Source organism: Methanolacinia paynteri, from assembly GCF_000784355.1.
Classification (GTDB): domain Archaea; phylum Halobacteriota; class Methanomicrobia; order Methanomicrobiales; family Methanomicrobiaceae; genus Methanolacinia; species Methanolacinia paynteri.
Genome location: NZ_KN360943.1, coordinates 93,654 through 147,360, shown reverse-complemented (window position 1 = coordinate 147,360; position 53,707 = coordinate 93,654). Strand labels below are relative to the sequence as shown.

Sequence of the window (53,707 nt, the reverse complement as noted above, 5' to 3'; positions counted from 1 at the left end):
TGATTCATGGTGTGTACACGGAGTGGAATATGTCAAAAAACAGCCCGGGGACCCTTGCCGGTCCCCTGGGCGTGCCGTTGGAAGATTATCTTAGCGCAAGGCCCCTAGGCAGGGGCCGTCCGGCGGTTTTTGGCCGCCGGTGCCGGGGTCGCCGGAGAAAAACAATATATTCAGCCGATGGAATACCTTAGCAGAGCTGCGATCCCGCCGAGAGCATCGAGCTGTTTTCCAGGTTCGAATTCTGACGAGAGTACTGTTATCTTTGCACGCATATTCTCTGCTTTGTCGAGCAGTTCGGAGACCCGTAAATCCCTTATCATCTCGTCCGTTACAAGTACCTCGTCTGCGGCTCCCATCGCTACTGCATTTTCAACCTCATTAATACCGTACGCAGCATTTCCACTGGATGAGATCCTGGTGATAAGTTCGTCCATGCATGAAACTTCACGGGCAAGCTGGATATCCTCCGAGATCCGGTTCAGGACTCCCTGGCCGATGACCTCCTGTACGGCACCCCTGCCGATCCTCCTAGTGTCGGCGACCACACATCTTGAAACAAGATCCCTGTCTTTTCCTTCGAGATATTTCATGAAATCTTCTTTTATGAATCCCGGCCCGGCAACGACAACCGGTCCCGTGACATTCGAAAGGTTTGATAAGATCTCGTCGAAGAAACCTGTTCGCATATCCAGTCCTTCCCGTTTTCCCGAGCCCCCGGAGATCGTTGTAAATCTTTCCGGGCCGAACTGCCGTATCCTGTAGATCTCTGCCTCGCCTTCTTCGATCGCCACGATATGAACTACACCGGTCACGGATGCCTTAACGGCCCGGTCGATCCTTTCCATATCGATCTTTCTCCAGTTCTTTATAACCGAGATCTCGAATCCCGCTTCAAGATTTATAGTATGATGGAATCCTGTATCAGGGCCGTGCTCGATGACCCCGCTGATCCTCAACCTGTTTGCATTGTGATGAAACTCAACCTTCTCGACTCTTATCCCGAGCCTGACAGGTTTTTTCTCCATCTTTTCCGGTCTTGCCTTGTCTGTTGCGGAGTCAAGGCTCCTGAAGGTCGTGGCAAAGACAAGATCACTCTCCCTGATGATATGGCCGATATGCCAGAGGTCGTCCGTATTCTCGGGAAACAGCCTGATCTCTCCGAATGAATTTTTCATGTCGCCGAACTCGGCCTTCATTATGAGTTCTCCTTTGTCATATCCACAACTTCGACGATATCCGATCCCCCCGGGGGGACGAAGGCTGCTATGCTTTCGGTATTGAGAACAGTCTTCAAATCCTTAATGTCTTCTTCAGGGATCATCTTTTTCAGTTCCCTCAGGACTTTTTTGGCCGTATCGTTAGGCTCGAATTTTCCCGGAAGGAGCACGGCATAGTATGCGGCAGTCCTTTTTACAGCGCTCTCCGGCCCGCCGATTACCGCAAGTTCGGGTTCAAGCTGAAGCCCTATTGCAATCTTCAGGCCCACATTCCTGAAGTATCTTCTCTCACCCCGGATTATAAATGCACCCCTCTTTACGAACTCCCCCGATTCTGCGGTCTTGCTGACCTGTTCAGGTTTTGCGGCATAGACATCGCAGTTGAAATGGCCGGCTTTCCAGGCATTCGAGTAGGATGCTGCGAATTCCGCAACCTCATCCCAATTCTCCGTTTCTCCTTTAACTACAACAACGCTTCCGCCGTGAACGTCGGCATGAACGAAATAATCCTTCCCTTCTAGGTATTTTTTTCCGATATCTTCGTTACTGCCTGCATCCTGTCCTCCTATTACGAGGACACCGTCGCTTGTGGTGAACCAGCGGTATTTATGATACCATTTCTTCTTCTGTGGTTTGTAATCCTGCCTCTTTTTTGCCGGCTTCTCCTTCGGCATGAACTTCTCCATCGCTACGAGGGCACCCGCCTTCTTCTTTTTGTATTTCTTGATCTCCCCGTAGTACCTGTTCGCATTCGATTCGGGATTTTCGTTTATGAATATCTTTACCTTTTTTCCGCCGGCCATGACATCCACTGCGGATTCTGAAGGATAGATCCTTACGATGGATTTTGCCGCAGGAAGAGAACTGTTTTTGAGTGTCTCCTCGATCTCCTGCCATGATAATTTTGAACTTGCATCCCTGAGGGTGTCTATGATCCCTGAAATATCTTGGTAGTTCTCATATATCGCATCCACTTTCTCCTGTAGTTCGGCGATCTTCTTTTCGAAGTTTACTATCGCTTCCTGCTGTCTTCTGCGGATAATTTCGGATTTCGGGAGTTTCTCTTTCTTAGCATCCTTCGCAGCCGGTTGCGGGAGAGGGAAATAAGCCGAAAGAGCATCATTGAAGCTGGAAAAAGATGATACCGGCTCTTCACCCGGAAGCGGGTATGGCCAGCATCCCGATTTCGTGATGACGGCATTCGTGCCCCTTGACAGGAGTCCCTCTAATGCATTCAGGATCGTCTGCGGTTCGGCCTCAGCAGGGTTCATTGTCTTGTCATAACCTGCAATCCGACAGACCTCCTCTGCATATCTTCCCCCCAGTAAAAAATCGGATGCAAGAGTTCTTACGAGATCCCTTTCTGAATTTTCAAGTACAGTCCTTATGCTGTCAATCGTAATCTCGTCCGTACCTGATTCCGGGAAGATATACTCAGTCCCGGAAACGATCTCGCGGTCTCTGAAGTGCAGTCTTTTCAGCGGATTTATGACGATAAAGTTTTCGTCACACAAAACGGCGTTTCCTTCATTAAATAGTTCGAATATCAGGTTGTATTCTTTCTCCGTTTTACCTATTTTAATAATAAAAATCCTCTGCAGTCCATACTGCTTTATATCCAGAACCCTGCCCCCGCTGATATATTTACGGAGGAACATAGAGTATCCCGAAGGATTCGGGGGTGCATCCGGAAGATTATCTGTAAGATGTGCCCTTCTGCCGCATTCCACCAGGAAATTATATTTGGATTTATCTTCCCCGTTCAGTCTGAAACCGAAGGAATCGGTGTTGTACTGGTAGATCTTTCCGATCCAAAGGGGCAGCCTTTCTCTTATTTCATAGAGCATTGTCCTGATGTCAATGCTGCTCATTCCCTGCTGGGTTGCCATTATATACCAAACTACATATTGTCTGAAAACCAAAAAATAATCACTGGTGTCTCGATGGTCGAGGAGAAACAACTGGATATCAATAACGAAGAGGAAATAAAGAAAAGCCCCACAGATAAGGTCGACGGACACAGGGAGCGCATGCTCAGGACAGGTATAGCCTGCTTTATGGGTATGTTAACAGGAATACTCTCATATGTCATAATTGGAAATCCGTCGGTTCCCCCCGGAGAAAGTCTATCGATTCTCGGATGGCTGTTTCTGCTTGCCGGAATAGTATTCCAGAAACACATCTTCATGGTGTTTAAGATCGATTATACCAAACTGGGAGGAAAGGACTGGTTCTACCAGGCATTCATGACTTTTGCCTTCTGGTTCATATCATGGACGATTCTTCTTTCATTACAATAATTTTGAATATTTTTACTGGTGGTATCAATGCGAATTGCTGTTGTACATAAGGATCGATGTCATTCGAAGAAGTGTGGAAAAGAGTGCATCATCTACTGCCCGAGGGTCCGTACAGGAGACGAGACTGTAGTAATCGGCGAAGACGGGAAAGTTGTAATATCTGAAGAGTTGTGCGTAGGCTGTGGAATTTGTGTAAAGAAGTGCCCGTTTGAAGCCCTTGATATAGTAACCCTGCCCGAAGAACTGGAATTTCCCACACACCGCTACGGGCAGAACGGCTTTGCACTCTATGGAATGGCAATTCCTCTCGAAGGAAAAGTTACCGGTATCCTTGGGCCGAACGGTATCGGAAAAAGTACAGCGGTCAGTATTTTATCTGGGCAGATTATTCCCAATCTCGGTGATTTTGAAACAGATCCGTCCTGGGATGCAGTTCTTAAGCATTATGCAGGAACGGAACTTTTCGATTATATCAAGATGATCTCATCAGGCTCCCTGAAAGCCTCGATAAAGCCGCAGTATATCGACTTCATACCAAAGGTATTCAAGGGAAAAGTAATCGATCTGCTGAAATCAACCGACGAAAGAGGCAAACTTGGGCATTACGTACAAAAGCTGAAGCTTGAGTCTATCCTCGATCGCGATATAGGTAAACTTTCGGGCGGAGAGATCCAGCGTATTGCACTTGCAGCATGCCTTTCCCGCAATGCAGACTTCTATTTCCTCGATGAGATCACTCCTTACCTTGATATATACCAGAGGATGACTGCTGCAGAACTGATCCAGGAGCTCTCTGTGGAAAAGCCTGTTCTAATCGTAGAGCATGACCTTGCAATCCTCGATATGCTCGCAGAAAATGTTCATATCGCCTACGGTAAGCCTTCGGTATTCGGAATACTTACGCGTCCCAAGGGTGTCCGCGTCGGCATCAACCAGTACCTCGAGGGATTCCTGCAGGAGGAAAATGTCAGGTTCCGTGACTATTCGGTAAACTTCGAGACTTATTCGCACAACCGTGAAGTGAAAAGAGAGATTCTTATGACTTTTCCGGCGCTCAAAAAGAATTATGATGGGAAGTTCGAGCTCACCATCCATGGAGGTGAGATAAGATGCGGAGAGGTCCTCGGTCTTGTCGGGCCGAACGGAATTGGTAAGAGTACTTTTGCAAAGATCCTTGCAGGGCTGGAGGAGCCCGATGAAGGGAAGATGGAATCTACGGTAAAAATCTCATACAAACCACAGTATATCAAAACAGATTCCAATGATTCCGTTGAATTCATGCTCAGGCAGGCAACGAACAAATTCGACAGCAATTACTACAAGCATGAAATACTCGAGCCCCTTTCGCTTGAGCCTATTCTCCAGTCGTCCGTCTCCCAGCTGTCAGGAGGAGAGCTTCAAAGAGTTGCAATCGCATTGTGTCTTTCGAAAGAGGCCGATCTTTACATCCTTGACGAGCCGAGCGCTCATCTCGACGTCGAACAGCGTATGATACTCTCAAGGGTAATAAGACGCCATGCAGAATCGTCCGGTTCGGGTGTTCTTGTGATCGATCACGATATTTATGTCATCGATATGATCAGTGAACGGCTCTTCGTATTTGACGGTGAACCCGGAATTTCAGGAAAGGCGCTTGGCCCTATGGATATGAGAGAGGGAATGAATCATTTCCTGAAAGAACTGGGAGTAACCTTCAGGAGAGACAAAACCGGCAGACCAAGAATCAACAAACCCGGCAGTTATCTTGACAGGGAGCAGAGGTCGGCCGGGGATTACTATTATGCTGAAATATCAAAAACATAAATTTAAGTTTATATAAATTTAACCTTTGTAATTGGAATAACGGTGAATTATGCCTCGTGGGGAGAAATTAACGGATGCCATAAGGTATGAAAAAGTTGATGTCCTGAAGAATGATCTCTTCTTATACATCGACAGCAACCCGGATAAGATATCATCAAATATCCCTGTTTTTTATGGTCATGTGATGTCGGCACTCGATAACGCATTTCCTGATATTGACAATAACTCATACGACAATTTCATCGACGACATCTCTTTCCGCATTATGAAGGCGAGTCCCGAGGCTAAATCTGTTGAATTCATCGAAAAAATAATTTCCAATGCCCTGAGGTGCAAGAAGAAAAAGTCCGGGAGATCCACTCTCAGGATTCTCTCGGGCGTCAAGATGATGGATATCGGCAGGTACAGGGAAGCGATTGATTATTTTAGTGATTACTGGAAGTACGATGCCAGGATAGGCATGTATATTGCTTACTGCTATTACGCTCTCTCCGGAAATGAGAAGAAGGCTCTTCACGGGGAAATAGATGACCGGCCGAGTCGTCTTGAACTTCAGGCAAGGGAGACCCTCCTTGAGATGGCCAAGGTAAAACCCTCAGTGAACCGCTTCAAACAGCTGGATATCAAAGATACGGAATCAATGGATCGTGCATTCTGGCTGATGACAAAGAAGGCGCTTGAATGGTTCCCCAATGAGCGGTGGTACGTAAAAATAGGGATTGAAAAGGCCAAAAACGATGGCAATGAAGAAAAAAGATTACAATTCCTTGCATATGCCGTTGATAAGTTCTATAATGACCAGGACTTCCTGAGGGAGAATTTCTACCTGAAACTGGAAAAAAGAGACGGTGTCGGTGCCGCAGGTATCGTAAAACAGATGATACAGCAGAATCCGAACAGTCTTGAACCGTTCTATTACGGGATCAAATTGTCATTGCTTTCAAACAGCAAGAGTACTTACAATGAATTCCGTGACAAGGCGCTGGAAAAAGGAATGCCGAATTACCTGGTTCAGTTATTCGATCTTGCAATATTCGTTATGCGTGATGAGCAGCGTGAGGCAAAACTCCAGTTCAAGCAGTTAAAGAAGAGGTTTAAATCCCTTCATTTCTACCTGGTTGCACTCGATTATCTCATGAACGATATATTCTCTGATGATGATATCCTGAGACATAAGACTTCTAAGAATGCATTTTTTGAATCCATTGACAAATACGCGATGCAGGTCATCAAGATTCAGGAATAAACAGTCTGCTGAATTTTTTTTAAAATAATTTCAGGACAGCAAACAATTACCAAAAACGCTCTGCATTCTCTCATCTTCACGTACGTTCAGATATTACATACATGGCACTGCCGTCTTGCTTACATACCTTACTATACCTTACTCGGGCGACCCCGGCACCGGCGGCCCCAGGTCCGCCGGACGGCCCCTACCCAAGGGCCTTGCCTTAAGATAGCTATCTCACGGCACGCTCAGGGGACCGGCGGGGGTCCCCTAAGCTGTTACATATTTCGTCCCATACATGAATTTACCGCATCTCTCCGCTCAGGGGATACTCGTCTATCCCCTGAGTGGTTATCACCATGAAGAGGCCCCGAGGTCGGGGCCGATCCGTGAGCCTTGGAGAGGCTCGCGGCGTGGGGTTGCCAGCGATGTTCTGATTTATCTGCTGGAATTATAGATGTTGTCGGGTGAATCAGGGATACTAAAGCCTTTTTTCAGATACCCGAAAGAACATTATTGATAATCGTAGAATCCTGCCCGAAAGAACCGGGATTGATCTCAATGGAAGAGACAGCTGTAAACTCTGGCTCATAGTAGTAACCTACGGTCTCTTTTGTTGAAAACCACCATCTGCCGGAATCATCGATATAAATCTTATCTACTTTATAATCTGCAAGCCCGTCAAATCTTGTCAGGTGCCTGCAGACCTCGCCTTTATACCAACAGAAGATACCGTTGTCGGTTCCTATGACATATTTGCCGTCATTTGTAACTGCCAGATCATATATTTTATTTGTACCGCCCGAGAGGTCCTTAACGTTGAAGATATGTTCTGCCCCTGACAATTCATTATAGTAAACTGCATCGGTACTGTTGAAGAATACAACACCTCCGTATGGATATGATGCGATCTCTGTCATATCTTTGGCAATGAGAGGATCGATTATCTGTTTGAATGTTATGTTGTCGAGTCCTTCTATACCGCCGTCGTACGAGAACTGACCATTTGAAGCGGATGCCACATACAGGATATCGTTTGCGTAATCCACCTCAATGTCATTGATATGGTTCCCGAGAAGACCGGTTTCTTCTCCGGGTTTTACCCACCCAAATTTGCCGTTAAAATAGTAATAAACACCTGAATCCCCCGTTGCAATCCACATTATCCTTCCCTGGCGTTTGAGCTTGTTAATTGAAGGATCTATCAGAATATCATCTGCCTGCCTTATTGTTACCGGTTTGGAGTAGCCGTTATATATCTGGATACCGTTGCTGTATCCAATCCACAGGTTGTTCAGGTAATCATATTCTGCCTGGAGAACGTAGTCGTTCAGAGGTATGCCTTCAAGATACCCTCTCTTGTCCGTGGGAAGAGCGTGAAGAATCTTCCATTCTTCATTATCAAATATCGAGATCCCGTTAGATGTGGCGAAAATAATCCTTCCGTTTGCTCCGTCACATATATCCCTGACATCCGCAGTACTTATGGAGTTTGAATCAGGCCAGAACTGGACAAGCTCTGCCGATACAGGATTAAATCCCAATAAAGCTGAAAGGAAAAGTAAAATCAGATATTTATACATGTACCGTCCGCCCTTCTGATTACAATAGCACCATTCTGGCCCGGATCGTACATAATTGATCTTCCGACATTTCCTCCGGTATCTTCACCTTCCAGAGGAATTCTGTTCAGGTTCAGTGCTTCCTTGACAGCCTCGATATTTCTTCCCCCAATATCAAGGTTCCCCTTGAACTGCCTGAACATACTTGATCCGCCTGCAATTTTTGCAATGATGTCCCTCTTGTTGCTTCCTTCGGCAATCAGCTCTCCTAGTAATTCGGGAACAGCTGTATCTGCATATTTCCCCGGCCTGTCTTTTTTGTCATTGCTGTTGGGAAGCATGACATGAGCAACGCCGCCTACAGCCTTTTTTTTATCGTGCAGAACGACAGCTATACACGATCCAAGGCCTATGGAAGTCATTACAAAACCTCCTACCTTCAGTTCGCCAATTCCGATATTTATTCCCTTCAATTCAGGCTTTTTTGAGTCTTCCATCGTGTTCTCGACCATTTACTATAAAATATTACGAGATCATCTTTTCTAACAGTGAAAGGATTATATTTAGTGTATTTTCGTCGGGAAGCATGACAATAGTACTCTCGATATCATGCATTTTTGATGTAAGTTCGGTTTTGAATAAAATTATCTCGTTTATATCAACAGCTACCTGCGCGACAATGCTGGCAAAGGCCGCATGAGACATATCTATGGCAATAGCAGGAGGAGATGGCAGCATAACAACACCCAACAGCGATGCCGTAGCATCAAGGAACTGGGATACCATAATATTTCCTACTTCGAGAAGGGCGCTCTCGTCCATCTCATTTAATTCCCTGTCGCAGTCTGTTGATCCAAGCATCGTATTTGTAAGATTAATCGCGGAATCCTTTGGAATATGCAGAATGACATATCCACCCGGGCTTATTTCTCCCTGGATCTCAAATACGACCAGGGCTGCGATCTCATCTCCGAAATGTTCGGAGATCTCGGAAATATCTATGACCTTCGCTTCAGGGACGGTCATATATATCTCTGACATGAGCATAGTAGACAGAGATGTGGCTGCATGCGATGCACCGATATTTCCCAGCTCTTTCATTGCGTCAAGTTGTGCTTCGGTTAATTCCATCTTAATTCTCCGGTTTTAAATTATCATTGTGTTGACATCAAGTATAGGAATGACATCTCCGTCTCCGGGTATAGTTACTCCTCCTACTCCAGGACATGTTCCGATTATGTTGCTTACAGGTTTGACGACGATCTCCTGCTGTCCTTCGACTACGTCAACAGGTATACAGCATTTTGAACCCTGGTACTGCACAATAACAATCATGCCGCTCGGCTGTGCTTTCCCGAACATTTCATCGAGCCTGTGAAGCTGGAGTACTTCATCTCTTAGCAGGATGGCCTCGCTTTTTCCGATCCTGTTTATGTCCTTTAAGTTAATCTTGGCGACTTCAACGACCACATTGATCGGGATTGCGCATCTACGATTGTTGATCCTGACCATCATCACTTCAATAATCGCCATTGTCGGAGGCAGGGTTAGCGTAAAGGTAGAACCCTGTCCTTCAACAGATTTGACTTTTATTGAACCTTTCAGCGATTCGATCGTACTCTTTACAACGTCTAGGCCAACCCCCCTTCCGCTGATGTCGGTTATCTCTTCCGCAGTGGAAAATCCGGGGAGGAACAGGAATTTTGGGACCTCTTCATCAGGAAGGTTGTCAGCCTCTTCTCCGGTTATAAATCCTTTTTCTATAGCTTTTTTAAGGACTTTTTCCCTGCTGATGCCCTTTCCGTCATCTGAGAGTTCGATAATCACATTCCCCTGGTCGCGATAGGCAGACAGTGTGAGCGTGCCTTTTGGATCCTTACCTGCCGCAATTCTAATATCCGGTGTTTCAATACCATGATTAACACCGTTTCTTATCAGGTGAAGGAGTGGATCTCCCAGACCGTCGATGACACTCCTGTCCAGTTCGGTCTCACCTCCGATCATTGTAAATTCGACCTCCTTCTTATCGTGATGAGCGACATCCCTTACGACCCTTGGGAACCTGTTAAAGATGTGGTTGAGCGGGATCATCCTGATATACATCGTCAGGTTCTGCAGATCTGAGATCGATCTGCTGACCATGTTCAGGGCTTCGTCCATTTCTTTAATCTGGTGCTCTTTTGCAATCTGTTTCAGGCGGCCGCCATTGATGACGAGATCCTCGACAAGGTTCATCATCTGGTCCAGACGTGAGATATCAACCCTGAGGTTTTTGACCTCTTTCTTTTTGTTGTTGTCCCTGCATTTTTCCCGGTTTTTGGAATCCGTGTCGTCTGTTTTTGCAGGTTCTTCCGATTTGGAGGTGCTATCCTTTGCATAGCTCTTGTTTTCAGTCTGAATTTTACTTTTGCTGTCGGTTTCTTTTGCAGATTTTTCAGGTTGGGTCTCTTTCCTGGCCTGGATATCCTGTATATACGGCTCGATCCTTACTTCTTTGATCTCTGTTCCCCTGGCATTGGTCAAAATCTGTGATTCCGGAGATTCGCTGGAGATAATAACTTCAAATGCATCATCTATTTCGCCTGAATCGATCTCATCTATTGAGGGGATTGTATGAATTATCTGTCCCAGTTTTTCAAGGTTCTGCAGGACAATCATTGCCCTGACATCCTTCATGTTGCATTCCGGCTCTATGAAAATTTTCAGTTTATATTCGGGGATTTTTTCAGAGACATCCTCTCCCACCGGCAATATTTCAACATTCTTTATATCGGTAATCTGCGATGCACTAATAAGAGCTTCTTCCCCTGAATCGCTTTCTATAATTATCTCGAGGTCTTCTCCTATCGATCCGTTGTCGATCTCCTCGGCAGAAGGCTCGCTTGATATGATATGTCCGAGCTCTTCAAGATTCTGGATGACTATCAGGGCCCTGACATCCTTCATATTGCATTCTTTATCGATCTTAAGTGTAAGTTTATATCTTTGAATCTTTGGTATGACAGGATTTTCAGACAAGGTTTCTTCTTCGATCCCCTCTTCTCCATCTTCGCACTCAGTTATGATGGAGATTTCATCGACCGCCGGGACGGATGTATCCTCCTGCTGCCCCTGAGTTTCATATTCTTTTAATTTTTCAACGAGATCGTCTTCATTTATCGATGAACTGTCCCCGCCGCCTTCGATATCGTCTATCATCTCTTCGATCCGATCGGTACAGGCAAGGAGTATATCTGTCAGTTCAGGAGAGATGTCCAGTTCACCGCTTCTTATACAGTGGAATACATCCTCCATCTTGTGGCAGAGACGTTCCATCTGCATATATCCCATCGATGCCGACATTCCTTTCAGGGTATGGGCGGCACGGAAGATCTCATCGATAGCTGTGTCGTCTGAACCCTCTTCCAAAACCAGAATATTATTCACTATGGTCTCATGGTTCTCCAATGATTCCGCAACAAATAATTTTCTGTAAGAGTCCTCGTCTGTCATGTAATCACTCTATTGACGCTATATATTTCGATATATCCCTGGGAATTGATTTAAGTGACAATACTTTGTCTACGCTGTTTCTTTCGAGTGCAGACCTTGCCATGCCGTAGACAAGGCAGTCCTCCTCTTTAACGACTATCGCTCGCCCGCCGGCATTTTTTATATATTCCATCCCTTCTCCTCCGTCGCTTCCCATGCCGCTTAATATTACCCCCATGGTCTTTTTTCCGAATACTTTAGCCCCTGAGGCGAATGTTTTGTCAACAGCAGGTCTGACCGCATGGACAGGAGGAGCTTTCGAATGGGTAATTTTTCCGCCCATCTTTCCGTTTGATAAAGGGTTTGCGGAGATAATTGTGTGAAAACCACCTTTTGAAACATATATGCATCCGATTTGAAGCAGTTCGGCATTCTCCGTCTCTTTGACTTTAAGCGGCGAAATCCTGTTCAGTCTTTCGGCAAGGGATGCAGTGAAGCCGGCAGGCATATGCTGTGTTATCACCACTGCTGCATTAAGATCTTCTTTTAAAGAAGATACAACCGAGTCAAGCATCGGGGGACCGCCTGCTGAAGATCCTATCATGACAAGGTTTTCTGCAGGCTTTTGGATAATCCTTGGTTTTTCCGTTATGGAAGGGATAGTTATCAGATGCTTGATTTTAGATATGAGTTCCTGTTCGATTCCACGGATTTTACCGAGATTCTTAGGTTTGAGCATGAAATCGTCCGCACCAAGATCCAGACCTTTCTTGGTCAGTTCTGCATCCCTGGAAGTCAGAGTTGAAAGCATAAGGATTTTCGGAGGATTTTCGAAGGACTGGAGTACTTCCAAAACCTCTATCCCGTTCATGTTCGGCATCTGGATATCCAGTGTGATTACGTCCGGAGACAGGTCCTCTATTTTTTTGAGTGCATCTCTGCCATCCTCTGCCGTACCTACTACATCGATCGAAGGGTCTCTGCCCAGCAGGTCTGTAAGGACCGTCCGCATAAATACGGAATCATCTATAACAAGAACTCTTATCATACAACGGTCATTGCTTTTATGAATTCAATACGTTGTTCACTTCTTCCAATACCTTTGGAGCCTGGAAAGGTTTCACGATATAGCCCTTTGCTCCGGATTTTATTGCAAGTTTGACCATCTGTTCCTGTCCCACGGCGGTGCACATAACTACTTTGGCCGAAGGGTCTTCAGCCATTATTGCTTTTAAAGCTTCGATGCCGTTCATCTTCGGCATTACAACGTCCATCGTGACGAGATCAGGTTTAAGGCTCTTGTATTTTTCAACAGCCTCTTCTCCGTTCTCAGCTTCGCCGACGATATCATGAGAGCCTGAAAAGAGGATATTTTTCAATAGTGTTCTCATGAACATGGTATCATCTACAACTAAAATCCTTCCCATTATGAATCAATATAAGTTCTTCTACAACCGCTATTAAGACTATCGAAAAATGCATGGTTATATCGGAAAAATATTTCGAAAAAAGAGATTGAAGCAAACATTTATGTCTTTACTGCCTCATTTACAAATCTTACGCCCTTTGTAGTAAGTTTGACCTCACGCCTTGTCATGACGACTTCCACAAGGCCCTGCTTGATGAGTTTGTCGTATATTTTTTCAATCTCCTTATGAGAAATATTCACCATCTTTTCAATTGCATGGGAGTCCATACCTGAATATACAAGCATTGCGACCTGAGCAGAAACATCATCCACATCGCCTGCACTTACCTCGGTACCTTTCGTGGCATCTTTCAGGTAGTTGAACAGGATCTGGAGAGTTGTAAGGGGGCAGAGAACGAAACTCGTTACAACCTCTTCGTCTTCTATATTTACAATCTGTACAACATCATTGTCTTTGCCCTGCACTTCTCTTTTTGTCAGTTCGATTCCTGTTACTTCATCAAGAGGTATGCAGATCTGCTTGTTCTTGCTTACGAACCATATCCCTGTTTTTAAAACCGCAATTGCACCTTTCTCCCAGGAGGCGTTGCTTACCATGACACCCCCCCGTATTGCGGGCGACATGAAATATGCCATGAGCCTGTATGCCGAACAACCCATGATTATTGTCTTTTTCAATATCTGGAGTACTTTAGGGATTGATGCAATCTTGTAGGATTCTCCTTTTTTTGTACTGATCGTGATAATATTCTTTTTTTCTTCAAGGTCGTCTATCGCCTTAATTTTTATTTCTGCAGATATAGGGTCAGGAAATAGTATTCTCTCTTCGTTAACTCCGATTTTCGCAGATATCCATTTCCCGCCGTGTTCTATCTTTACAGGGACCTGTTTTAAAGTAGTCTCTGTCATTATTCAAACCCCGGATTCATCTTCATTTATATGTTCAGGTTTTGAATTTCCTTCACCATCAATCTTTTCAACCTTTACTCCCAGACCGTAGAGTACAGATTGCAGTTCATCTACCAGTTCTGTGCTGTCTACATTAGTATCCTTTAAATCCCTGACAAGACTGAGTTCCTGAACGACAACCGCTTTTTTCGTATCAGCCTTGAGCATTGCGAAGAGATCGTCATCATCCAGTCCACCTCCTCCGCTGCCAAAGGAGAGTGATAATGGTTCGTCTACAGGTAATTCTTCAGAACCCGCACCCTGTTTGGTTTGCGACCATTCCTTAGGCGGAGCGGCGAATAGATCGTCCGATTCTTCCGGGGGAGCAACTACTACTTCCTGTGTTTCTTCCTCTGAATCTCCGATCTCTATAGAATCCTCCTCCTCTTCGAAATCCAGATCCTCTTCGGGCTCTATTTCGTCGAGGTCAATCTGATCGAATTCATCCATCTCCTCGTCTTCAAGATCAAGTCCTGAAACATCACTGTCAAGTTCGTCGAAATCACTCAATCCCTTCCTGCCGCTCTCCTTATCAGGTTCTGCGCTATCTTCATCCCCAGAAAGTTCAGGGAATTCGTCATCTGATTCGAGATCGAATTCTATACCTTCCTTGGCAAGAATTTCGGCGATTGCCGAGTCGGGTATGTCCTCCTCCATGCCTGCAGCAGCCGAAGCACTTTTGCTTTCAGGTTCCGGGATCTCGCCCCCATCTCCTAATCCGAAATCCGAATCTTCATCTTCAAGCCCCAGGTCCAGATCGTCGAAATCAGAAAAATCATCCTCGCCTACTTCAGCCGCCGCTACGGCAGAATCTTCTGTTTTGCCAGGCCCGACTACAGGTTCGTTTATCGTTTTATCAAGCAGTTCATCAATTTTTTTGGTTTTATCATCCTTGCCGTCTTTTGATTTTATTTTGGAAAACAGTCCTGAGAATGGGGATTTTTTATCCGGAGTTCCTTCGGATTTTTCCTTCTTCTCTTTTTTAAATGGCAGTTTTTCAATAAGGCCGGAGAAAGGAATCTCTCTTTTTTTCTTATCTTTATTGCTTTTTGTATCAGTTTCCTTCTTTTTCTTTGGACTACTTTTCAGATCTCCGGTTTTTTTATCGGTTTTGGATTTTTTAAGGGATATAGGTTGATTGAGTCTTTCTTTGAATGATAAAATATCCTCTTTCAGTTCTTCAAAGGATAGGATATTAAGTCCGAAGAGCATCACAACCCCGATTATAATGGATATCAGGAATACGAGGATTGGGCTTAATTCAAGAAATGTTACTGCTGTCCCTGCAAAAATTATGGTCAGCATCATTATCAGTCTTCTTGTGGAGTCGTTCATAGAAACCATTAAATCGCCTCAAATCCTGGGATTGTAAATAAAGCCGCTACTATTACCGGAGTTACTATATATATTATTCCCGTCAGACCAATTAAAATGCTTCCGAAAAAGTACAGCATTGATCGGTGACCTCCTTTAACGATTTTTCCTGCAAGAATGTTTGCTATGGTGATAATCATTATACTAATTATCAGGAAAGTCTGCATTTTATCTTCGGGAAAATTAGTAAAGATGTTTATAGAACTGACCATTGATCCTCCCAGGGAGGATGTGGACGAACTCAGGGCGGCAGCAGTATCAGTAAATGTTGTCATAACGCTCGTGATTGCACGTGACATAGTAATGAGGATGCTGTACAGGAAAGTGAAGATGGCAATCATCGCTATATGCATGGGTATGAGCAGAACAATAAAGCTCGTGGCGAGCATCTCACGTTTCTGCCTTAGGAGTGTTTGTTCGAGCATCGATCCGCTTACGATCTGTGATACCTCCGAAGGTCCCGCACCAAGATCTACCGAATCGCGAAAGATTCCCAGATATTTATAGATCAGGTTGCTTCCACAGTCTTTTATAAATCTGGTCCATACGAGTTTTTCATCAAGACCAAGGTTGAGTTTTGAATAAACTCCGTCTATAAACGGTCCGAGTACAGAAAGTGATTTCCTGTCGACCTCTGACATAGCAGGTCCTACAGTCATGCCCATACCCCCCATGATTGCTCCCAACCCCCTGATGAATACAGTGAAATCTTCATCCCTTGCTATGATATTTTGATCGTCTTTAAATCCAAGGTAACCAATCGGTCCGAGCATAAGCCCAACTAGGATGCAGATAACACCAAAATTGATACCAAGGAAAAGCATTATAATTGAAATCAGGAGAGTTACAGGGATAATAATCCGTTCGAATTTTGCGATCAGGTTCTGTTCATAACTGCCGCCGTCTTCAAGTCCGTGTGCTTTCTGATCGTCGGGGATTGATTTATACATTGTAATCAGGCCGAAGGCGGAGACCCCTATTGTCAGGAAATAAGATGAGTTGAGGGTTGATTCGAGATCGTCGGGGGCGTAGATCGCAACCGAGACCATGATAATAATGCTTACAATGGTTGCAGAAAGCATAAGTGCGATATATGCGTCGCCCCATTTTTTCAGCATCTCGATACCCTGTTCGAAATGGTTCCTATAGACATTTCTGACAGTCCCAAGCTCCGAAGTAAGGAATTCTTCATCAGGAACACCCGATTCGATGGAGTTTCCGAACCTGTTGAACAGGCTCTCGAGCATCTTATTTCTTACGCGATCTGCTACGAGAAGGAGTGCTTCGGCATAACTGTAATTCCACCTCTTGACAAAACACTCCACTCTTTTCATAGCTTTTGAGGGCAGGTATTCTTTTCTTTCGGCAGTATATGCAAAAATCTCCGGTCTTGAAACATTGGCATGAATAATCGATGCCATATAAGTGATCATGAAAAGGAGATCATTTCCCATTTTCTTGTTATCTCTGATATCGTTTATTTTTTTGAACAGATCTCCCAAAGTATCTTCAAATGGCAGTTTTCCCCCGTTCTTTTCCCTGAGATTCTCTATAGTGCTTTCGAACATGTTTGCTGCCTAAATATCGATCTTCAGGAGGCCCTGCTTTTTGACTTTTGTCATCATATGATACAGATCCCAAAAACCGACATATCCTGCCTTATGCAGTCTCTGGAGGACTCGTGCCCTTTTCTCTACTTCGAAATAGATCTCGGACCTTTTGTGTTCAGGTACACCGAGCATCGTGGCGATCTTGTTCTCCAGCAGGTAGCTGCTCCCTTTCCCCGGGAATTCAAATTCGTCGGTTGTCGGGTTCCAGACAAACATGGCGATGAATGAAAACCCTTTCGTATCCGGATCGTAGCCTACCAGTTCGTTGATGCTGAGCATCCTCCTGACTTTATCACCGTTCGGCCTTGTAACGGCACTCTGGATAATGACAAGGTTTAGGTTGTCTACGTGCGTCATTGGAATATTGATCGGATCACTGCAGAGACGCTGTATCAGTTTTTCGACGGATGCCGCGTGGAAAGTGCTCATGACAGGGTGGCCGGTCTGCATTGCTCCGAATGCGACCGCTCCTTCCGAACCACGAATTTCTCCGACAAGGATATAGTTCGGCCTCTGACGAAGAGCGGCACGAAGAAGGTCGAACATCGTGACTTCTCCCTCTCCTCCTTCACCTTTTCCTTTCCCTTTGGAGACCTGTCTTGTCCAGTTTTTATGAGGTACGGTAAGTTCAGGGGTATCCTCAATTGTAACGATCTTGCTTTCAGGGGCAATGAATGCCGTAAGTGCGTTGAGACTTGTCGTTTTTCCGCTCGCAGTCTCACCGCTCATGAATAGCGACATTCCGAACTCGATGCACATCCACAGGTAGCCGGCAACCATATAGTCGGTCGTCTTCCATTCGATCAACTGGAGAATACTTGCAGGCTCTTCTGCAAATTTACGAATCGTAAAATTACTGCCGTGCTTTGAGACCTCGGTACCGTAGACTATGTTGATACGCGAGCCGTCAGGGAGGGTGGCGTCGACAATAGGATTCCTGTATGTTATCGGCCTTTTGATTCGTTCGGCCATCTTTATTACAAAATCATCGATCTCATCCGAATTGGTAAATTCAACAACGGATTTAAGTCCTTTGAAGATCTTGTGCTCTATAAATATCGGCCCGACACCATCACAGGTAATATCTTCAATATAGGGGTCGGATAGAAATGGCTTCAAAATTCCCATATCGATTTTATCACGAATCAGGAGATACTCTATGGACCTGTATTCTGCCAGCGTCAGGATCACTTTCCCATCGGGAGTTTCTTTGACGTTATGTTTTTCAAGGTTTTTTTTATCGGTTTTGGCTGAAAAATCGGTATTTAAAAATTTGACGATTTTGTCTTTGACTCCGGTATCTCCTCCTTCAAGAGCGGTTATATCGTCCAAGGACTCGTCCGGTTTTTTAACATAAATTATTTCCTTTAAAACCTTCTTCAGTACCTCAGTTCTTTCTTCTTCGGTAACAGGGTCCTCTTCGAGAGCATCAATAATGTCAACCATCTTTTTCTCGATTATCGGCATTGCTTCTGCTACAGTATGCATGAAGGACGGTTCAATTGGAATGTAAAAGTTTCTGACATCGTCCTGATCGGGGAAGATATGAATAAAGGTGAATTCATCAACGGGGTAGATGATGTTCGGGTTTTCCATGCTTTTTACTTCTCTCTTTAATTCGGAGAAGAAGAGGGGAATCCCATAAAGGTTCACAGGAAACATCTGGAGATATTCGAGAAGATGGGGGCTTTTTGCTACGTACTCCTTGGCATTTGCAGGAAGCATCCTGAAAAGAGAGGAAGATTCATAGTTGGAATAGATATCCTCTTCCTCGTCTACTTCTTCAGGCTGGAATGGCAGGTTTATATTTGCACTTAGAGCACCCATCTGTTAAATCCCCTTTAATCTTCAGACTCTCGCGCTGGAGATCGGAATAATCTTCATTCCGTATCCGGGATGCACCTCGAATGAAACCAGATTGCCTGTGGTTTTCCGTGCACCCCTGACCTTTACGACTTCCATAACCATGACATATTTATCTCCGACAAGGGCCTTTTTCATGAATAAATGTGCATCGCAGATTGATCTTATACGGACAAGTGTATCCTCTTCGAATGCATATGTATGAAGAGTAATCAGAATTGTCTTTCCATGGTCTACAAGGTTTTTGCAACTTGTAAGGAAGGCCAGAAGGTCGGTCTGGGATGTGGATTCTGTCAGAAGCGTTAATGAATCGACTACTATGACATCAGCGTCGCTATTTCTGATTTTGGCAATGATCCTTTTCAGGATTCCGCTCATCTCATCCTCCCCCCATTCAAAACCTATCGTATGCATAGGATAGATCTTGAGATAACCCCAGGCATAATAATCGGAGATGTCCAGACTCATTGATTGCATCTGGTTCAGGAAACTTTTTGAGGTATTTTCAGATGTATAAAGATCGACATTCAGGCTGGCTTTCATGGCTCCCCAGATAATCTGTTGCGTTATGACACTCTTGCCGGTATCATTCTCTCCTTCAATTAATGTCAGGGACTGAAGGGGCAAACCGTCTGCAAGTTTTTTGTCGATCTCGGGGTTTCCTGTAGAGAGGATCTCCCTTTCCTCTCCGCCAAGGAGGTCACCCAGCGATTTTTTTTCTGAATCTCCCAATATGATCACCTTTTATATATATGTTGAATCCGATATCCCGTTCGGCGTTGTCACCTGGATCCAGACAGGGGGATCACTTCCGGGGTAGGTTACTGAAATGTTCATTACTTCTTTCGGATCCCATTGTCCCGGATTAATAATATCCGGTTCTATTGATATTTTACTCCAGGTACCTGTCCCTGTACCCTGAGAATAATATATTGGAGAGGACTTACCATTAATTGTATAGACATCCATATATTTAATGTCTGATATGACAACACTCCCCATATTTTCGATTTCTGCGTATATTATTGATCCTGACTCGATTGAGGTGTTATTGATATTTATAGCGGTCCTGACCCTTTCTTCCTGTTGGTTAATCTGATCCGCCTGTGCGGTTGATACAACCTCGGCTGTCGTTAATACGACCCCTACCAGAAAATATGCTGTTATTATCAGCATTATCAAAGCAAAGGCTGTTGCAACTAAAGACGCACTGGCCACATTAACCACTCGTTGTAAATGTTTTAGCTACCGATACGCCGGAAGGGAGTACAAACTGGAAATAGACATACTGGCCACTGGTGCCTGGAATTTTGTTGCTGTTTATATCAATCCGCAGAGTTTCCCTGGGGTCCCAGTAGTCATTGACAGTATCTTCCAGAACGGTGTAACTCCATTCTCCGTCATCGACAGTTCCCGAAAGATCAAGTAAGAGATACTCGAAATCACCCTCCTGGCCAAAGAATACGTCGGATACATCGATGTCGTTCTTTGCAATCCTCGCAGATCCTATATTTTTGATCCAGACTTCCGCATTTGGATCCGATGAATGGTTTGCATATGTATTGATTACTTTGACCTCTGTACGCAAGCGTTCGTCAGCAGATTGGGATGATTCGGAGAATGTAGATGAGGCCTGGTAAATTATCGGGAAAAAAGCATTTATTAATACAGCTGCTGCAACTATGGCTGTAATCAGGAATATTGCCGTCGCAAATGTTTCACTGGACATTTAAAAACACTTCAAACCTTCTCAAGGAGTTCAATCCAGTCCTCTTCATATCCGGAATCATCTTTTGATTCCTTCTTTGTCTCAATTACTTCAGTTTCTTTCTTCTCCATTATTACTTCTATCATCTCCCTGTCCAGTGAGGAATCCTCAGGTATTAATATTCTGTTTAGAAGGTAAAGCTCGGATACAAACTCCTCTGAACTGATTTCATGAAACTCCCCGATGGATTCCGGCATTAATCTGGCTATTTCATTTATCTGCCTATAGGCATCATCGCTGATATATCCCATTTCATGATAAGTTCCTGTCATGATCTCCAGGCGGTCATGGCCGTATTTCTTTACCATCCTGGAGATCCACTCGAACAATTGGTGTAATTTTTGCAGCCTGGGTCTCTCGGCCGGGTTTGTTCCAGCCGGTACCGGCTGGGCCATTGTCCTTATATCTTCAAATCTCTCATGGAGGTTTGAAAGGATCTCTTCCTTTGCTTCCAAAGCGGATTCGGTGTCTGCTGATTTGATATCCGTTATTTCTTTAATATCAGGGTCTCCTTTTTCTTCTTCAAATGGTTCAGGAAGTTCTTCAACCTTTTTTTCAGGCAGTTCGGCTAATGGGGGAAGATTAGGCGCCACAATGAAAGGGTTATCCATTTCGTTCATCCTTTCACGTAAGTCGATGAGGAGTTTTTTTACGGATTTTTTTAGGAGATCAACTTCATCCTGAAGGTTTTGAAGTTTAACTTCCGGATCATCAGCAGATGCGGTTGATAATATATGATCTACCTGCGACTGATTAACTGCCATAGTTACTAATCATTTAATATTTACTATTTAAAAGTCTTTTTTTACTGTAGTGTTATCTATGAAAAATATTGCATATGACTATGCTTTTATTGGGGAAATATTTCCTGTTAACTCTATGTTTGAAATAAAAAAGTAGTTCAGCATTGAGGTGTTTACCTCAATACAGTACATTCATTTTGTAGACCCTTGCCGGTGCAGTCCTTTTTATAGAGTATGCCGCACCTTGATCAGGTCGGATTTCAATACTGAAATCCTCGTTTTTGCTGATATAATTTGGAGTATCCAGTTTAACATATATTGTGAACTGTTCCTGATTTTCAAGAAGTGCACCTTTGTCACTGTCATCGTTCTGAATGTCAACAATCGCCCATTCGTTCTGTCCGACTGTTGATTTGTCCACTACTACATTTGGTGATGTACTGTTGATCGATGATGAGCGTTGAACTAATGTTACGTTATCCTTATTCGAATAAGTGATCGTGGTCCTTGAGAAGTCTATGGAACTTCCGCCTGCTGTAAGCCCTGTGACAAACATAACTCCATCTATTTCGGCATTTACACCACCGTCTCCGGTACTGTTCCCGTAAATATCTCCGAGTATTTCCATACTGGATGAAGCCATGCCGACGCTGGAATAGACAGTCTCCTGCGCTTTTTGTGTAGTAAAGAATCCTGCTCCTAAAACAACATAGGAGAATAGTGCTGCTACTACGACGAAAGCGATGAGAACAATAGCGGCTTCAAGACCTGTAAAGGCGTCGTAAGAGCGATACCCCTGCATAATCTCCTCTCCCTCCGTCAAAAAAAGATTTTTAGTAGAGAATACTCACGTTAGTGATTCTTGCAGGGCCCTTCCTGTTTATTGCGTATGATGCACCTGTGGGCGGCTTAATCTCTATCGTGAATGCTTCATTTGGAGTTACAACTGCTTTTCCAAGTTTTGCGAAGATTGTAAACTGTTCCTGGTTTTCAAGGAGTGCTCCGCCATCTCCACTTTCGTTGTTCTGGATGTCTGTGATATACCATGTATCGGCGACAAGATCACCTTTTGCAGATGTGTTTACTACGCTTGATGAACTGCTTGTTATAGCTGCGTCCCTCTCAAGATCAACTATCTCCGATGTGTTTGTGAATACTAGGGTAGTCTGGGCAAAGTCTACCGAACTTCCTCCGGCTGTCAGCCCTACAACGAATTGGACACCATCAATCGCGGTACTTTCATTATCTCCCCATCCGTAGATATCACCAAGAACTTCGATACTCGATGATGCCATGTCGACACTTGAATATACGGTCTCCTGTGCCTTCTGTGTGGTGAAGAAACCGGCTCCGAGCACTACGTATGAGAATACTGCCGCTACAACAACGAATGCGATAAGCACAATAGCTGCTTCAAGACCTGTGAATCCTTCTTCTGATTTAAACATCTTCATTTCCATCATCTCCTCAGTATAAGGTGTTTACACCCGTAATCCTTGCAGGTGCAGACCTTTCTATCGCATATGCCGTACCTACCGCGGGGCGTACCTGGATCTCGAAGTCCTGATTTGCATCGATCTGATCTATTGGGTCGACAAGGATTGTAAACTGCTCCTGGTTTTCAAGAAGCAGGTCATTACTGTCGTTGTTTGCCATTCTGATAACTCCCCATTGTCCGGAAAGAACATCAGCTTCGACTACAAGTGTAGTGCCTTGCCTGTCAAGTCTGGAAACGTTAGTGCTGTCACTGTATGTCAGTGTAGTCTGCGAGAAATCTACAGGCGATCCGCCTGCTGTAAGACCTACAGTAAACCTTACCTTGTCAATGTACGTAGGGCCAACACTGTCTCCGAGTCCATATACATCTCCAAGTATCTCGATACTCGAACTTGCCTGATCGACACTGGTATAGACAACTTCCTGTGCCTTCTGTGTCGTGAAGAAACCGGCTCCGAGTACGACATATGAGAATACCGCCGCTACAACAACGAATGCGATAAGCACAATTGCAGCCTCTAGACCGGTGAATGCTTCCTCTTTATTCAACTTCATACAATTTTCCTCCAATTTATGAATTATTTTGTTTGCTTTCCGCTAAGCGACAGTATTGGATCCCTCCAATATCAATCACTATACTTTACGAATATATCATTTAAAAGTTTTATTAATAGAGCATTGAGGAGAGGAATTAATTTGTAAAAACCAGCAATATTTTGTTTGTTTTATTTCATCAAATGGTGAACCGAAAAAGGTCCTGTTGTAAAATAATTCCCCGGTGATATCATTCAAATGATAAATTAAAATTTTCTAATTCTTCGTCTCGCCACTCATTATTCAAAGTCTTCTATTTAGTGGTCTACCAAGAAATTTTATTCAATCTGGAACTCTTTTGCCTCTTTTTCAAGGAAGTAGCCAAGTATCGTCCTTATAATCACGACCACTGCAAGCATGATAAGCTCTTCCTGCGAAGGAGAGATTATAGTTGCAAGAATGTCAGCCGCAATCAGGAATTCCAGACCGAATACTATCTTTCCTGTTAGTTCAAGACGAATCCTGTTGTATGAATATGATTTTTTTGCAATTTCCAGCAGGAGAACCTTTGCGGTAGCAACTATTCCGCCGTATATTATCAGTAGCCCTCCGACGAATTCAAAAAACAGAACCAGCAGGTGAATCAGTTCCTCGAACCACACTAGTGACATAAAAACCAATTGGAGGTTGTAATAAATATTTATTATTGGTACCGCCGGGTGGAAGCACGATGTACACGGTACACTAATATTAATAGCCTGTATACTCCAGGCCGGCGAGTACCAGCACAATAAAGATCACGGCCGGAATGACAACGAACCACGGGTTCACCCCGAATTTTTCAGGGATCGTCATATGCCTGAACTCTCCCCTGTTGAGTATTTTTTTATTCAGGGCGGGATACAGCGATCCAAAGATCCAGGTCCCGATCAATATACCAACGATTCCGCCGAAGAGTGCATCCATAGATCCATGGCCAGCTGCACCTGCTACCGTTCCGGGGCAATATCCCAAGATGGCGAACCCTATTCCGAATATCAGTCCCCCGATGACAGTCGATCCTACTGATCCCTTCCTGACGTGGAGACTGACAAGGCCTCTTCCTTTCATTATATAGATGCCAGGCATACCGACGACGATGGCCGTCATAATTACTTTTAAGACTGTGAAGTCTGTCAGAAGAAGCTGTCCGATAATGACATCGTACTCGGTAACTCCTCCTATATAGAGAAAGAGACCGAAAAGCAATCCTATTATTAATCCTATGAGAAGCTGGAGTCTTTTATTCTTCCTTGTTTCCGTCAGCATTCTTTCCACCTCACAATACTCCGTATATCAGCATCGCAGTGGCGATTCCCGCTATGAAGAACATTATCACGGCAATCCAGCTGGATATTGCAAGCTGCAATGCCCCGCTTATCCCGTGCCCGCTTGTGCAACCGCCGGCCCATCGAGCCCCAAGGCCCATGACGATTCCTCCCACTATGGCGAAGACCCATCTCAACAGGGGGTTATAGCCGAATTTCTCTGCGAAAGTATCGGGCACCCATTCGATTGCGAACCCCCCCGTGAGAACCGACGTAATGAATACACCGATAATTATTCCGAGGACAAGCATCCACTGCCAGTCAATTCCCAGCTTGTATTTTTGGTAATACTCCTTATCCTCTGTTTTTTTGCCCCTGAACAGTCTCTCGATCATTCCGCTTGTATTCGAGAAGGCTGTCGAGCACCCGAGCGGCTTGTCCGATAACAGAAATGCAATCCAGCTAAGTATTCCGATGCCGATTCCCGCGAGATATGGTGTCCACTCCATTTCATCACCTCATTTAAGATAGCCTGCCGCAATGTATCCGGTAATTCCGCCTGATGCATTGCAGATATTCCTGAAATTATACTGCTTTAAGATGCTGCATGCGAGGCTCGACCGTCGGCCGGTCCGGCACATTGCAATTAAAGGCTCTTCGGGATCGAGTTCTTTGTACCTCGTCCTGAGATCCATTGCCAGCATATTTACTGCGCCGGGAACGTGCTTAACCCTGTATTCATCCTCAGTTCTTACGTCCAGGAGAGTGTACCCGCCGCCGTTTAGTTTTTCATGAACCTCTTTTGCGGACAGCTGTGGGACATGTTCGGTCTCGTAACCTGCCGCAACCCAGGCATGAGTTCCCCCCTCCAGGTACCCTACGGCGTGATCCAGCCCAACTCTCCTGAGCATAATTACAGCATCCTGCGCCTGCTGCGGATTGTCCGTTACAAGGAGAATGTCTTTTTCAGGGGGAAGGACCCAGCCGGCAAATGTCGAAAAGTTTCCGCTCATATCTATGTGCCAGCTTACTGGGATGTGGTGGCCGCCGAATGCTGCATAGTCCCTTGTGTTCACGACGATGGTCTTTCCGTCGTTCATCTTCTCCCTGAATTCGGGGGGCTTCATCGGCACGATCTCCGGGAGAGATTCAACAGGGGCAGGCCCTTTTCTGTTAATCTCGCTGCATCTGCCGAAATGATCCGGCGCCGGGGGCATTCCGACTGTAAGCGATCTTATGAAATCTTTTTTATCTTTTATCAGGATCTCCCTGTTGTATTTCAGTTCATATCCGATTGTCGAGAGTTTCATCGTTCCTATTGCCTTCCCGCACAGGGAGCCTGCACCGTGTGCAGGCAGGACAATACAGTGTCCCGGGATCTTTGCAATTTTGTTGTTTATGTTATCGTAGAGTTTTCCGGCAAGCTCCTCCGCCCGACCGGGGAAGAGGTCGGGTCTTCCTACGTCCCCGACGAACAGGGTGTCGCCGGTGAATGCCAGCACTGGTTCGTCTCCCCTCGACAGATCCTTTACAAGGTATACGAGGCAGTCGGGCGTGTGTCCGGGCGTATCGAGGACATGAAATTCGATGTCTTCTATAGAGAACGTGGAGCCTTCACCGACGGCGACGTGTTCGAACTCGCAGTTCCCGTTCTTCGGGGCATATATTGTTGCGCCGGTCTTCTCCGCAAGATCGATGTGACCCGAGATGAAGTCGGCGTGGAGATGCGTTTCGAGTACGTGGGTTATCTCAAGTTCTTCTTCCTTCGCTGCATCGATATACCTTTCGACGTCGCGTGCCGGATCAACGATTGCACATGTTTTGTTTCCGCCGATAAGGTAAGAACTGTGAGCGATTTTCTCTACATAAAAGTGTCTCAGAAGCATGTATACAAGGCCCTCCTTTAATAGTTGCAGATATTATGCAAACATTATATAAACCATTCCCACTGCCACAACAAGGAACAGGACGGTCATTCCCCCTCCGGCTTTAATATAGTCCGAATTTCTGTATCCGCCCTGGTTCATGAGGAATGCGTTTACCTGGTGAGTCGGAAGAATGAACGAATTAGATGCGCATACGGCTACGAGCAGTGCAAGTCCGCGGGGGTCGAGTCCGGTTGAACTTCCTATAAATATCACGAGCGGAACAAGGAGAACTGTTGCAGCGGCATTTGACATAAACAGACTAAAGAATGTCGTGAGGATTGCGATTGCAAACATGAGCAAAATGGGGTGGCTCTGCCCTGCAAACTGGATGATGAAGTCTGCAATGTATGCGGCGGTTCCGGTCTGGTCCATTGCGAGGCCGAGCGGGATAAGTCCTGCAAGCAGAAAAACAGTCTTCCAGTCCACTGCATGATATGCCTCGTCCATATCGATTACCCCGAGGAGGACCATTGCGATTGCACCTGTAAGAAGGCCAACCGATATGGGAAGGCCGGCGAACGAGAGCATTATCCCTCCTGCAAAGCACCCTACTGCAACAGCACCTTTTCCGGTTTTCATCTCTTTCTCTTCAACGGGTGTTAGAAGGACGAAGTTCGGGTCCCTGCCAATCGCCTCGATCCTGTTCCACGGACCGTATACTACGATGGTGTCCCCGGTCTTTAGCGGGGTGTCGGAAAAGTCGTCTCTTTTAGGGTTGTTTCCGCTGAGCAGGATTATTATCTCGAGGCTGTAGTTCTTCCTGAATGCGATCTCCCTTATGGTTTTGCCGATCAGTTTCGAGCGTGGTTTGAGTATTATCTCGGCAAATCCTGCATTTTCGTCACCTACCTTTTCGGTTAATTCCTGCTGGTCTTCATATCTTTCAAGGGCATAATCCTTCGCAAATCTTTCCGCATCCTCAAAATTTCCGAGGAGTGTCAGGATCTCTCCTGCGGAAAAGACGGTGTACCTCCACGGACCGTATATTACGTCATCGCCTTCCGTGATGGCAAGGAGATAGAGAGAGTACCCTTTTTTCAGGTTTGCCTCCTCCCTTTTCATTCCGTTTAATGGCGATCCTTCCGGGACCCGGTAGTGGTGCATGCTCCCCGGGAGGTTCCACGATTCGATCAGCTCCTCCTGCGGTCTCTGCGATTCCTCTGCTTCGTCTTTCGAAGGGAGAATGTACCTGCCGAGGAGCATGAAATACAGGACCCCGGAAAGAAGGAGTGCAGCACCGATCGGTGTTACTGCAAAGAACCCGAACGGATCAAGGGCATCCTGCTCAAGCAGGTCGTTTAACAGTATAAGTGGTGATGACCCGACCATCGTCAGGGTTCCCCCGAGTATTGCCGCAATTCCCATTGGCATTATGAGCCGTGATTTGGGAATTTTGCTCTTCCGGGATATTCTCAGGACGGCAGGGAGGAATAGTGCGACCGAGCCGAGGTCCTGCATGAAGGCGGAGACCAGTCCGAGCACGGATGAAATTATTGTCGTAATCTTCCTTTCACTGGATTCCCCGATCTCCATAATTCTTCGTGCAATCACGACCATTATGCCGGTGCGATCGATCCCGTAGCCGAGGATCATTACTCCTATTATCGAGATGACCGCGTTGCTCCCGAACCCGGAAATTGTATCGAGCGGACTGACAAGGCCGAGAATGCCTACGGTCAGCATTATTATGACAGCATTGATGTCATTCCTGAATTTGCCAGTGACAAAGAGGATGATCGCTGCCAAAAGGACTGCCAGCACTAGGAGGATCTCGGGAGTCAAGTTTTCACCACGGTATTAGAGAATATTGCGGGGTGAATTAAAAAGATATTGGGAGTTCAAAATTAATTTATTCAGGTATATCCGGTAAAAATTTTCAGGTCACGGCGAAGTCGGTGATTAATTAAAATTGGTGTAAATAACTATTATTTTCGCAAATAAAGTAAGATGAAAGCTCTAAAGTAGTAGCACTCAGTTACACATATGTTGGTTTCAGTATCTGATGTGGAGTTTTTTTAGATGATCGATCTTTATCAATTCACTATCGATACACTGGTTCTTTCCTTGGACCTGATACTGGCTTCTGTTCCGATGATGGCCGTGGGTGTGTTTATTGCCGAATTGATAATTTCTTTTAATATTACGGATAAATTGTCACGTTTTTCAAGACCGATAACCGATTATGCCAACCTCCACCCTGACTGCGGGATATCTTTCATGATGGCTTTTGTCTCTCCTAAGGCTGCCAATGCGATGCTTGTAAAATACGAGCGTGAAGGGATTATCAGCCATAAGGAAATGGTGCTTGCAGCACTGATGAATTCTTTTCCGAATATTGTAATGCACTGGCGATATCTTCTTCCGGTTTATATTCCGCTTCTTGGATTAACGGGGCTGGTATATTTTTTAATTCTGACTCTTGTCGGTTTCATAAAAACTTTCATCCTGATTATTTCCGGCAGGTTTCTGCTGAGACCGCGGGATTACGAGATCTGTTATGTCGAGGAAAAAGTGAGGCTTAGATTTGCCCGGCATGTAAAGAATGCACTTCATTCATCTGTGAAACCTCTTGTTCATATCCTGAAGATCAGCATACCTGTGCTTATTTTCGTTGCTGCATTGATCAATACGGGTGCATTCGATATAATTGCCGAAAATATTCAAGCTTTGGGCAGGTACTTCCCTATTCCCCCTGCAGGATTTGCCATTATTGCGGCACAATTCGGATCTTTCATCGCAGGGGCGAGTGTTGCATCGGGACTGATGGCATCGGGAACGTTGTCGTCCGAAGAGATAATCATCACGCTTATCGCCGGAAATATACTGACCAGCGTTACAAGGGGAATAAGGTTTTACGGTTCATCTTATGCCGCTATCTTCGGGCCTAAGACAGGTGCGGAGATTCAGGTTTTATCGATCATATTGAGAAATATTATCATGATGATAGTATTGGGTATCCTGATTGTCCTGTGGTAAGAAGTGTATTTTAAATAAGTGTATTTTAAATAAAAGTGCGAGGGATGGGATTCGAACCCACGAACATCTACATGACTGGATCTTAAGTCTCTTACATCCACTTGGCACAGGTTTCACTTAAAACCCGTGTCGTGGAGGTGTAACATAATGGACTCATATTTTGAAAAGCTGCCATCTATCGACGAGGCCAATATAAAATATCTTGAAAGCTATGTAAAGCATCTCGAATTAAAGCAGTTATCTGAACAGACAATTCAGACAAAGGTCTGGAGGAACTATAATTTCCTCATCTCAAACGGATTCAAGGATTCAAAGCAGGTTACTCAGGATGACGTTGAGAATTATTTTATCAAACGTAGAAAAGAGTGCAGCCAGGTTACTGTGAACGGGGAGATCCTTGAGATCAAACTTTTTTTCAGATGGCTTCTCGGAAAAGAAACCGAAGAGGCAATGTTTGAAAATGTAAAGATAAAGCGTGTCCGATCAAGTCTTCCAACCGATCAGCTCCTAACCAGATACGATATTGAAAAACTCGTGAATGCCTGCGACCGGCAGAGGGACCGGGCAATTATAATGTTACTTTGGGATACCGGGGCCCGCATCGGGGAAATCGTATCCCTCAACATCGGGCACATAGAATTTGACAGGTACGGTGCTGTGGTTATTGTAAAGGGCAAGACTGGGATGAGGAGGCTTAGGCTGATATCTTCTGTTCCGGACCTCCAGGCATGGATTAATGTACATCCCTTAAGAGATCGATCGGATGCACCCTTATTCACCACATTCACCAGATATGGGAACGGGAACAAAAGGCTCAATCTTCATACTATTCAGAACATGCTGAAGAGAGTTGCGCAAAGGGCGAACGTCCACAAAAGGATTCATCCTCATGCCATCCGTCATGCAAGATTAACGGATCTTGTGAAGAACGAAGGCGGGAAGCGTGGACTTTCCGAAATGGAGCTCCGTGTTTTTGCCGGATGGGAGAAGAATTCCAACATGCCTGAAGTTTATGTTCACTTGTCGGGCGGGGATATCGAGAGGAAGATGCTTGAGAACGCCGGTCTCATTGACGAGGATCAGAAACAGGAAAAAACTCTTGAGCCTGTTATTTGTCCCCGGTGTAAAACAAGTAATCCAAGTTCGGCCCTCTATTGTACAAATTGTTCGATGGTGCTCAACCAGGAAGAGGCAATCGATGTTGAAGAGTCAATAAATGAAGCAAAAGGGAGTGATGACTATAGTATGCTTCTTGAAAAACTGAAAAAGGATCTTGGGATTGCATGATTTGTCTTTAATTAAAGAATAAAACAGGAAAAATATATTTTTTATATGGCTTACTGTTCTACATAATATAAAAAATCATATATATTTTGAAACATTCTAATTACACTTATAGGTATGGAAACTGCATGATGATAAATGAAATATTTATTCCTTTCGATATTGGAGTAGATGACTTCGAAAATATCTATGTTACAGATAGATCTAAAAGCTATATAATAAAAATTCCTTCCAAAGATAAAAATGTACAAAAAATTGAATTGCGAGGGGCTATTTTTTCAAACAGCGAACAATTAGGCGCAATTTATGTTGAACCTTATGGTAATACATATGTATCTGATCTCTGGTCTGGTAATATTATTAAAGTTGATCTTCAAGGGAATTGGAAGATTGTTGCTTGTTCATATTCAGTTGGTGGATATACTGAAGGTAGTATTGGTAAAGCAGGCGGAATAGTAGTAAAATCAGGAAAATTCTATATTGCTGATACTGAAAATAGCAGAATACATGTATTCGATTCTAATGGGTTAACTTTAGCAACATCATTTGGAGAACCATACCCATACCCCGGGGAAACAAGATTTAATCAACCTTTTGATATTGCTGTAAATTCCTCTGGTAATATTTTTGTTGTAGATTCCGGGAACCATCGCATTTTAAAATATAAACTTAGTGGATTATTTGAGAAACAATTAAAATTAATAGCGAGCTATGGTTCTTATGGAACAGGTGATGGAGAATTTAATCACCCTAAAGGCATTGTTATAGATAAAAAGAACAATTTTTATATTGTAGATTCGGAGAATCACCGTATTCAAAAGTTAACTCCTAACTTCAAGTTTATTCTTAAATGGGGTACATATGGATCCAATGAAGGTGAATTTAAAAATCCAAAAGCTATTACAATTGACAAATCTGGAAATACTTATGTTGCAGATGTCAACAATAGACGTATCCAAAAATTTACTCAAGAAGGCAAATTCATAACAGAATGGACCTCCTATGAGAATGTTAGTGGAGAATTAAATTGTCCAGAGGGCATAGCAGTTGATGGATCAGGAGATATCTATATTTCTGATACTGGAAATAATCGTATTCAGAAATTCTCACCTGATATGAACTTCGTCCTTAAGTGGGGTTTGGGGGGAGAATCTTCTGGGATGTTTCATCAACCAAAAGGTATTGCTGTTAATAACACTGGAAATATTTATGTTGTTGATAGTAGCAATCACCGAATTCAAGTATTTTCATCAAAGGGTGAATTTATAGACTCAATCGGCTCAGAAATTAAAATATTTGATATTAATTACATTGTAACTTATGAAATAGACGATCTGGTCAATGACGGATTATTCTCATATCCCTCAGCTATTTCGTTTGATAAATTGGGGAATTTTTATATTGTCGATCATTCAGTACATCGTATTCAAAAGTTTACTCCTGGGGGAACTTTTATCACTAAATGGGGTTCTGAGGGTTCAGGGGAAAACCAATTTAAATATCCAAAAGATATTGCAATCGACAGTTTTGGTAATGTTTATGTGACTGATTCTGGTAATAATCGAATCCAAAAGTTCACATCTGAAGGAACATTTATCGATACGTGGAGAGGATATGAGAAAGAATGTGGTGGAGAAGAATTTAATGATCCTTCAGGTATCGCTATTGATAAATTAAATAATATTTATATTATTGATTCTGGTAACAACCAAATTAAAAAGTTTAGTTCTGAAGGAGAATTTATCGGAAATTGGAGAATGTATAAGAAAGAATGTGGCGGAGAAGAATTAAAAGAGCCCTCTGCTTTAGCTGTTGATAGTTCAAATAATATTTACGTCGTTGATTTTGGATATAGCACGATTAAAATGCTTTAAAAAGTAAAATATGCAATTTTATTTTTACCGAAAATTTGCTTTTTGAGAGCTAGGAGAAGTTAATTCTTCTGCAAAATTATTTCAGTTGAACCCGAAGACATTCCTAAATAACCGCCCAAACAGCCGTGCGAATCCGCTCCTCAAATCTTTTCGTCGCTCCCCTGCACGGCACTGTAAACCTCCTCTTGCAAACGCGGGTCTCCGTCAAACGGGTAAGCCGGTCGCTCCTGGGGAGCGACAGCCATACTCCGTTTGCCGTTTTACCCCCGCATTCAGTCGGTCGCGGTTAAGCACCGGCTGAGGTAGATCTAAATGACTACAATAATGAACAGAAACGGGGCGGCCTTCCCGCAAAAGATCGCCGCCCGCATAGCTCTCGTCGAGCTAAGTATCGAATTCGACCAGAAAACATATCAGCTTTTCGCTGACCTGCCCGCCGAGGTGGACTGAAATGTCCCGGCTGAGCGACGCGATTCCTCTGCATGCACTTGAAGACATTGCACTCCTCGATGAGCGTGCAGTCGAGCTTGAACGAAGGGCACACTCGATGCTCTACGAGGCCGAAGACCTCCACCGGCGGGGAGAGTGCATCCGTGAGCACTACCGGGACGAGGTCGGGAAGCACGGATACGATGAATGTGTTCGCCGGGCCCAGGCCGATGACAACTGCTACACCGCAAGGGCAAGGGGTGTCTGCTGATGGCGAACGTCTACGAGATGGTCCGGGAGAGGATCATCTCCTCTCTTTCCTCCGGAACTATCCCCTGGCATCAATCGTGGAAGAACCTGTCGCCGTGCAATGTTCTGACGGGAAGGCCCTACCGGGGCATTAACCGTCTCCTCCTCTCCGGGCATGAATGGTGGGGGACGTACCGGCAGATCAAGCAGCTCGGCGGGTATGTCCGGAAAGGCGAGAAGGCATCCGGGCTTGTTGTCTTCTGGTCCTTCGAAGAGGCAAGGCCGATTGTGAATGACCAGGGCGACGAGGTCCTTGTGATGTCGCAGCGGGAAAAACCACTTGTCAGGTATTACTGGGTCTTCAACCTCTCGCAGTGCGAAGGGATCGAGAAGGAAGAGGTCGGCGAGGTCCGGGCGATCACGTCCTGCGATGAAGTGATCGAAAGGAACTCTCCGAAAGTCACCCAGGGGCCGCCGGCATATCTCCCGACTCCGGATATCATCCACATGCCCGATATGGAGCGGTTCGAATCTCCGGAAGAATACTACTCGACCTACTTCCATGAACTGACTCACTGGACCGGGCATGAATCCCGCCTGAAGCGTCCGGGAATAACCGGGCCGATCCGGTTCGGGAGTGAGCGGTATTCCCGCGAGGAGCTGACGGCCGAGATGGGTTCTGCCTTCCTGTGTGCGATGACCGGAATCGACATGCCCGTCATCGAGAACCAGGCGGCTTATGTCGCGGGATGGCTCCGGCACATCAGGAACGGCACGGTCGTCGATGTCATCCGGGCTGCGGGAGATGCACAGCGGGCGGCGGACTTCCTCACCGGGGGAGGGGAAGAATGAATTCTCTTTTTTTGTACCGGCCGGGATTGCTCGCTTGTTATACTCACTCCCCTGAACAGAGTTCATGCCCGAATCGGAATCCATGCATATGTATAAGAAAAATGAAATGATGCTTTTAAAAAATGTCGTAGAGCCCGGATGAATGTTCATGTAATGGTTGATGTGGAGACTAATCCGGTTCCGATCTTGAGATCACTAATGAGGAAACTCAGGGTGGAGTCCGTATCTTCAACAGAAAAAAAATACATGATCGTCATCTTCAGAGGTTCTAAACAGGTCTGCGGGAGGGATGTAAAGCCCCTGTTGCTTCTTTCCGGTCGACCTGTTTATTCTTTATCACTCTGAATTCGAATAGGCATTTAGAGTTATGGATTCGAATAAATTTTTGAGTTATGAATTTACTTTTTCCAGCCCTGACAAGGTATTTCGGACTACCTCCCTGACACTAGAATCATCATCAGAGAGCAGCGGGGAAATGAAATCCATCGCCTCTATGTATCCCATCCTTCCAAGAGATTCAACAGCAGATTTACGTACATCCACCTTTTTATCCTGGAGAAGAGGGATCACCGGCAATGCCGCTCTGTCATCACCGATCATCCCGAGAGCACGAACAGCACAAAGTCTTAACCATTTATCATCGCTTTTTAGAAAAGGCACTAAAAGCGGGACTGATCCGGGATTTCCGAGATTTCCCAGAGAGTTTATTGCGATAAATAGATATTCGGATTCATTTTCAGGATTAAGCGTCTGTTCCAGGTGTTTTACAGCACGCAGATCCCCGAAATTTCCAAGAGCTTCCGCAGCCTTAATACGGTACGTTAAATGGGGGTGATTTAGTTGTGCGACATATATATCGAAGTTTTCTTCTCCACGCCTTTCTTTTTCTTTCCTATAACGCTCCATCGGAGTCAACTGTTTCTCTTCCATATCTGACATCATCTCCTGGATAGGGATTATGCATTTTATTAGAATTACAGGTCTTTTTTTAAAGGCTTATAATAATTATTAAAATATGTTGTATGTGTAACAATTATTGTAAAAAGAACTAAGAAAATTAATATAAGATATAATTTTTATTAAAAATAGTGTTAATAAATAACATTGCTTTGAGAATATACGCGCACAAAAAAGGCAATTCGTTTTTTTGTGTACCGGCCGGGATTGCTTGCTCTCGCACTAACTCTTCGAGTAAGTGCTTCGCATGAAACGAGTTCATGCTCAATGCCGGAACCCATTCGGATTCCGGCGAGCTTCGCAACACCGGCCTTGTTTTCTCCGGCTGAGCTGGATTGTTTTACGCCCGCCGGGTCCTTGCCTTTTCGTCTCGGCCCCTGCCGGCTGTGTGTGTGGGATCCCCGCCGCTCCGCATCACCGGCCGGTGGCCGGGCATGCTCCGCGGGGGTGAATAACCACTGCTAGTGTTCTGGCACCCATAATGGACATTGAATGTTATAAAAAGTTTAATTGATAGGAATCCAGAAATTTCTGAAGAAAATTAAAAATATGTTGCCAGACTGAAAAAGTAATTTTGAGTAGGGAGATGATCTGTTGCTAATAGTTCCACCTTAAATTTGTAATAGTATAACATTTCATATTTTTTAGAGTAATCAATTTTTTGTGTCTTATCATCATTATTTTGCATTTTCTTGTACTGATTAATAAGTTCGTCATAAAAGCAATGGAGGTTCAAATAATCGGATTTTGTACCTTTTTTTACGAGTTTTATTAAATCAATAAATTTTATGTTAACTGAATTTTTATTAATACTTAAAAATACATTGTAATTCTTCAATTCACTATTGAAAGATTCTGATTCTGAACCGTATAGACAGCGTAAATCATTGATATTAACTGATATTTTATTATTATACAGCTCCAATCCTTTAATGCGGTCACCGAAATCTAAATACAATCTGCTTAAGTTTAAAACGGTCCCCATATAAAGGCAATGTAATCCATTAACTGGCCCATATTTGAACGAAAGGTCAAGAATTTCTATATATTTTTCTTTTGCCTCTCCTAAAGGACCCTCTTTTGGATCTAAACCATTGTTTTTTGAATATAATCCATAGATATAAAGAGCATTAGCCAGATTCAATAAACTGGCGATATAATAAATACTATCTTCTTTGTAAAATTTTTTAGCGAGTTGAAAAGCTTCAATAATATTTATCAATCCAGTTTCAAATTTTTTACAGGCATAACAGATTCTTGTTAAGTTTTGTAGGGGAAGAATATAACTAGGATGATACTCGTTCAATCCCTCGGGTTTAATCTTTATTGCATCAGAACACAATTTTTCAGCTTCATCGAAATCTTCTAAATTGTATAATATTTTTGTCTTTATTAATAAAATCGATAAATAATCCAAATTTTCACGTGAACTGGATTTTTCGAAAGAATTTAGCTCTTTATCACAACAATTTAAAGCAGAATTAAAACAGGAACTATAATCAAAACTAATTTTAGCGTCGATTTTCTTTATTTCTTCAAAAATTTCATCCTTTGACTTTGAGTCTGGATGTTTTTTTAAATATTCACCATATTCGTTTAAATGTATAGCTTTTAGCATCGAACATATTATCGATAAAGAAGGAAATTTTTTTCCAAAGTATAATTTTTTTCTAAGTTTAATTTCAACGTCGATTTTCTTTATTTCACTAAGAGTATCACCCTTTAACTTTAAGGCTGGAATTTTTTTTAAATTTTCACCATATTTTTTTAAATGCATGGCTCTTAGCATCGAACGTATTGTCGATAACGAAGAAGAACATATTTCGTATCTAATTTCACTTCCTTCATTGACATATTGAAATGCTAATTTGAAATTTCCCAATTCAATATTTAAAAATGAAGCGTACAGACAACCAGCCGCGTACAAATGATTATTTCTACCATTAAAAGCATATTCTCGAATTTTCAAAGCTGTATCCATAATTTTTAGTGCTAAATCATTATTAAAATCCAGTCGAAATATGGATACATAAGATGAAAGAATAGCCGCAATGGCTTTATGGCATTGACCATATTCTTTATAATGAATGGTAGTAGCAATTTTACAATTTTCTTTTGCTAATTTTATTCTTCCCCAGTCGGTATATAACCGTGCTAAATGGCCTACTGAGGCTGCATAATTAATATTTTCACCGTATTTCTTTAATAGAATCTCCTTTGCACGGATTAATTGGCCTTCAGCAGTAAGATAGTCCCCATTGATAAAACAATAATTTGCTTGGTATGTAAGTAAATTTGCGTAGGAAAGATACTCAGTACCTAAATTTATTCGAATAAACCGTAATATTTCACCTAACATCAAAATAAACTTTTTATTGAAATTATAATCGATTTTTGAATCTGGATCATTAATTGTTTTAATTATTTCAATGCAGAAATCTACAATATATAAATCATTTTCTATATTACCTCCATGTTCCATTGTTCTTTCTTTTAAACGTTTCAGTGTAATCATTACTTCTTCTAATTGCTGTGAAAAATTATCATCTAGTTGCTTATTTCCTGAAATACCTGTAGATCTTTCATATAATGAAATACAGATATATGTGAGGATAAATGAATATTGTGGGTATATTGAATAGAATTTTTCTTGATCCCAACTATCTAAGTAATAATTAAGTTTTGGAAGGATGTTATCAGAATTCTCTATGCCATTATCAATGAATTGATAAAATAGATAAAAAAACCCCCATCCTATAGCAACTAATGCCGTTTCTAATTTTTTAGAATAAGCATTTCTATAAGCTAAATCTAAAAAGATTAAAGAATCTCTATATATTATATTACTTAATTTTTGAGAGGAGCCATTATCTTTTTGGTCATTTGGTTCCAATTTTTTTTCTAAATTAATTATTGCTTGAACATGAATTGTTAATATTTCTATTATAATGATGAAACCGCGTTCATATTTACTCTCTACAGACATCGAACAGCAATCATTTAAAACAAAGATAAATAGTGAGTTAATTTCTTCTCTTTGTATTGGAGCGAGATCTAATGTTGGATCTCTTTCATTAGACAATTCTTTTTTACTATTTTGGAAAAGAAGATTGAAAAAACTATAAAGATTATCTTTCTCTAAATTTTCTAATTCAGCAGTAGTAATATTATTTGAAACTCTTTTAGACTTATTATCTTCATTGGCATTTGGATCTTTGTATTGGCAGAACGGTTTAAATAGTTCTTTTTGCAGTTGGTTTAAACCATGAAAAAAAGTTGAACTTTCATGATTTAATATTGATTTTGATAAAATATCCAATATCTGTTGAATATAAAAATCATTATCCTTATCATCCTTATTTTTTGAGATTATAGTTTCATTAAGATTAGAGGTTAATCTATTAAGAGTATTTTTAACATTTGTGTATTTAATTATATGTCTTATTAATTTATGAAAACTCCAGAATACATAGAAGGTTATTATTATAATCAAAGCATATAAAATATCTAAACATAATGGATAATCGTGATCTCCACTATTTAAAACATCTATAAAAATAAGAGTTAAAATTTCTATTACAATACATAAACCATAAACAAATATAGGCATCCTAATATCATTATCATTTATCACTGAATCTGTCGCATTAGGAGTCTGATATCTCCCTATTAACTGAGATATTATAATTAATGATGATAAAATTAGAGAGATAACAACTATTTGAATTCCAATTACTGCAACTAATAAAGGGTGTAAATAACTAAAATCTGAATGAGCAGAAATGTTAAGTATATATAAAATAATAGCGACTATAATAAAAAGTAAGGCCATAAAAATACAAATTTTAAATTGGTTAATCTTATCTCTATTTATTAATAAACACGCATTTTTCATCTATTAATTAATAACTGTTGTATAACAACTATTAATACTTTGAGTGCGTCCAATTACCCCTGATTCCGTCTGGACGTACTCATCTTACCACTCTTTTTTCATCAAATCTCATCCCCCCAAAAAACTGCCAATTTTTGACAGGATGTTTGAGGAGCTCGGAAATGCCGAAGACTTAGAATCCAATCTCCTCTTGAAAAACACGGCAACCATCGAATAAATCCTCTCATTTAGTTCTCATAATCCTCCGTATGATCTGCCATATTTGATTAATATTTTCAATTTTTTCAAGAAACAAAAAAAATCATCTTTCTGCTATGCGAATCTTAGAAATAACGCCTGTCCTAAAAAAACGCCCAAATCGCCATTTTTCGGACCCACACAGAAGCCTCAGAATGGACGATCTCAGGCTCCGAAGGGGTAAACATCGTCTGGAAAATTAGAGGCCCTCTCCGCCCTCATATGAAAATCAATAAAATAAGCGTTAATCCTAAAAATTGCCCAAATAATGCCCTTTTATGAAACTAAACTCCAACAAGGTATAATCCGATCTCAAAAAAGCCCGAAAGGAGCCCAAAATAAGCTTATTTTCCCCGGAAAGGGGGTCGAAAAGAGTCTCCCTCCCCGGTGTTCGAAATTCTGTTCAGGCAAGAGCGGACACAGTGTCGGCCCAAGTCTCGACAACGGTCAGGATGGAGTCGTCCTCGTAAGAACTGATCCTGACCTTGTCACGACTGAAGGTGACATAGTAGGTTTCGCTGTTTGCGTCATGGCACTTGAGCTGGCAGGAATAAGTATCGCTGTCTGCATCGCGGACGGGATCACCGCCAACGGCAACGGCAAGATCGGCGTCTGCGACGATTGCGCCGGCAGCACTGTTCATTGAAGAAACAGTGGGACACTTGACGGAAAGAGTTCCGACCTTTTCTGCCGCATTGTCCTCGAAGACGATCTTCGCAGTATAACTCTCACGGTTGACCTCTACCCCGTCATGCGACACACCGCTCTGAGTGTACGCGGTGCAGCCGAAGGGGTTGTCATTGATCACCGACTGGATGATACTCTGGAAAGTTGCAACGTCTGCGATGGAGGCTGCAAGCTCACGAGTGGCCGACTTGGTGTTGGTAGTTTCGATGAAATCTGCCATTCGTTTTTTCTCCTGCCTGCCTTTTCCCCGGGTACTGGAACAGGCATTTAATTACTCGATCTTTTGGGTAATTAGCGTGACTGTATCAGGTAGTTGATACAGTTCGATTTATCCCTGTTTCTGCCGAATTTATCCGCAGGAGTAAACGAACGCACAATGAAAGAAGAGAAGAGTAACAGGGACATGATCGTCGAGACGAACCGGGACGTGAAGTGGATCTGCAGGACGCTTGAGGAGATGAAGGAGTCCATCGGGGACCACGAGAACCGCATCCGGGATCTCGAAGGTTTCAAGTCGGAGTCGGCGGGCCGCGAGAGGCAGATCTCCGCCGGGGTCGGGGCCGGTGCGGGCGGTCTTGTTGCTGTACTGATGAGGTTTCTGCAATGACGGACGTCATTGGCGAACTCTTTGAAATTACGGAGCAATTTCATGGGGTTTTTTGGTGGGTTTTAATTCACTGGTCCTGTGATTTAAACGGAAGCGGCACACTTGCCGAATGGCTCTTCTTAACAGTTTTCTCCTTTAATTTTAACGAGTTCCAAAACCCTGCAACGGCTGTTATCCAGTAGAACCCGAACATCGCCGCCAGGTAATAGTTCGATGAGTAGACGCCTTCGAAGAACCATATCAGGTTTGCAATAATCCAGCATGAGAATCCGGAAAGTCTTGATGCGGCCTTCTTCCCTGCTACAAGGGCGGCCCCTGATATTCCCAGGATTACGGCGATGGTCTGAAGGGGGTCGATGGCTGCGAGTAGTTCTGTAATTGTCATTGTTAAGGCTCCTTAAAAAATTGGGCGTGAAACGAATGTTTCAGGCACTATTGAAGAAAATTCTGTAGGAATTTTCTGTTAAATGGATTTTTGGTGATCTCTTTAGATTGGGGGTAAGGTGTCCCGGCCGGATTATTGACTGCATTCAAAGAAACAAGTCGGTACGGCATATTGTGAAGACCCGTTGACTCAACAGTTCGGAGTTGTGAGAAATGACCAATTTTCCCGACCGGGGACGATCATAGATTATGTGGATGGATATTTAACCGGGGAGCGGAAGGGGTGAAAGTGAACGATTTAATATTTTCCACTTTCACGCCACCCGGAATCTGCGCTTATATCATTTCATAAAATTTCATAAGAATGAAGAGAAACTTGCTAATGGGGGATCAGACTCTCTTCAGGACCCCCGATATTTTTGAGATAGATCACGTACCGGAGCAGTTTAATTTCAGAGATACGCAGCTCAGCGAACTGGCTTATGCCATCCGGCCGGCGATGAGCGGGGGCCGTCCGTTCAACTCAGTTCTCCGGGGCCTTCCCGGAACGGGGAAGACGACCTCGGTCCGGGTGCTCTTCTCCGAGATCGAGCAGACGACAAAACGGGTCCTGCCTGTATATATCAATTGCAAGAACGACCGGACACGGGTTTCGATCTTCGGTTCAATATTCAACCGGATCTTCGGGCACTATCCGCCGACCACCGGGATTGCGTTCCGGAAGATCTACAATGAGATAGGAAATTACCTTTCGGAGTCGCGGACGGTTGCAGTCGTATGTCTCGACGATATGAATTACCTGATGTACGAGAACCGGCTGAATGATATCCTCTATGTACTGCTCCGTCTTTACGAAGAATTCCCCGGTGCAAGACTCGGGGTGATTGCGGCGGTGAGCAACATGGAGATCGACCTTATGACCAAAGTCGATTCTGCCGTCTGGTCGGTCTTCAGGCCCGTTGATATTTACTTCCCCACTTATGGATATGAAGAGGTCCGCGAGATCCTTTCCCGGAGAGTACGCTGCGGTCTTTATCCGGGGGCGATGTCAGGTGAGGTCCTGGATCTTATTACTCAAAGAACGGTTACAGCGGGGGATCTCCGTGTCGGCCTTGCGATAATAAAAGAATCAGTTGCAAATGCTGAGAAGGCGGCAAGGAAAGAAGTCCTGGCAGAGGATGTATCGACATCGGTCTCTGCGAAGGATATCCGGTTAAGGGATGCAATCGGCGGCCTGTCTCCGGACGAGAAGAAATTTCTGGCGGTCCTGGCTGAAGAGGTCCGGGATAGTGAAGAGTCGCCGACCTCCGGGGCCCTCTATGAGATTGTAAATAAACAGCTTTCAATGGGTTATGCCAACTTTCACAAACGGCTGAATAAGCTGGAGTCGATGGAAATTATTTCTATGAAATCGCTCCAGGTGAGGGGACAGACCAGAGAGATTTCCTTGGATTATGAAGCCGGGGAGATCTTGAAGGTTTTGTGAAACTTTTCAACCCAAAATTAATACTTATTTCTTACGGGTTCCTCTTATCATTTTTTAGGTATATTGTTTCCTAATATAGTCTCTTTTAGAAGTGAATTCGTAAGTGAAAATTGATAAGGGTTATTATTCTGAGAAGCATGAAACCGAAGGAAAAATTGAGGGAGATTTGATCTTGATTAGATATTAGAACTCGTCTAAAATAATATCTTTTAACTCCATCTTCAGCTTGATTCTATTTATATTTACTTTAGATTTAATTAGTGAATAAGAATTCTGCCCTATTTTTGAGATTGCATCTATCAGTTCATCTTTCTCTTCAGGAGATAATTTTTTTCTTCCTAGAACCCTACGAAGAACATATAGTGTTTTATCTTTATTTATTACAAAATCCTCATCCAGGAGATCAAGATACAGTCCATGCTTTTCTCTATTTGAAGCTTTGAATAAATTACCTGTTTTTTTTGGAATTTCATCTAATCGTCTAAAATTTTGAAGGATTTCATCTTCTCCTTTAACAGAACCGTCCCACATTTTGTCGAATTTATCCTTATATTTCGGATAAATTGTCTCTAAAAAATCGATCGCATAAGAAGTCGATTCTTTTGCTTCATATTTATTTTCTTCATTTGCAACGAATGAATAATCTGATGAAAAGGCTAATAATCCAATTGTAGTTAATAATATTGCTTTTTCTTTCTCTTTTAGTGGTTTATCCTTTTCTTTGATTTGCTTATCGAAGAAAACCTTATTTAGATCATTTAAATAGATATCAATTTCATTTGTCAATTCAATATCATATTCTATCACAGCTACCCCTTTATATGTTAAAATATAGAATCCATCTTTTTCAACAAAATAAATAATATTATACTTTAACAGATTATTCAGCGAATCTTTAGAAAAGGTCCAATCTTTTTCAAAAAATTTTGTAGAGAGATAAAAACCCTGCTTTTTCTTATTCTGTTGATCCAAAATGACAAAAGAATTTTTTCCAGTATTTGAATCTTTTATTCTGTCTAACAAAAACTCTTTTTGCTTAGCTTCTATTTTAAAAAATTCCATTTTGTGACCCTCTAAATTGCTACTGGCTCCCATTTTATTTCAGAAACAGTATTATCCGCAATTGTTATTAGAGCAAATAACGTTTCTCCGGAAATGATTTGTTTCTTTATGTCACCTACTAATGTCTGAATATTATCTTCATCCATCTGAGAAATATCGTCAATTAATATAACCTTCTTTTTTCCGCCAAATTTTTGATTAATACTCGAACGAATTGAGTTTAATGCGGTATGACCAGTACCTATTTGTGGAAACTTAATTGGAGCTCTATTTTCAACAATATATTGGTTATTTAATAAGTCTACTTTTTTTACATCCCAGGATTTTTTTTCAAAGTAAACAACCTTCAAAATATCTGCAAAATATTCTGATAAGGCATCAAAAAATTCTTCAGAGTGATTTGGAGCTATTCCAAGATCAGATTTTCGAAAATTAACATTTTCAAGGTTTCTTTTCCATTCATTCAATTTTTTTATAAGATTTGAACAAATATTATATTCATTATTTAACCAATTTATGTCATATTTATTTGGTTCAGTTAATTCCCCGTACCCCTCAATTCTACCTTTTAAATTTATAATATTACCATTTAAACTTTGTATTGCCGTAACGGCTTCATCATGTTCACCATTTAATATATTATAATCGTCTAATTTACTTTTATTTTGTAATATTTTGTCACAATTTCCTTCAATGATGTCAGTGACAATATCTTCATTTTTCTCTAATTCTAAATTTAATTCATTTTGTCTTTTTTCAATTTCCTTAATTTCTTTATCAATATCTCTATATTCCAGTACTTGCTTGTCATCAACTTCTGGGATATTTATACGTTTTATTAATAAATCATTTATTTGGACTTTTAATTCCCTTGTTTTCAATAATAAAGATGACAAATTCTTTTTTCCTTCGATCATAGGATGAATTTCTTTTTTTATTTTTTCTAATTCTCTATAAAAATCAAATATAAGTTGATCTGTACCGGGTATTTTCATTTTTACAGTTAAATGAGGTTTTAAAATGGACATTAAACCCTCAATTAATTCATATTTTTCTTCATCTTCTGAATTTTGATTATTTATGGGGTTGCTCTCTAAATTGAAAATAGATTCATCAATTTTTTCTTCCCATTTTTGAATATTTTTAGAAGTTATGTCAATTGGTGTAGATAGACCTAATAGAGTTGTACGAATTTTTTTGAGATCCTTTAATGAATCTCCGATTAATAAAGGATCATACTGTATTATCTGAGCAAGAATTTTTTTTATATTATCCCTTTTTTCATTAAAATCCTGTACTGCTTTTTTATATTTTTGAGTACCTCCGTCAATTCCTTGTCTTTTTAATTCGGTCTTTTTTTCTTTTAATACACGATTTTGTTCTTCCAACCCATTAAATTCAGTTAAAATGTCATTAATATCAAATATTTTCTTTATATTTTCTAATTCAGTCAATTCACTATTTTTTTCTTCCTTGATCTGTTCCTGGATTTTTAATTGTTCCTCTTTTTCAGATAACTCTTTTTTATATTTTTTTAGTTGTTCTTCTTTCCGTTCAAATTCATAGATATGTTGAATGTTATTTTCTATCTCATTAGAATATTTATTTAAATATATTAAGTATCTCGAAATATTGTCTTTTATTAAATAAATGGATGATTGTAATTTTACAATTGGATTATCTGGAACATCATAGAGTACCTGAATATTTTTATGCATTTCTTCAGAGGCAACAGGCAGGCCATTGAATTCGGTAGTTAAATCACCTTTATCATAATTGGATTTTATTAGAATCTTATTATCAATGCTTTCCATAACAAAATTGAATTTTAGTTTATCAATATCATTTGATGTGAGAAAATCAATTTTTGATTTAAGCGCATCAGAAATAATTTCTTCATTACTTTTAAGATTCTGTGTTGCATATAGACCAATTGCGATAAGATCCAATGATGTTGTTTTACCTTGATCATTTTTCCCGCGGACAAAAAAAATATTATTTTCTTTATCTTTTTCTAAAGGGAAACTACATTCATAAATAGGTCCACCGGCTTGGAATTCGTAGTTCAAGGTAAACATTATTTTTTTCCCTCCAATTCGTCTTCACTAAGAATTCCTTTATTTTTCACAATTTTTTGTAATACCTCGTATTCCTCAGAATCAAGTAATTTTCCAATTAATTTATCCATCTCTTGATCAATTTTCTTTTGTGTCATCCAATACCCCCGATAGACATAATGGAAATTTTACATATTTCAACTGACTCAAACCATGTATTCTAGCAACTCCATAACCTGATCCAAAACCCTCTGGATCAAAACCAGAAATAGAAATACCTAAAGATTTTATGTTTGATGCATCTGATTTGAAATATATTTTTGAATTTACAACATTCGCGATTCCTTTTGGCATATCTTCAGGGTTTTGTGAAGCAAAAATAACTCCAATTTTAAGACTTCTACCTTTTCGACTTATTGAGTCGAGTGTACTTAATGTTTCTTTACTTCTTGTATTACCATAGAACTCATGGACTTCATCAATGATTATTAAAACAGGAGTTGTATTGCTCTTATTGCTTTTTACATCATATATCTTATCAAGCAAATCTCTTAAAAGAACAGACCCGAATCCAAACCCGCTTTTACCTGTAACATCTATTACTGACATTTTCATTGGTTGAAGAATATCTTCTGCTTCTAATTCTTTTGCGCCTTTAACATCAAAATATCCTACAGAATTTGTAAGAGCTCGTTCGATATTTCCTCTTGTTGATGCATGAACAGTACTAGGTAATACATTTCCTAATTCATTTTCAGTTTCATATATTCCATTTTTATTTGGGTCTGAAAAATATTGAATAAAATCTTCTAATGTGTCATTTTCATTTGCGACTTTGTTTTTCCAATATCGGAAGATTTTTGGAAGTTGATCAGCTGCAAGATCAGATATGTTTTGTATTAAACCAGTGAGTGTTTCTGGATCTAAATTTCTTGTATTGAGAGTTATGCTTTCAGTCAGATCGATATCAACATTATCAGAATAATTAGGCTTTTTATTACCAGGGTAGTAAATCTTAAATCTCTCTATACCTTTTGGATCTACTCCAATATCTCTCCATTCTTTAAAAACCTCTTTGCTATTGGTTTTTGTTGCTTTATCCATAGCAAGCATATCTTCTTCTTTTACATTAATTGCAAGAACAGCACCTTTCATATTTTCAATAAAGTATTGTGCAAAATACTTCATTGCAACTGTTTTTCCTGAACCTGTTCGGCCAGTAATAAGCATTTGATAAAAGAAAACAGATTCTGGAATATTTATATGAATATATTTTTTATTTTCATCATAGAGATGTTGAACTGATCTGGAAAAAACCGTTGCTGGAAAGATTGGAATTCCCTTTTTAACATCTCCAAATGCGGAATGAACTTCTTCTTGGCTAGAACGACGGGCTTTTAGTTGTGGTCGAATGAAACTGCTGCTTCCATCTTCTCTCTCAGGAATTTCTTTTATTCGGACAGCTGATAAAATATTTTGACAATTCTGATCTTGCCTTAATGTAGGAAGATCGAGATCAACAATCAATGGGGAAGGTTTATATGGATTATTTTGGTAAGTATCCTCAACTCTTACAATAAATTTTTTCTCAGATTCAATATCTTCAATAGTTAAATACGATCCTTGATGTAAAATCCCGTCTGTACCACTTTTGGAGACGAGAAGTATTTTTTCTCTTTCAGCATCAGCTACTATCCAACTCATATTTCATCCAAACCTCTCTTGATTCATTGTTGATATTAATCCAAGATTTTTCATTGATAATTTTAAATTAAACAATTTAATCGATTCTCTAGCAAATTTTTCAGCAATTGCAATGGGCCTTATTTGTGGATTTTTCCATTCCCCTTGTACTAAGATTAAATAATAAACAAGTTCGATAATCTGACTCAGTAATTCAATTCCATATTTTTCCAAGGTTTTAATATGAAATTCCACTCTTTGAGGGCTCTGGTTAAAAGTCTTAATATAGCAAAATATTTTCCCATTATCTTTGTTATACAAATCCTGATATTGAATAAATCCAGTTCTTTCTCCTTCTTTTAAAAGAGCATATGACCAATGAAGATCTGAATTATATTTATTCTTAAATTCTTGAATTCTATCTGTAACAAGGTTGCTTGAACTATTTTTTACAATAAATATTGGAATTAAATTATTTTCTATCATCCATGAATTCAATTTAGTCGTATATGAACTGATTTGACCTCCGATGATTGGTCCGTCTATAAAAACTATGGTGTTTTTTGGAAACTGCGAGAAACAATTTTTAAAGAGAACATCTCTCTCTTTTATATAATTCTCCTTTCTACAATTTTCTATGTCCTTAGAATATTGTATATATTTGGAATTCTTTGTAATAATGGACGATCTTGTATAAAAATTCAAACTAAGACTTATTAATGGTAAATAATCATTTTCAGATAAAAAGACTATACTATGTGCAGTTAGATATGCACTTCCTTCAATTGCTTCAAATTTATCGATTGATTCGTCATATGCAGCAATAAGATAACCTCGATCTGTTAAATCAATTCCAGCTAAAGGATCTAATTTATATTTTAAATTCTTCTCAATAAATGATAATATTCCTTCATCTGAAGGGAATAGTTCTGAATTAAAGTTAACTGAATCAGGGATCGGAATATTATTTAAGTATATTTTTTTTTCTTTTAATTCGTTTAGACAATTAAAAAATTCAGGATGAATTAATATTTTTCCTAAATCAATTCCTGATTCAGACTCAATCATGTTATACAATTATTGAAATAATTATTATACAATTATAAAGGTTTCGAAGCAAATAATTTATTTGAATAAGCCCTTAAATTCTTTTTATTAAATTAACCAGCAAGGCCATATATCAATTTCTACATATCTACTATTGAAATCTGAATATTCAAGGAAAAAGATGACACAAGAAACCACCGCTGTACTGCGTTATCCTGGAGGAAAAAGTAAAGCTTTAAAAAAAATATCTTGCCTTATTCCACGAGATATAAATGAGTACCGAGAACCCTTTGTAGGAGGAGGGTCGGTTTTCGTCAAAGTAAAGCAAAATATTGAAGAAGATGTTTCTTTTAAAATAAATGATATAAATCCAGATCTATATCTTTTTTGGCGTTGCGTCCAACAGGATGGAGAACGATTTCGAGAAAAAGTGTTCTCTATGAAAAATGAATTTAAAACCGGGAAAGAATTATATGAATATTATAAAAAAAGTCACAAAAATTTAGATAATTTTGAGAAGGCCATTCGTTTTTTTATTTTGAATAGAATTACATTTTCTGGGCTAATTGATTCAGGAGGTTTTTCTCAACAATCATATGACAAAAGGTTCACAGAATCAATGATCAATAAAATAACTCCTCTTTCGGAATTATTGTCTGATGTAATTATTTCAAATTATGATTATTCTCATCTACTACATGAAACGGGGAAAGATGTTTTCTTATTTCTCGATCCTCCGTATCTCTCTGCAAAAGAATCCAGTCTTTATGGTAAAAATGGAGATTTGCATAAAGTATTTGATCATAGGAAATTTGCTGATGAAGTCCGGAAATGTTCCCATAAATGGTTAATAACATGCGACGATACACCTGAAATGCGGGATTTATTTGATTTTGCAGAAATTATACCTTGGAGTTTGAATTATGGAATGACAAATGTTAAAAAGTCGACAGTAACTAAAGGAAATGAGATTTTCGTTCTAAATTATAATTTAGAAGATATAGATCCAATCTCGAAAAATTTTAATCGAGTTTTTACTCATTGTTAATTTCCTCAAATTCTCTCTCAAAAGTCTCCTGAAACATCCCTCACAGATATTCGTCCTCAAATAATTCGAAGAAAAAAGGCCCTGCCTTTTCTGCAGAGATCACACTTCCCAGGCTCCTGAGTCACTCTTTTTAAATCGTGGTGATCGAGGAGAGTCGTATGAGGTTTAGGAGGTTTTATGAATGTACTCTTTATATTTTCAATAGAAGGGAATTGTTTCCTGCCATTTTTGAGATTATCTAATCTTTTCGACAACCAAACGTTTGTTTTGTGAGTCTACTGTGATTTTGACCTCCTCCCCTTCTTCAAAGGGAAATGCTGAATCAGTAATTAATTTTGCAGGAATTGTGAGGTATTTTGTATTCGCCCTACCAGCGGATATGAATTTGCCATTACCTGTTAATGCCATGATACAATGTAGTTTACACCAGTAGCTATATATGGGTAGCCCAATATACATAGTAATATACTGTAGTATAATACAGAGTATGTGGGGGAGAACAAAAAATGTTCATACCAAATGTGGAAGAGATCAAAGAGATCGGCGGCGGTCCCAAGTGGAGATATTTCTTCAGGTGGTGATGATGGAGTACATTCCCTCGATTATTGATCCGGATAAAAAATTTCTTTTCGAATCTCTAAAGTCATCAATAGCGGAAATTGCTCAAACCCGTGCCGAGTGGGAAGCTTTGTCCAGAATAGAGGTTCTGAGGGAGATGGCGACAGAGGAGGTTCTTCTTGCGGGTCTTGCCGTTGAGAGTTATGATTTGGCAGTTGCGCTTATGAAAGGGATGAAAGAAGATCACATCCAGGAAGGGGTTTAGGCTGATATTATAACTTCAGCCTATTTCTCGCACCAGTGGTGCGATTTTTTCAGAGCCACGGGAATTCTCATAAAAATTTTTTATTCACCAGGGATTCGACGCTGAATGTAGTTTTATCTCTCCGGCTCTCTATTTGTGGTCTCGTTTTTTTCGGCAATCTGTTTTATCTCGTCTTCCATCTCGATGAAATGCCTTTCAACCTCCGAGGGTTCGTTCAATTGCCTCGTGCTGTATTTTTCGTATTCTTCACGGGCCTTTTTCATTGCGATTTCATGACTTATGCTTCCGGCATCTGTAAGCAGCTCCCTCCCGGTCATTGTAAGGAACTGGTGAAGGCGCTCGATCCAGTCCTGCATCGTCATCGGTATCCGGTTCAGTGCCTGCAATTCTGCAATTTCAAGATATGCCGTGACGATTCTGTTGAGGACTTCCAGTTCGTCTTCATTCAGATAGTTTTTCGCAACTTCCACGTCGCGCCTGAGAAGTTTGTTTCCCGGATAATTCGTGATCCCCATTAAGGGCCGGTCTGCATCTGCACGTTCGTAGATCAGTTCTGCGGCGGTGTGGCCGTGGGCCGCCCAGTGCATCTTGTTCTGAACCTGTTTGAAGAACTGTGTTGTTAACCCGGATTCGGGATCGTAGTCTATGCTGGTTGCATATATGTCCAGAACCTTTCGCCAGAACACTTTTTCCGACGACCGGATATCGCGTATCCTTGCTAAGAGCTCCTCGAAGTACCTGTCGTTGCCGGGCTCTTTTAGGCGTTCGTCATCGAGGATGAATCCCTTTTTTATAAATTCCGTCAGGTGCTGTGTCGCCCATATCCGGAAACGCGTGGCGATTGCGCTTCTGACACGATAGCCGATGGAGATTATCATATCGAGATTGTAGTAGTCGATCGAGCGCCGGATCTCCCTTTCGCCCTCGTTTTGAACTGTCAAGTATTTCTTGACAGTTGCCTCGGGGACGAGTTCGCCTTCTGAATAGATGTTTCTTATATGCAGGCTTATGTTCTGTTTTGTGGTGTCGAAGAGTTCGGCCATCTGCTGTTGTGTGAGCCAAACGGATTCGTCCTGGAACCTGACATCAAGCCTGAAGGTGTTGTCTTTCGACTGGTAGATTAAAATCTGGCCTCTGAGTAATTCGATTTGGGTCTTATCTTCCATATTTTAGATCACTCTCTGTCTGGTGTCGGGTGCGAAGCCGGGTATAAATTCGGTTTTTATTGTATTTTTCAGCGCCACAGTTCTATTCGCCTGGATCACTGAACATTTCTGCAGCGGTTTTATCATTTGAGTCCTCAGTTTTTGATTACCGCAAGAGCAAATATCATATCTTTAATTTTTATATTGTCTATTGAAACTGATTATCTTTTTCCGCCATTAATTTCAGATGTCCCTCCGTTTTTTTATCACCTCACCCCTTCTTTTTTCAAATCCTCTCTCAAAAGCCTCCCGAAACATCCCTCACAGATATTCGTCTTCAACTCTTTCGAAGAAAAAACGGCCTTGCCCTCTCCACAGAGATCACACTTCCCGAGCTCCTTGTTCACTCTTTCAAAATCGCGGTGGTCGAGAACGCCAGGGAGTGGCCGGACCTTTGCAGCACTTTTCCCGCTGTGGAGGGTTTTGCAGCAGTCTTGCAATCCTAAAAGGCGAATATCCTTTGGTAGTTTGGTAAACGCATGATAATTATTGTCTCGATTGATTTTGTTTGCAGCATCGCCTGATTCACAGCAAGAGTCACAGTTTGAAGGAGACACACACCCTTCCTTCTGTGTTCCTGTGGATGTACGCAAAATACTATCTGTACATGTACTAGTACATACATTATCATCTTCTTTTAGAGATCCGGATAAAATTTCGGATTTTTGATCTTTGCAGCAACCTTTGCGTACCTGCTGTAAATCTGCTGCAATGCTGCAAAGGTTCTCGGGAGAATCGGGGGAGTCATCCTCCCCGTCATCGTTGTCGTTTCCTTCACCGTCAAAAGGTTCGTCGAGCCAGACATCCCCGCCTCCGATCCATGCCTTATACATCTCGATATCGAAGGTGTAGTGGTTCTCACGCCTCCGGACACAATAGCCGTCCTCGTCGAGCGTCACCGTCGTATCGACACAGGTCAGGGCCGGGCACTTTTCAAGAAGGCCCGCGTAACTCGTTCCGCGTGAGTTGTAACCGTGAAACATCCGGTATGTCTGGTAGTACGAAAGGCCGGTCAGCTCCTGGATATGGCGGACGGAGAAAGATGTCATGCCCGCCTTTGCAACCGCCGAAAGTGCGGCCGCTTCATTCCGCGTGAGCTTGGTCTCCTGTCCTCCGGTGTCGCCGTTGATTCTGGTGTAGAGGTTCTTTCCGGAATCGAAGTCTTCCCTCTGTGCGATAATGCTTCCTTCTTCGTCTCTCTTCCTCTGGCAGAAGTTTAGCCTGGCATGGCACTTGATGAGGTCGAAGAGCATCGCCGGGTTCCGCCTGTTGGACGAGGCGAGGAACTGGATGCGGGTCGCAAACGGGATCGCAACATTCAGGCAGTCTTCCTTGAGGATATCCCACATGGTCCGGCAGATTTCGGCTGCCGACTCGTTCGGTTTGATCTCCCCGGCCTCGACTTTCTTCATGTGGTCAAGGACGGCCCGGTCCTGGTCGGCGGAGTCGTCGATCCAGACCGTGAGCATCCTGTTCATCACCTGGTCGTCGCCGATGTTCTCGACCTTCGCGAGCCACCAGACACACCGCTCGGGTATGGTGCAGACCCGGAGCTGCCGGTCGGTGGTGAGCGTCCGGTGCTCGATCTGTTCCCGGAAGTTTGCGGTCGCGGACTTGAGGAGCTCCTGGATGTCCTCGGACATCGTCACGTCGTCGAAGAGCAGCACGGTTCCCGGCCGCAGGTTTTCATGATAGAAGAGGGCCTTGTTCGAGACCGTTCCTTTGAGTCGGTAAGCCGGCGGGATTAGGTTGAGCATTGTGCTGCAGGCGTGGGTCTTTCCCTTCCCTGAGTTTCCGGAGATCGAGACGTGCAGGCCCTTCGTATTCAGGACCGACTGGGAGACGACCGACATTATCAGGCACTCGGCGACGATACGGTCCCCGACATGCTCGATGTTGAATGTGTCGAGCATGAAAGCGATCGGGTCACCGGTCCGGAGGATCTCAAGGGCCTCTGTTCTTTCCGGTGACTCTTCGCTCTCCGGGGAAGAGGGGGCCGGCGGCTCCGATCTTTTCTTAGCCCGTTCCTTTTTGCTTTTCCTGATCTCGTACATCGCCCGGAGTTCGGCCCAACGCTGTTTCCCACCGCCGCAGGAATTGCGGTGGCAGCCGGCATAGATCGCACCGTTGTCGAACTGTATCGCGAAGGCCCCGTCCTTATGGGCCGAGGAGAAAGGGCAGTCTTCGAGGACGAAGAGTGTTCCGCCCTGCCAGGGCCTTTCGCTCGCAACCGCGATCCCGTGTCCCGGAAGCCACCGGGAGAGGTCGATTGCTTTTTCTCCG

The 53,707-nt window shown here is 42.2% G+C and carries 50 protein-coding genes; 14 read left to right on the top strand and 36 right to left on the bottom strand.

The genetic code is table 11. From position 1 onward, the window contains the following. Nucleotides 1-170: 170 nt before the first annotated feature. Entirely contained in the window at nucleotides 171-1,196 is a 1,026-nt protein-coding gene (locus METPAY_RS13570) for an mRNA surveillance protein pelota (RefSeq protein ID WP_048153086.1), read from the bottom strand. Then, nucleotides 1,196-3,106: a ribosome rescue protein RqcH gene (rqcH, locus tag METPAY_RS13565; RefSeq protein ID WP_048153085.1), complete on the bottom strand. Its 1,911-nt coding sequence runs from the start codon at nucleotides 3,104-3,106 to the stop codon at nucleotides 1,196-1,198. Before rqcH ends, METPAY_RS13570 begins: the two co-directional genes overlap by 1 nt. Nucleotides 3,107-3,160: 54 nt before the next feature. On the opposite strand from rqcH, the gene METPAY_RS13560 reads away from it, so the two are divergent. Genes METPAY_RS13560 through METPAY_RS13550 form a run of 3 tightly spaced genes read left to right on the top strand, consistent with a single transcriptional unit; the run spans nucleotide 3,161 to nucleotide 6,566 of the window. Next, on the top strand, nucleotides 3,161-3,517 hold the full coding sequence (locus METPAY_RS13560) for an EMC6-like membrane protein (protein ID WP_048153084.1): 357 nt from the start codon (nucleotides 3,161-3,163) through the stop codon (nucleotides 3,515-3,517). A gap of 27 nt (nucleotides 3,518-3,544) precedes the next feature. Further along, a complete protein-coding gene (locus tag METPAY_RS13555; RefSeq protein ID WP_048153083.1) occupies nucleotides 3,545-5,320 on the top strand; it encodes a ribosome biogenesis/translation initiation ATPase RLI in 1,776 nt (591 codons plus the stop codon). A gap of 49 nt (nucleotides 5,321-5,369) precedes the next feature. Beyond that, complete coding sequence (locus METPAY_RS13550) at nucleotides 5,370-6,566, top strand: hypothetical protein (RefSeq protein ID WP_048153082.1); 1,197 nt, start codon at nucleotides 5,370-5,372, stop codon at nucleotides 6,564-6,566. Nucleotides 6,567-7,042: 476 nt separating this feature from the next. Here METPAY_RS13550 and METPAY_RS13545 read toward each other — a convergent pair whose 3' ends face one another. From METPAY_RS13545 to METPAY_RS13440, 22 genes are all read right to left on the bottom strand, one after another. Beyond that, nucleotides 7,043-8,092: a ligand-binding sensor domain-containing protein gene (locus tag METPAY_RS13545; protein ID WP_169743679.1), complete on the bottom strand. Its 1,050-nt coding sequence runs from the start codon at nucleotides 8,090-8,092 to the stop codon at nucleotides 7,043-7,045. Between the two features lie 23 nt (nucleotides 8,093-8,115). Then, on the bottom strand, nucleotides 8,116-8,622 hold the full coding sequence (locus METPAY_RS13540) for a chemotaxis protein CheD (protein ID WP_245611652.1): 507 nt from the start codon (nucleotides 8,620-8,622) through the stop codon (nucleotides 8,116-8,118). 13 nt (nucleotides 8,623-8,635) lie between these two features. Next, nucleotides 8,636-9,241: a chemotaxis protein CheC gene (locus tag METPAY_RS13535; RefSeq protein ID WP_013329992.1), complete on the bottom strand. Its 606-nt coding sequence runs from the start codon at nucleotides 9,239-9,241 to the stop codon at nucleotides 8,636-8,638. A gap of 15 nt (nucleotides 9,242-9,256) precedes the next feature. Continuing rightward, nucleotides 9,257-11,602, bottom strand: coding sequence for a chemotaxis protein CheA (locus tag METPAY_RS13530; RefSeq protein ID WP_048153080.1), 2,346 nt, complete (start codon nucleotides 11,600-11,602; stop codon nucleotides 9,257-9,259). A 4-nt stretch (nucleotides 11,603-11,606) separates the two neighbouring features. After that, on the bottom strand, nucleotides 11,607-12,629 hold the full coding sequence (cheB, locus tag METPAY_RS13525) for a chemotaxis-specific protein-glutamate methyltransferase CheB (protein ID WP_048153079.1): 1,023 nt from the start codon (nucleotides 12,627-12,629) through the stop codon (nucleotides 11,607-11,609). 16 nt (nucleotides 12,630-12,645) lie between these two features. Then, nucleotides 12,646-13,008, bottom strand: coding sequence for a response regulator (locus METPAY_RS13520; protein WP_013329989.1), 363 nt, complete (start codon nucleotides 13,006-13,008; stop codon nucleotides 12,646-12,648). A 101-nt stretch (nucleotides 13,009-13,109) separates the two neighbouring features. Continuing rightward, nucleotides 13,110-13,919 carry a CheF family chemotaxis protein gene (locus METPAY_RS13515; RefSeq protein ID WP_048153078.1) on the bottom strand — a complete coding sequence of 270 codons (810 nt, stop codon included), beginning with the start codon at nucleotides 13,917-13,919 and terminating at the stop codon, nucleotides 13,110-13,112. Between the two features lie 3 nt (nucleotides 13,920-13,922). Further along, nucleotides 13,923-15,302: a hypothetical protein gene (locus METPAY_RS13510; RefSeq protein WP_048153077.1), complete on the bottom strand. Its 1,380-nt coding sequence runs from the start codon at nucleotides 15,300-15,302 to the stop codon at nucleotides 13,923-13,925. Continuing rightward, nucleotides 15,302-16,900, bottom strand: coding sequence for an archaellar assembly protein FlaJ (flaJ, locus tag METPAY_RS13505; protein WP_048153076.1), 1,599 nt, complete (start codon nucleotides 16,898-16,900; stop codon nucleotides 15,302-15,304). The genes METPAY_RS13510 and flaJ overlap by 1 nt, the downstream gene beginning before the upstream one ends. 9 nt (nucleotides 16,901-16,909) lie before the next feature. Beyond that, nucleotides 16,910-18,769: a type II/IV secretion system ATPase subunit gene (locus METPAY_RS13500; protein WP_048153075.1), complete on the bottom strand. Its 1,860-nt coding sequence runs from the start codon at nucleotides 18,767-18,769 to the stop codon at nucleotides 16,910-16,912. Nucleotides 18,770-18,790: 21 nt separating this feature from the next. Next, entirely contained in the window at nucleotides 18,791-19,537 is a 747-nt protein-coding gene (locus METPAY_RS13495; protein WP_048153074.1) for an ATPase domain-containing protein, read from the bottom strand. 12 nt (nucleotides 19,538-19,549) lie between these two features. Further along, nucleotides 19,550-20,032, bottom strand: coding sequence for a hypothetical protein (locus METPAY_RS13490; RefSeq protein WP_245611651.1), 483 nt, complete (start codon nucleotides 20,030-20,032; stop codon nucleotides 19,550-19,552). Beyond that, nucleotides 20,025-20,534, bottom strand: coding sequence for a flagellin (locus METPAY_RS13485; protein WP_048153073.1), 510 nt, complete (start codon nucleotides 20,532-20,534; stop codon nucleotides 20,025-20,027). Before METPAY_RS13485 ends, METPAY_RS13490 begins: the two co-directional genes overlap by 8 nt. Before the next feature lie 11 nt (nucleotides 20,535-20,545). Then, nucleotides 20,546-21,337, bottom strand: a complete 792-nt coding sequence (locus METPAY_RS13480) for a FlaD/FlaE family flagellar protein (protein WP_048153072.1) — start codon at nucleotides 21,335-21,337, stop codon at nucleotides 20,546-20,548. Nucleotides 21,338-21,494: 157 nt separating this feature from the next. Continuing rightward, entirely contained in the window at nucleotides 21,495-22,139 is a 645-nt protein-coding gene (locus METPAY_RS13475; RefSeq protein WP_306413941.1) for an archaellin/type IV pilin N-terminal domain-containing protein, read from the bottom strand. 10 nt (nucleotides 22,140-22,149) lie between these two features. Continuing rightward, nucleotides 22,150-22,770 carry an archaellin/type IV pilin N-terminal domain-containing protein gene (locus tag METPAY_RS13470; protein ID WP_048153118.1) on the bottom strand — a complete coding sequence of 207 codons (621 nt, stop codon included), beginning with the start codon at nucleotides 22,768-22,770 and terminating at the stop codon, nucleotides 22,150-22,152. A gap of 13 nt (nucleotides 22,771-22,783) precedes the next feature. After that, nucleotides 22,784-23,368 carry an archaellin/type IV pilin N-terminal domain-containing protein gene (locus METPAY_RS13465; protein ID WP_048153070.1) on the bottom strand — a complete coding sequence of 195 codons (585 nt, stop codon included), beginning with the start codon at nucleotides 23,366-23,368 and terminating at the stop codon, nucleotides 22,784-22,786. Nucleotides 23,369-23,685: 317 nt separating this feature from the next. After that, nucleotides 23,686-24,018 carry a DUF1622 domain-containing protein gene (locus tag METPAY_RS13460; protein ID WP_048153117.1) on the bottom strand — a complete coding sequence of 111 codons (333 nt, stop codon included), beginning with the start codon at nucleotides 24,016-24,018 and terminating at the stop codon, nucleotides 23,686-23,688. Nucleotides 24,019-24,097: 79 nt separating this feature from the next. Further along, complete coding sequence (locus METPAY_RS13455; protein ID WP_048153069.1) at nucleotides 24,098-24,655, bottom strand: YeeE/YedE thiosulfate transporter family protein; 558 nt, start codon at nucleotides 24,653-24,655, stop codon at nucleotides 24,098-24,100. A 10-nt stretch (nucleotides 24,656-24,665) separates the two neighbouring features. Further along, nucleotides 24,666-25,163: a YeeE/YedE thiosulfate transporter family protein gene (locus METPAY_RS13450; RefSeq protein WP_048153068.1), complete on the bottom strand. Its 498-nt coding sequence runs from the start codon at nucleotides 25,161-25,163 to the stop codon at nucleotides 24,666-24,668. Nucleotides 25,164-25,172: 9 nt separating this feature from the next. Continuing rightward, nucleotides 25,173-26,540, bottom strand: coding sequence for a rhodanese-like domain-containing protein (locus tag METPAY_RS13445; protein WP_048153067.1), 1,368 nt, complete (start codon nucleotides 26,538-26,540; stop codon nucleotides 25,173-25,175). A 33-nt stretch (nucleotides 26,541-26,573) separates the two neighbouring features. Next, nucleotides 26,574-28,364, bottom strand: a complete 1,791-nt coding sequence (locus METPAY_RS13440; RefSeq protein WP_048153066.1) for an SLC13 family permease — start codon at nucleotides 28,362-28,364, stop codon at nucleotides 26,574-26,576. A gap of 237 nt (nucleotides 28,365-28,601) precedes the next feature. Here METPAY_RS13440 and METPAY_RS13435 point away from each other — a divergent pair, with 237 nt between their 5' ends. The 7 genes from METPAY_RS13435 (at nucleotide 28,602) to METPAY_RS13410 (ending at nucleotide 34,591) form a co-directional block, all read left to right on the top strand. Then, nucleotides 28,602-29,558, top strand: coding sequence for a nucleoside recognition protein (locus tag METPAY_RS13435; RefSeq protein ID WP_048153065.1), 957 nt, complete (start codon nucleotides 28,602-28,604; stop codon nucleotides 29,556-29,558). Nucleotides 29,559-29,705: 147 nt separating this feature from the next. Then, complete coding sequence (locus METPAY_RS13430) at nucleotides 29,706-30,845, top strand: tyrosine-type recombinase/integrase (protein WP_048153064.1); 1,140 nt, start codon at nucleotides 29,706-29,708, stop codon at nucleotides 30,843-30,845. A 125-nt stretch (nucleotides 30,846-30,970) separates the two neighbouring features. Further along, on the top strand, nucleotides 30,971-32,716 hold the full coding sequence (locus METPAY_RS13425) for a 6-bladed beta-propeller (protein ID WP_048153063.1): 1,746 nt from the start codon (nucleotides 30,971-30,973) through the stop codon (nucleotides 32,714-32,716). A gap of 312 nt (nucleotides 32,717-33,028) precedes the next feature. Next, nucleotides 33,029-33,166: a hypothetical protein gene (locus METPAY_RS15050; protein WP_157199097.1), complete on the top strand. Its 138-nt coding sequence runs from the start codon at nucleotides 33,029-33,031 to the stop codon at nucleotides 33,164-33,166. Between the two features lies 1 nt (nucleotide 33,167). Beyond that, the gene (locus tag METPAY_RS13420) at nucleotides 33,168-33,416 is read left to right on the top strand and encodes a hypothetical protein (RefSeq protein ID WP_048153062.1); all 249 of its coding nucleotides are present in this window, start codon (nucleotides 33,168-33,170) and stop codon (nucleotides 33,414-33,416) included. Beyond that, on the top strand, nucleotides 33,416-34,246 hold the full coding sequence (locus METPAY_RS13415) for an ArdC family protein (RefSeq protein WP_048153061.1): 831 nt from the start codon (nucleotides 33,416-33,418) through the stop codon (nucleotides 34,244-34,246). The genes METPAY_RS13420 and METPAY_RS13415 overlap by 1 nt, the downstream gene beginning before the upstream one ends. A 153-nt stretch (nucleotides 34,247-34,399) precedes the next feature. Then, nucleotides 34,400-34,591 (top strand): hypothetical protein, encoded by a 192-nt coding sequence (locus tag METPAY_RS13410; protein WP_048153060.1) that lies wholly within the window; start codon nucleotides 34,400-34,402, stop codon nucleotides 34,589-34,591. A gap of 45 nt (nucleotides 34,592-34,636) precedes the next feature. On the opposite strand, the gene METPAY_RS13405 is transcribed toward METPAY_RS13410, so the two are convergent. The 3 genes from METPAY_RS13405 to METPAY_RS13395 all read right to left on the bottom strand — a co-directional run bounded on the left by METPAY_RS13405 (nucleotide 34,637) and on the right by METPAY_RS13395 (nucleotide 40,242). Next, nucleotides 34,637-35,176 carry a HEAT repeat domain-containing protein gene (locus METPAY_RS13405; RefSeq protein WP_169743678.1) on the bottom strand — a complete coding sequence of 180 codons (540 nt, stop codon included), beginning with the start codon at nucleotides 35,174-35,176 and terminating at the stop codon, nucleotides 34,637-34,639. A 568-nt stretch (nucleotides 35,177-35,744) separates the two neighbouring features. Continuing rightward, nucleotides 35,745-39,098: a hypothetical protein gene (locus METPAY_RS13400; protein ID WP_048153059.1), complete on the bottom strand. Its 3,354-nt coding sequence runs from the start codon at nucleotides 39,096-39,098 to the stop codon at nucleotides 35,745-35,747. A gap of 640 nt (nucleotides 39,099-39,738) precedes the next feature. After that, a complete protein-coding gene (locus tag METPAY_RS13395) occupies nucleotides 39,739-40,242 on the bottom strand; it encodes a hypothetical protein (RefSeq protein WP_048153058.1) in 504 nt (167 codons plus the stop codon). Between the two features lie 156 nt (nucleotides 40,243-40,398). On the opposite strand from METPAY_RS13395, the gene METPAY_RS13390 reads away from it, so the two are divergent. Next, nucleotides 40,399-40,629 (top strand): hypothetical protein, encoded by a 231-nt coding sequence (locus METPAY_RS13390; RefSeq protein WP_048153057.1) that lies wholly within the window; start codon nucleotides 40,399-40,401, stop codon nucleotides 40,627-40,629. A gap of 67 nt (nucleotides 40,630-40,696) precedes the next feature. Here the strand turns inward: METPAY_RS13390 and METPAY_RS13385 are convergent, their stop codons facing one another. Continuing rightward, the gene (locus METPAY_RS13385) at nucleotides 40,697-41,014 is read right to left on the bottom strand and encodes a hypothetical protein (RefSeq protein ID WP_048153056.1); all 318 of its coding nucleotides are present in this window, start codon (nucleotides 41,012-41,014) and stop codon (nucleotides 40,697-40,699) included. Nucleotides 41,015-41,377: 363 nt separating this feature from the next. Between METPAY_RS13385 and METPAY_RS13380 the strand changes: the two genes are divergently transcribed. After that, complete coding sequence (locus tag METPAY_RS13380; RefSeq protein WP_048153055.1) at nucleotides 41,378-42,499, top strand: ORC1-type DNA replication protein; 1,122 nt, start codon at nucleotides 41,378-41,380, stop codon at nucleotides 42,497-42,499. 183 nt (nucleotides 42,500-42,682) lie between these two features. Here the strand turns inward: METPAY_RS13380 and METPAY_RS13375 are convergent, their stop codons facing one another. The 5 genes from METPAY_RS13375 to METPAY_RS13360 are packed head-to-tail and all read right to left on the bottom strand — an operon-like array spanning nucleotide 42,683 to nucleotide 48,369. After that, entirely contained in the window at nucleotides 42,683-43,594 is a 912-nt protein-coding gene (locus METPAY_RS13375) for a hypothetical protein (RefSeq protein WP_048153054.1), read from the bottom strand. Next, nucleotides 43,573-45,630, bottom strand: a complete 2,058-nt coding sequence (locus METPAY_RS13370; protein ID WP_169743677.1) for an AAA family ATPase — start codon at nucleotides 45,628-45,630, stop codon at nucleotides 43,573-43,575. The genes METPAY_RS13375 and METPAY_RS13370 overlap by 22 nt, the downstream gene beginning before the upstream one ends. An 8-nt stretch (nucleotides 45,631-45,638) precedes the next feature. Further along, nucleotides 45,639-45,776, bottom strand: coding sequence for a hypothetical protein (locus METPAY_RS15380; protein ID WP_157199095.1), 138 nt, complete (start codon nucleotides 45,774-45,776; stop codon nucleotides 45,639-45,641). After that, nucleotides 45,757-47,322, bottom strand: coding sequence for an ATP-binding protein (locus METPAY_RS13365; RefSeq protein ID WP_048153052.1), 1,566 nt, complete (start codon nucleotides 47,320-47,322; stop codon nucleotides 45,757-45,759). The genes METPAY_RS15380 and METPAY_RS13365 overlap by 20 nt, the downstream gene beginning before the upstream one ends. A gap of 3 nt (nucleotides 47,323-47,325) precedes the next feature. After that, the gene (locus METPAY_RS13360) at nucleotides 47,326-48,369 is read right to left on the bottom strand and encodes a DNA double-strand break repair nuclease NurA (RefSeq protein WP_048153051.1); all 1,044 of its coding nucleotides are present in this window, start codon (nucleotides 48,367-48,369) and stop codon (nucleotides 47,326-47,328) included. A 160-nt stretch (nucleotides 48,370-48,529) separates the two neighbouring features. On the opposite strand from METPAY_RS13360, the gene METPAY_RS13355 reads away from it, so the two are divergent. Next, nucleotides 48,530-49,396 carry a DNA adenine methylase gene (locus tag METPAY_RS13355; RefSeq protein WP_048153050.1) on the top strand — a complete coding sequence of 289 codons (867 nt, stop codon included), beginning with the start codon at nucleotides 48,530-48,532 and terminating at the stop codon, nucleotides 49,394-49,396. Nucleotides 49,397-49,630: 234 nt separating this feature from the next. Here the strand turns inward: METPAY_RS13355 and METPAY_RS15215 are convergent, their stop codons facing one another. Beyond that, nucleotides 49,631-49,804: a hypothetical protein gene (locus tag METPAY_RS15215; protein WP_169743676.1), complete on the bottom strand. Its 174-nt coding sequence runs from the start codon at nucleotides 49,802-49,804 to the stop codon at nucleotides 49,631-49,633. A 148-nt stretch (nucleotides 49,805-49,952) separates the two neighbouring features. Here METPAY_RS15215 and METPAY_RS14785 point away from each other — a divergent pair, with 148 nt between their 5' ends. After that, a complete protein-coding gene (locus METPAY_RS14785) occupies nucleotides 49,953-50,219 on the top strand; it encodes a peptide ABC transporter ATPase (protein ID WP_245611649.1) in 267 nt (88 codons plus the stop codon). Nucleotides 50,220-50,332: 113 nt separating this feature from the next. On the opposite strand, the gene METPAY_RS13345 is transcribed toward METPAY_RS14785, so the two are convergent. Together METPAY_RS13345 and METPAY_RS13340 are read right to left on the bottom strand one after the other, a co-directional pair. Further along, nucleotides 50,333-51,385 carry a virulence RhuM family protein gene (locus METPAY_RS13345; RefSeq protein ID WP_048153048.1) on the bottom strand — a complete coding sequence of 351 codons (1,053 nt, stop codon included), beginning with the start codon at nucleotides 51,383-51,385 and terminating at the stop codon, nucleotides 50,333-50,335. Nucleotides 51,386-51,630: 245 nt separating this feature from the next. Beyond that, nucleotides 51,631-53,707, bottom strand: a 2,077-nt coding sequence (locus METPAY_RS13340) for a hypothetical protein (protein ID WP_052418843.1), incomplete at its 5' end; no start/stop codon positions are given.

Coding starts and splice junctions, on each gene's coding strand:
- METPAY_RS13570 (WP_048153086.1), bottom strand. CDS start 1,196: ATGAAGGCCGAGTTCGGCGACATGAAAAATTCATTCGGAGAGATCAGG.
- rqcH (WP_048153085.1), bottom strand. CDS start 3,106: ATGGCAACCCAGCAGGGAATGAGCAGCATTGACATCAGGACAATGCTC.
- METPAY_RS13560 (WP_048153084.1), top strand. CDS start 3,161: ATGGTCGAGGAGAAACAACTGGATATCAATAACGAAGAGGAAATAAAG.
- METPAY_RS13555 (WP_048153083.1), top strand. CDS start 3,545: ATGCGAATTGCTGTTGTACATAAGGATCGATGTCATTCGAAGAAGTGT.
- METPAY_RS13550 (WP_048153082.1), top strand. CDS start 5,370: ATGCCTCGTGGGGAGAAATTAACGGATGCCATAAGGTATGAAAAAGTT.
- METPAY_RS13540 (WP_245611652.1), bottom strand. CDS start 8,622: ATGGTCGAGAACACGATGGAAGACTCAAAAAAGCCTGAATTGAAGGGA.
- METPAY_RS13535 (WP_013329992.1), bottom strand. CDS start 9,241: ATGGAATTAACCGAAGCACAACTTGACGCAATGAAAGAGCTGGGAAAT.
- METPAY_RS13530 (WP_048153080.1), bottom strand. CDS start 11,602: ATGACAGACGAGGACTCTTACAGAAAATTATTTGTTGCGGAATCATTG.
- cheB (WP_048153079.1), bottom strand. CDS start 12,629: ATGATAAGAGTTCTTGTTATAGATGATTCCGTATTTATGCGGACGGTC.
- METPAY_RS13520 (WP_013329989.1), bottom strand. CDS start 13,008: ATGGGAAGGATTTTAGTTGTAGATGATACCATGTTCATGAGAACACTA.
- METPAY_RS13515 (WP_048153078.1), bottom strand. CDS start 13,919: ATGACAGAGACTACTTTAAAACAGGTCCCTGTAAAGATAGAACACGGC.
- METPAY_RS13510 (WP_048153077.1), bottom strand. CDS start 15,302: ATGGTTTCTATGAACGACTCCACAAGAAGACTGATAATGATGCTGACC.
- flaJ (WP_048153076.1), bottom strand. CDS start 16,900: ATGTTCGAAAGCACTATAGAGAATCTCAGGGAAAAGAACGGGGGAAAA.
- METPAY_RS13500 (WP_048153075.1), bottom strand. CDS start 18,769: ATGGGTGCTCTAAGTGCAAATATAAACCTGCCATTCCAGCCTGAAGAA.
- METPAY_RS13485 (WP_048153073.1), bottom strand. CDS start 20,534: ATGTCCAGTGAAACATTTGCGACGGCAATATTCCTGATTACAGCCATA.
- METPAY_RS13480 (WP_048153072.1), bottom strand. CDS start 21,337: ATGGCAGTTAATCAGTCGCAGGTAGATCATATATTATCAACCGCATCT.
- METPAY_RS13470 (WP_048153118.1), bottom strand. CDS start 22,770: ATGAAGATGTTTAAATCAGAAGAAGGATTCACAGGTCTTGAAGCAGCT.
- METPAY_RS13465 (WP_048153070.1), bottom strand. CDS start 23,368: ATGAAGTTGAATAAAGAGGAAGCATTCACCGGTCTAGAGGCTGCAATT.
- METPAY_RS13460 (WP_048153117.1), bottom strand. CDS start 24,018: ATGTCACTAGTGTGGTTCGAGGAACTGATTCACCTGCTGGTTCTGTTT.
- METPAY_RS13455 (WP_048153069.1), bottom strand. CDS start 24,655: ATGCTGACGGAAACAAGGAAGAATAAAAGACTCCAGCTTCTCATAGGA.
- METPAY_RS13450 (WP_048153068.1), bottom strand. CDS start 25,163: ATGGAGTGGACACCATATCTCGCGGGAATCGGCATCGGAATACTTAGC.
- METPAY_RS13445 (WP_048153067.1), bottom strand. CDS start 26,540: ATGCTTCTGAGACACTTTTATGTAGAGAAAATCGCTCACAGTTCTTAC.
- METPAY_RS13435 (WP_048153065.1), top strand. CDS start 28,602: ATGATCGATCTTTATCAATTCACTATCGATACACTGGTTCTTTCCTTG.
- METPAY_RS13430 (WP_048153064.1), top strand. CDS start 29,706: ATGGACTCATATTTTGAAAAGCTGCCATCTATCGACGAGGCCAATATA.
- METPAY_RS13425 (WP_048153063.1), top strand. CDS start 30,971: ATGATGATAAATGAAATATTTATTCCTTTCGATATTGGAGTAGATGAC.
- METPAY_RS15050 (WP_157199097.1), top strand. CDS start 33,029: ATGACTACAATAATGAACAGAAACGGGGCGGCCTTCCCGCAAAAGATC.
- METPAY_RS13420 (WP_048153062.1), top strand. CDS start 33,168: ATGTCCCGGCTGAGCGACGCGATTCCTCTGCATGCACTTGAAGACATT.
- METPAY_RS13415 (WP_048153061.1), top strand. CDS start 33,416: ATGGCGAACGTCTACGAGATGGTCCGGGAGAGGATCATCTCCTCTCTT.
- METPAY_RS13410 (WP_048153060.1), top strand. CDS start 34,400: ATGGTTGATGTGGAGACTAATCCGGTTCCGATCTTGAGATCACTAATG.
- METPAY_RS13405 (WP_169743678.1), bottom strand. CDS start 35,176: ATGGAAGAGAAACAGTTGACTCCGATGGAGCGTTATAGGAAAGAAAAA.
- METPAY_RS13400 (WP_048153059.1), bottom strand. CDS start 39,098: ATGAAAAATGCGTGTTTATTAATAAATAGAGATAAGATTAACCAATTT.
- METPAY_RS13395 (WP_048153058.1), bottom strand. CDS start 40,242: ATGGCAGATTTCATCGAAACTACCAACACCAAGTCGGCCACTCGTGAG.
- METPAY_RS13390 (WP_048153057.1), top strand. CDS start 40,399: ATGAAAGAAGAGAAGAGTAACAGGGACATGATCGTCGAGACGAACCGG.
- METPAY_RS13385 (WP_048153056.1), bottom strand. CDS start 41,014: ATGACAATTACAGAACTACTCGCAGCCATCGACCCCCTTCAGACCATC.
- METPAY_RS13380 (WP_048153055.1), top strand. CDS start 41,378: ATGAAGAGAAACTTGCTAATGGGGGATCAGACTCTCTTCAGGACCCCC.
- METPAY_RS13375 (WP_048153054.1), bottom strand. CDS start 43,594: ATGGGAGCCAGTAGCAATTTAGAGGGTCACAAAATGGAATTTTTTAAA.
- METPAY_RS15380 (WP_157199095.1), bottom strand. CDS start 45,776: ATGACACAAAAGAAAATTGATCAAGAGATGGATAAATTAATTGGAAAA.
- METPAY_RS13365 (WP_048153052.1), bottom strand. CDS start 47,322: ATGAGTTGGATAGTAGCTGATGCTGAAAGAGAAAAAATACTTCTCGTC.
- METPAY_RS13360 (WP_048153051.1), bottom strand. CDS start 48,369: ATGATTGAGTCTGAATCAGGAATTGATTTAGGAAAAATATTAATTCAT.
- METPAY_RS13355 (WP_048153050.1), top strand. CDS start 48,530: ATGACACAAGAAACCACCGCTGTACTGCGTTATCCTGGAGGAAAAAGT.
- METPAY_RS15215 (WP_169743676.1), bottom strand. CDS start 49,804: ATGGCATTAACAGGTAATGGCAAATTCATATCCGCTGGTAGGGCGAAT.
- METPAY_RS13345 (WP_048153048.1), bottom strand. CDS start 51,385: ATGGAAGATAAGACCCAAATCGAATTACTCAGAGGCCAGATTTTAATC.